This is a genomic window from Sphingomonas sp. 1F27F7B (assembly GCF_005503355.1).
Taxonomy (GTDB): Bacteria; Pseudomonadota; Alphaproteobacteria; order Sphingomonadales; family Sphingomonadaceae; genus Sphingomonas.
In genome coordinates this window covers 166563-223546 of the sequence record NZ_SCMK01000005.1, presented here as the reverse complement: position 1 = coordinate 223546, position 56984 = coordinate 166563, and the positions used below count along the sequence as shown (strand labels likewise).

Annotated in this window: 52 protein-coding genes (2 of these 52 cut by a window edge); 25 read left to right on the top strand and 27 right to left on the bottom strand. The window is 67.1% G+C overall.

Going from position 1 to position 56984, the window contains the following annotated elements:
* Positions 1–1723: the beginning of a Pls/PosA family non-ribosomal peptide synthetase gene (locus tag FFS08_RS06925; protein ID WP_137863561.1), read on the bottom strand. It extends 2312 nt beyond the left edge of the window; only the first 1723 of its 4035 coding nucleotides appear in the window; the start codon lies at positions 1721–1723; the stop codon falls past the left edge of the window.
* Between the two features lie 657 nt (positions 1724–2380).
* Between FFS08_RS06925 and FFS08_RS06920 the strand changes: the two genes are divergently transcribed.
* On the top strand, positions 2381–3355 hold the full coding sequence (locus FFS08_RS06920; RefSeq protein WP_137863562.1) for a magnesium transporter CorA family protein: 975 nt from the start codon (positions 2381–2383) through the stop codon (positions 3353–3355).
* Positions 3356–3547: 192 nt separating this feature from the next.
* On the opposite strand, the gene FFS08_RS06915 is transcribed toward FFS08_RS06920, so the two are convergent.
* Together FFS08_RS06915 and FFS08_RS06905 are read right to left on the bottom strand one after the other, a co-directional pair.
* Complete coding sequence (locus FFS08_RS06915) at positions 3548–4894, bottom strand: carbohydrate porin (protein ID WP_137863563.1); 1347 nt, start codon at positions 4892–4894, stop codon at positions 3548–3550.
* 352 nt (positions 4895–5246) lie between these two features.
* Positions 5247–5999, bottom strand: coding sequence for a MerR family transcriptional regulator (locus FFS08_RS06905; protein ID WP_137863564.1), 753 nt, complete (start codon positions 5997–5999; stop codon positions 5247–5249).
* Positions 6000–6246: 247 nt separating this feature from the next.
* Here FFS08_RS06905 and FFS08_RS06900 point away from each other — a divergent pair, with 247 nt between their 5' ends.
* From FFS08_RS06900 to FFS08_RS06885, 4 genes are all read left to right on the top strand, one after another.
* The gene (locus FFS08_RS06900) at positions 6247–6462 is read left to right on the top strand and encodes a hypothetical protein (protein ID WP_137863565.1); all 216 of its coding nucleotides are present in this window, start codon (positions 6247–6249) and stop codon (positions 6460–6462) included.
* Between the two features lie 309 nt (positions 6463–6771).
* Positions 6772–7311, top strand: coding sequence for an RNA polymerase sigma factor (locus tag FFS08_RS06895; protein ID WP_137863625.1), 540 nt, complete (start codon positions 6772–6774; stop codon positions 7309–7311).
* Between the two features lie 106 nt (positions 7312–7417).
* Complete coding sequence (locus FFS08_RS06890) at positions 7418–9163, top strand: vWA domain-containing protein (protein WP_137863566.1); 1746 nt, start codon at positions 7418–7420, stop codon at positions 9161–9163.
* A gap of 176 nt (positions 9164–9339) precedes the next feature.
* On the top strand, positions 9340–10482 hold the full coding sequence (locus tag FFS08_RS06885) for a hypothetical protein (RefSeq protein WP_137863567.1): 1143 nt from the start codon (positions 9340–9342) through the stop codon (positions 10480–10482).
* 57 nt (positions 10483–10539) lie between these two features.
* Here the strand turns inward: FFS08_RS06885 and FFS08_RS06880 are convergent, their stop codons facing one another.
* Complete coding sequence (locus tag FFS08_RS06880; RefSeq protein ID WP_137863568.1) at positions 10540–11664, bottom strand: zinc-binding dehydrogenase; 1125 nt, start codon at positions 11662–11664, stop codon at positions 10540–10542.
* Positions 11665–11858: 194 nt separating this feature from the next.
* Between FFS08_RS06880 and FFS08_RS23405 the strand changes: the two genes are divergently transcribed.
* Positions 11859–12026, top strand: a complete 168-nt coding sequence (locus FFS08_RS23405; RefSeq protein ID WP_167298981.1) for a hypothetical protein — start codon at positions 11859–11861, stop codon at positions 12024–12026.
* 137 nt (positions 12027–12163) lie between these two features.
* On the opposite strand, the gene FFS08_RS06875 is transcribed toward FFS08_RS23405, so the two are convergent.
* The 3 genes from FFS08_RS06875 to FFS08_RS06865 form a co-directional block, all read right to left on the bottom strand.
* Positions 12164–15130 carry a TonB-dependent receptor gene (locus FFS08_RS06875; protein WP_249341158.1) on the bottom strand — a complete coding sequence of 989 codons (2967 nt, stop codon included), beginning with the start codon at positions 15128–15130 and terminating at the stop codon, positions 12164–12166.
* 120 nt (positions 15131–15250) lie between these two features.
* The gene (locus FFS08_RS06870) at positions 15251–16198 is read right to left on the bottom strand and encodes a FecR family protein (RefSeq protein ID WP_137863570.1); all 948 of its coding nucleotides are present in this window, start codon (positions 16196–16198) and stop codon (positions 15251–15253) included.
* Entirely contained in the window at positions 16195–16731 is a 537-nt protein-coding gene (locus FFS08_RS06865; RefSeq protein ID WP_171012501.1) for an RNA polymerase sigma factor, read from the bottom strand. The genes FFS08_RS06870 and FFS08_RS06865 overlap by 4 nt, the downstream gene beginning before the upstream one ends.
* A gap of 183 nt (positions 16732–16914) precedes the next feature.
* On the opposite strand from FFS08_RS06865, the gene FFS08_RS06860 reads away from it, so the two are divergent.
* The 3 genes from FFS08_RS06860 to FFS08_RS06850 all read left to right on the top strand — a co-directional run bounded on the left by FFS08_RS06860 (position 16915) and on the right by FFS08_RS06850 (position 18932).
* Positions 16915–17796: a metallophosphoesterase gene (locus FFS08_RS06860; protein ID WP_137863572.1), complete on the top strand. Its 882-nt coding sequence runs from the start codon at positions 16915–16917 to the stop codon at positions 17794–17796.
* A gap of 81 nt (positions 17797–17877) precedes the next feature.
* Positions 17878–18639, top strand: a complete 762-nt coding sequence (gene mazG / locus FFS08_RS06855; protein WP_283214634.1) for a nucleoside triphosphate pyrophosphohydrolase — start codon at positions 17878–17880, stop codon at positions 18637–18639.
* Positions 18639–18932, top strand: a complete 294-nt coding sequence (locus tag FFS08_RS06850; RefSeq protein WP_137863573.1) for a YciI family protein — start codon at positions 18639–18641, stop codon at positions 18930–18932. Before mazG ends, FFS08_RS06850 begins: the two co-directional genes overlap by 1 nt.
* Before the next feature lie 2 nt (positions 18933–18934).
* Here the strand turns inward: FFS08_RS06850 and hflX are convergent, their stop codons facing one another.
* Both hflX and hfq read right to left on the bottom strand, forming a co-directional pair.
* On the bottom strand, positions 18935–20224 hold the full coding sequence (hflX, locus tag FFS08_RS06845; RefSeq protein ID WP_137863574.1) for a GTPase HflX: 1290 nt from the start codon (positions 20222–20224) through the stop codon (positions 18935–18937).
* 8 nt (positions 20225–20232) lie between these two features.
* On the bottom strand, positions 20233–20718 hold the full coding sequence (hfq, locus tag FFS08_RS06840) for an RNA chaperone Hfq (RefSeq protein ID WP_086129801.1): 486 nt from the start codon (positions 20716–20718) through the stop codon (positions 20233–20235).
* Between the two features lie 305 nt (positions 20719–21023).
* Here hfq and FFS08_RS06835 point away from each other — a divergent pair, with 305 nt between their 5' ends.
* Positions 21024–21341, top strand: coding sequence for a DMT family transporter (locus tag FFS08_RS06835; RefSeq protein WP_137863575.1), 318 nt, complete (start codon positions 21024–21026; stop codon positions 21339–21341).
* Between the two features lie 4 nt (positions 21342–21345).
* Here FFS08_RS06835 and ntrX read toward each other — a convergent pair whose 3' ends face one another.
* From ntrX to dusB, 5 genes are read right to left on the bottom strand one after another with little or no spacing between them, the layout of a single operon-like run.
* Entirely contained in the window at positions 21346–22725 is a 1380-nt protein-coding gene (gene ntrX / locus FFS08_RS06830) for a nitrogen assimilation response regulator NtrX (protein WP_137863576.1), read from the bottom strand.
* The gene (locus tag FFS08_RS06825; RefSeq protein ID WP_137863577.1) at positions 22722–24977 is read right to left on the bottom strand and encodes a sensor histidine kinase NtrY-like; all 2256 of its coding nucleotides are present in this window, start codon (positions 24975–24977) and stop codon (positions 22722–22724) included. The genes ntrX and FFS08_RS06825 overlap by 4 nt, the downstream gene beginning before the upstream one ends.
* 60 nt (positions 24978–25037) lie before the next feature.
* The gene (gene ntrC / locus FFS08_RS06820; protein ID WP_137863578.1) at positions 25038–26483 is read right to left on the bottom strand and encodes a nitrogen regulation protein NR(I); all 1446 of its coding nucleotides are present in this window, start codon (positions 26481–26483) and stop codon (positions 25038–25040) included.
* The gene (locus FFS08_RS06815; RefSeq protein ID WP_137863579.1) at positions 26480–27577 is read right to left on the bottom strand and encodes a two-component system sensor histidine kinase NtrB; all 1098 of its coding nucleotides are present in this window, start codon (positions 27575–27577) and stop codon (positions 26480–26482) included. The genes ntrC and FFS08_RS06815 overlap by 4 nt, the downstream gene beginning before the upstream one ends.
* Positions 27553–28551 (bottom strand): tRNA dihydrouridine synthase DusB, encoded by a 999-nt coding sequence (gene dusB, locus FFS08_RS06810; RefSeq protein ID WP_137863580.1) that lies wholly within the window; start codon positions 28549–28551, stop codon positions 27553–27555. The genes FFS08_RS06815 and dusB overlap by 25 nt, the downstream gene beginning before the upstream one ends.
* 416 nt (positions 28552–28967) lie before the next feature.
* On the opposite strand from dusB, the gene FFS08_RS06805 reads away from it, so the two are divergent.
* Positions 28968–30095, top strand: a complete 1128-nt coding sequence (locus FFS08_RS06805) for a bifunctional 2-C-methyl-D-erythritol 4-phosphate cytidylyltransferase/2-C-methyl-D-erythritol 2,4-cyclodiphosphate synthase (protein ID WP_137863581.1) — start codon at positions 28968–28970, stop codon at positions 30093–30095.
* A 112-nt stretch (positions 30096–30207) separates the two neighbouring features.
* On the top strand, positions 30208–30753 hold the full coding sequence (locus tag FFS08_RS06800) for a CinA family protein (RefSeq protein WP_137863582.1): 546 nt from the start codon (positions 30208–30210) through the stop codon (positions 30751–30753).
* Here the strand turns inward: FFS08_RS06800 and FFS08_RS06795 are convergent.
* Positions 30669–31175 (bottom strand): type II toxin-antitoxin system RatA family toxin, encoded by a 507-nt coding sequence (locus FFS08_RS06795; protein WP_137863583.1) that lies wholly within the window; start codon positions 31173–31175, stop codon positions 30669–30671. The two genes, FFS08_RS06800 and FFS08_RS06795, sit on opposite strands and share 85 nt — an antisense overlap.
* A gap of 142 nt (positions 31176–31317) precedes the next feature.
* Complete coding sequence (lipA, locus tag FFS08_RS06790; RefSeq protein ID WP_137863584.1) at positions 31318–32256, bottom strand: lipoyl synthase; 939 nt, start codon at positions 32254–32256, stop codon at positions 31318–31320.
* Positions 32257–32369: 113 nt separating this feature from the next.
* Between lipA and FFS08_RS06785 the strand changes: the two genes are divergently transcribed.
* Positions 32370–32999 carry a carbonic anhydrase gene (locus FFS08_RS06785; protein ID WP_137863585.1) on the top strand — a complete coding sequence of 210 codons (630 nt, stop codon included), beginning with the start codon at positions 32370–32372 and terminating at the stop codon, positions 32997–32999.
* Positions 33000–33015: 16 nt separating this feature from the next.
* On the opposite strand, the gene FFS08_RS06780 is transcribed toward FFS08_RS06785, so the two are convergent.
* The 7 genes from FFS08_RS06780 to aspS form a co-directional block, all read right to left on the bottom strand.
* Entirely contained in the window at positions 33016–34053 is a 1038-nt protein-coding gene (locus FFS08_RS06780; RefSeq protein ID WP_171012500.1) for a S41 family peptidase, read from the bottom strand.
* A gap of 117 nt (positions 34054–34170) precedes the next feature.
* A complete protein-coding gene (locus FFS08_RS06775; protein WP_137863587.1) occupies positions 34171–34944 on the bottom strand; it encodes a polyphosphate kinase 2 family protein in 774 nt (257 codons plus the stop codon).
* A gap of 83 nt (positions 34945–35027) precedes the next feature.
* On the bottom strand, positions 35028–35528 hold the full coding sequence (locus tag FFS08_RS06770) for a hypothetical protein (RefSeq protein ID WP_137863588.1): 501 nt from the start codon (positions 35526–35528) through the stop codon (positions 35028–35030).
* A gap of 2 nt (positions 35529–35530) precedes the next feature.
* Positions 35531–36904: a serine hydrolase domain-containing protein gene (locus FFS08_RS06765; protein WP_137863589.1), complete on the bottom strand. Its 1374-nt coding sequence runs from the start codon at positions 36902–36904 to the stop codon at positions 35531–35533.
* 83 nt (positions 36905–36987) lie between these two features.
* Positions 36988–38004 carry a 2-hydroxyacid dehydrogenase gene (locus FFS08_RS06760; RefSeq protein WP_137863590.1) on the bottom strand — a complete coding sequence of 339 codons (1017 nt, stop codon included), beginning with the start codon at positions 38002–38004 and terminating at the stop codon, positions 36988–36990.
* A gap of 240 nt (positions 38005–38244) precedes the next feature.
* Complete coding sequence (locus FFS08_RS06755; RefSeq protein ID WP_137863591.1) at positions 38245–39636, bottom strand: L-serine ammonia-lyase; 1392 nt, start codon at positions 39634–39636, stop codon at positions 38245–38247.
* Between the two features lie 217 nt (positions 39637–39853).
* The gene (gene aspS / locus FFS08_RS06750) at positions 39854–41692 is read right to left on the bottom strand and encodes an aspartate--tRNA ligase (RefSeq protein ID WP_137863592.1); all 1839 of its coding nucleotides are present in this window, start codon (positions 41690–41692) and stop codon (positions 39854–39856) included.
* A gap of 174 nt (positions 41693–41866) precedes the next feature.
* Here aspS and rnd point away from each other — a divergent pair, with 174 nt between their 5' ends.
* From rnd to FFS08_RS06735, 3 genes are all read left to right on the top strand, one after another.
* On the top strand, positions 41867–43045 hold the full coding sequence (gene rnd / locus FFS08_RS06745; RefSeq protein ID WP_137863593.1) for a ribonuclease D: 1179 nt from the start codon (positions 41867–41869) through the stop codon (positions 43043–43045).
* Positions 43042–43329, top strand: coding sequence for an I78 family peptidase inhibitor (locus FFS08_RS06740; protein ID WP_249341160.1), 288 nt, complete (start codon positions 43042–43044; stop codon positions 43327–43329). The genes rnd and FFS08_RS06740 overlap by 4 nt, the downstream gene beginning before the upstream one ends.
* A gap of 71 nt (positions 43330–43400) precedes the next feature.
* Positions 43401–43685 (top strand): I78 family peptidase inhibitor, encoded by a 285-nt coding sequence (locus FFS08_RS06735; protein ID WP_137863594.1) that lies wholly within the window; start codon positions 43401–43403, stop codon positions 43683–43685.
* Between the two features lie 232 nt (positions 43686–43917).
* Here FFS08_RS06735 and FFS08_RS06730 read toward each other — a convergent pair whose 3' ends face one another.
* From FFS08_RS06730 to FFS08_RS06715, 4 genes are read right to left on the bottom strand one after another with little or no spacing between them, the layout of a single operon-like run.
* Positions 43918–45417, bottom strand: coding sequence for a Ppx/GppA family phosphatase (locus tag FFS08_RS06730; protein WP_137863595.1), 1500 nt, complete (start codon positions 45415–45417; stop codon positions 43918–43920).
* Positions 45414–47564: an RNA degradosome polyphosphate kinase gene (locus FFS08_RS06725; protein WP_249341161.1), complete on the bottom strand. Its 2151-nt coding sequence runs from the start codon at positions 47562–47564 to the stop codon at positions 45414–45416. The genes FFS08_RS06730 and FFS08_RS06725 overlap by 4 nt, the downstream gene beginning before the upstream one ends.
* 47 nt (positions 47565–47611) lie before the next feature.
* Entirely contained in the window at positions 47612–48217 is a 606-nt protein-coding gene (locus FFS08_RS06720) for a P-loop NTPase family protein (protein WP_137863597.1), read from the bottom strand.
* A complete protein-coding gene (locus FFS08_RS06715; RefSeq protein ID WP_137863598.1) occupies positions 48214–49482 on the bottom strand; it encodes a heavy-metal-associated domain-containing protein in 1269 nt (422 codons plus the stop codon). Before FFS08_RS06715 ends, FFS08_RS06720 begins: the two co-directional genes overlap by 4 nt.
* A gap of 128 nt (positions 49483–49610) precedes the next feature.
* On the opposite strand from FFS08_RS06715, the gene purM reads away from it, so the two are divergent.
* The 9 genes from purM to pyrF all read left to right on the top strand — a co-directional run.
* Complete coding sequence (gene purM, locus FFS08_RS06710) at positions 49611–50705, top strand: phosphoribosylformylglycinamidine cyclo-ligase (protein WP_137863599.1); 1095 nt, start codon at positions 49611–49613, stop codon at positions 50703–50705.
* Positions 50698–51279, top strand: coding sequence for a phosphoribosylglycinamide formyltransferase (purN, locus tag FFS08_RS06705; protein ID WP_137863600.1), 582 nt, complete (start codon positions 50698–50700; stop codon positions 51277–51279). Before purM ends, purN begins: the two co-directional genes overlap by 8 nt.
* Positions 51255–51647 (top strand): MmcQ/YjbR family DNA-binding protein, encoded by a 393-nt coding sequence (locus FFS08_RS06700; RefSeq protein WP_249341162.1) that lies wholly within the window; start codon positions 51255–51257, stop codon positions 51645–51647. The genes purN and FFS08_RS06700 overlap by 25 nt, the downstream gene beginning before the upstream one ends.
* A gap of 103 nt (positions 51648–51750) precedes the next feature.
* The gene (locus FFS08_RS06695; RefSeq protein WP_137863601.1) at positions 51751–51951 is read left to right on the top strand and encodes a hypothetical protein; all 201 of its coding nucleotides are present in this window, start codon (positions 51751–51753) and stop codon (positions 51949–51951) included.
* A 43-nt stretch (positions 51952–51994) separates the two neighbouring features.
* Positions 51995–52693, top strand: coding sequence for an endonuclease/exonuclease/phosphatase family protein (locus tag FFS08_RS06690; RefSeq protein ID WP_137863602.1), 699 nt, complete (start codon positions 51995–51997; stop codon positions 52691–52693).
* Positions 52693–54987, top strand: coding sequence for a patatin-like protein (locus FFS08_RS06685; RefSeq protein ID WP_137863603.1), 2295 nt, complete (start codon positions 52693–52695; stop codon positions 54985–54987). The genes FFS08_RS06690 and FFS08_RS06685 overlap by 1 nt, the downstream gene beginning before the upstream one ends.
* Positions 54988–55062: 75 nt before the next feature.
* A complete protein-coding gene (locus FFS08_RS06680) occupies positions 55063–55974 on the top strand; it encodes an FRG domain-containing protein (protein ID WP_137863604.1) in 912 nt (303 codons plus the stop codon).
* A gap of 100 nt (positions 55975–56074) precedes the next feature.
* Entirely contained in the window at positions 56075–56407 is a 333-nt protein-coding gene (locus FFS08_RS06675) for a lipopolysaccharide assembly protein LapA domain-containing protein (protein ID WP_137863605.1), read from the top strand.
* Positions 56404–56984: the 5' portion of an orotidine-5'-phosphate decarboxylase gene (pyrF, locus tag FFS08_RS06670; RefSeq protein WP_137863606.1), read on the top strand. Its footprint extends 91 nt past the window's final position; 581 of the gene's 672 nt are visible here — the first part of the coding sequence; it begins with the start codon at positions 56404–56406; its stop codon lies off the right edge, out of view. The genes FFS08_RS06675 and pyrF overlap by 4 nt, the downstream gene beginning before the upstream one ends.

Below are 56984 nucleotides of genomic sequence, written 5' to 3'. Positions count from 1 at the left end.
CCGACACTTTTTGCGGTGCCAGCATCTCTGCCCAAATGCTGTGGAGCTGCGTCTCGAGAGGCGTTGCCGGATCGACTGTTTCACGATCTTCCGTCGGCGAGATTGCCGGCCGCTGCAACGCCTTGCGATCGACCTTGCCCGAGGCCGGCAGCGTCGGCAGCACGTCCAGCAACTGATAGGCGGCCGGTCGCATATAATTGGGCAGCCGCTCACGGACGCGCGCGCGGGCAGCGTCGAGGTCGGCAACCGCATCGCCGCGCGCCACCACGAACGCGGCGAGGAATTCCGCTCCGTCATCGTCGCGGAACAGATTGACGATCACCTGGGCGATATTGGGATCGTCGGCAATCACTGCCTCGATCTCGCCGAGCTCCACGCGGAATCCGCGTATCTTCACCTGAGTGTCGATGCGTCCGATGAACTCGATGTCGCCGACCGCATCGAGCCTGACCAGATCGCCCGAGCGATAGATCAGGGCGGGCTCTCCGTTCGGGCCGTCGAACGGCGTGCGCACGAATTTCTCGACAGTCAGATCGGGCCGGTTGACATAACCGGCGCCCACCCCTGGCCCTCCGATAACCAACTCGCCTTCGGCACCGGCCGGTACCGGCCAAAGCTGCTCGTCGACGATCCATGCCGTATAGCCAGGCAAGGGACGGCCGATCGTCACTCGGCGCCCCGGCTGTACTTCCGTCCAGGTCGCCGTCACCGTTGTCTCGGTTGGACCGTAAGTGTTGAGCATCGTGAGGCCGGGCCGCGCCCAGCGCTCGACAAGGTCGGGAGGACAGGCTTCACCGCCGAGATTGAGCAGCCGCAATGCCGGCATCTCGGCCTCGACAAGCGTGAGCAAGGAAGGGACGACATGCCAGATCGTCAGGTCTTCCTCCGCCAGTGTCGTCGCCATGTCGGGGCCCGCCTTGGCGAGCGCCTCCGAAGCGACGAATAGCTCGGCCCCGACGAAGAACGCGCTCCACATCGTTTCGACGGACATATCGAATGCCAGGCTGAACCCGCCAAATACCTTGTCGCTGGGTTCGAGCGCCAGGATCGCGGATTCCGAACGTACGAGATGGCAGGCGTTTCGATGCGTGATCATCACGCCCTTGGGACGCCCCGTCGTACCGGATGTGTAGATGATGTAGGCAAGGTCATCGGGCGCGGCGCCGGTTTCGGTCCGATCGATGGGTATCGCTTCGTGCGCCGCCAAATCGCCGAGTGCCGTGTCGACCGCCAAGGTCCGGACCGACATCTCGCCCGCGCGCTCGCTTTCCGTCACGATCAGGACAGCGCCGCTGTCCTCCGCGATGAAATCGATACGATCTTGCGGATAAGTCCAGTCGACCGCCACATAACAAGCGCCGGCGCGCAGCGTACCGAGGATCGCCATATACTGGTCGAGCCCGCGGGGAAGACAAAGGACGACGCGGTCTCCGCGCGAAACACCCATCGACCGCAGTTGTCGTGCAAAGCGTAGCGAGCGTTCGTACAGCTCGGCATAGCTCAGCTCCGTCCGGCGGCTGCTATCCGGGTCGTCTCCCAGGAATCGCAGCGCGCACCGCGCGCCATGCCTGAAGCTGGTCGCATCGAATATCTCGTGAAGTAGTTCTTCCCTTGAATAGGGTTCGTCGTCGCGCAGCGCCGGTGTCGGGGCGATCGGCGCAAAAACGGTCGGTACTACGTCGCTTGGTTCTGCCCGGGACAGTTTTGTGCGGTCATCAAGCATCTATCGTCCCTTGGCCCTTCCGCGGCTCTTCCTGTTCCAATTCCCCCTAGGGATCCACATGCCAACTGGCTGGTGAAGACCGGGGTGTCGAGGCAACAACGCGATTGCGAAACCGACCTCTATATCCAAATCATCATCGGCATCGACCGGAAACGGTCTTATTCTAGATCCCCATCGAAAATCGAACGGCATCTACGGTCTAGCGGTGGACGCTTCGGTCCGGCGATGACGTCAGCCAGGCCGAGATGCTTCAGGCCTGGTCGGTGCGCTTGCCGCCGCGTGATGCCGGAGTCGGGGCGCAGGCGGCTGAAGCTGTTCTGCTGCCAGGGCCGCGTGCCACCGAGACTGGCTCCAATGGCCCCTGGGTATCTGCGCATCCGCGCAGTTGCGGCGAACTGAAACCCATTGCGGGTCATCAACGGCACTATCCGGCTGTGAATCCATGCCATAATAAGGCGCCGGAAGAGAACGGAAGGCGCCAATCCGGAGGAGATCGAAATGAAGGCATCGAGCAGCGCGGTCTATCTGCGATGACTGATGTCTTTCCCGGTTCGGGGACCCAATCCACCCGAAGGTCGCACCACCCCCACCGTTGCGGATATGCGTCTGCCATGGCCATACGATGCTTCGGAACAGATCATAGCGTGTCGAGAGCAGATGCTGAACGTTTTCCCCGCGCAGCATGATTCGCTGACGAAGCAGGTGGGCGCCCCTGTTTCCGCGACAATGTGGATCGACCTGGTTGGTCCGACAGATGCGGAAATCGCCGAGGTTGAGGCCGCGACGGGGTTTCGGCTACCTTCCATCGACGCGCTCCGCGAAATCAAGAGTTCCAGCCGGCTCCGATATCAGCATGGCGTCTTCTACCTGAGCACGCCATTGGCCGTGCGTCACCCGGACGCAATCGATACACAATTGCCGGTGGGCTTCGTTCTTTCGCAGACCCACCTGATCACCATCAGATTTGCGGCGTTGACGGCATTCGACGACGTTTCCGAAAGGCTTGCCGATGGACGGGAAACGCCCGGCAGCAGCCTCGAGATCCTCCTTCTGCTCTGTGAAGAAAGTGTCGATCGCATTGCGGATCTTCTCGAGCAAGCAGCTGGCGACCTGAACGGCCTTACCTCCAGGATATTCCGCACGGACGATCCCGGCAGCCCCCATGCGGCGCGTGAAAACCGCATCCTGCGGCGGCAACTGCGTAATGTCGGGCGGCTTGGCGACAAGCTCTCCGAAATAAGGGACGGATTGCAAGGCCTGGGTCGCGCCCTCACCTATATCGGCCAGCATGCCGGCGACTGGTCAGGCGGAACCCTGGGGTCGCGCTTGACGAATCTCGACCGGGATATCCGCTCCCTCATCGAATATGAGGAGCGGCTGGCGGGCAAGGTCCAGTTCGCCATGGACGCGCTGGTCGGGCTGACGGGCATTGCCCAGAACGACATCGTCAAGATTCTGACGATCATCTCGCTCGTCGGCATCCCACCGACCCTGGTCGCGGGAATATATGGCATGAACTTCAAAAACATGCCGGAATATGACTGGGCCTGGGGCTACCCCTATGGGTGGGCGATGATCATCCTCAGCGCGATCGTTCCCCTCATCTGGTTCAAGCTGAGGGGGTGGTTCTGATGCCGATCTGCATGGCCGTGATGGTGGGCGGCTTCCCATGGAGAGCACGCGCTCGCCGTCGCCAGTACACGGCCGCCCCAAACGAATGACTATCCTCGGGGCCCGTCTCGAAAGCCCGAATGGCCGCATTTCGGATCGCGCAAGGCAGGCCTCGCTGCCCTCTGGAGAGGATCCCGCACCAGCTGACAGCAGCTAGAAGGCTCCATGCAGCCGCAGGGCGACGACGTTCGCCGGACCCCGGTCGCGGTTATAGGCGGGGTGCGCGATGAACTGATAGTCGAGCGTGACATGGATGCCGCGCACCGCCTGCCAGTCGTAATAGGCTTCGCCGATTAGCTCCTGGCCGGGGCGCGGGAGTCGGCCGTCGCCGACCAATAGGCCGATGCCTCCATCCCGCAGATAGCGCTGATGCGATGCAGCGATGGCGTTGACGACGGCGGCAAAGCCGATGGCGTCACCGCCACGTCCCCATGCCCTGCCATCGAGCTGTCCGCCGACCGCCACGGTACGATCGATGTCGGTGAAGTCATAGGGTTCGATCGCGCCGTCGGCGATGCCGGCGCGCGCGAACAGTCCCAGCGTGCCGGTCACTTCCTGCTCGACGTTCAGGCTGACTCCGGACCGAGTCATCCGGCGCCTGACCAGCGACGTATCGGGCACGCCGCCGCCCAGCGATGCCAACGCCAGGGCATCGTCGAACCGACCGAAGCGCCCGTGATTGCGGAACAGCGTCAGCCGCACCGCGCCGGCATGGCCGGCGATCTCGTGGCGATGCTCGATCTCGCCGACCAACTGATACTGGCTGAAATTCCGCTCCAGCGTCTCGCCGTTCGGCACCTTCGACAGATTGAAGGCGCCGGCTCGCAAGGTCCAAGGCCCTTGATACCACTCGACCGCGGCGCCTGTGCTGTAGCCCCAAGCATCGGCCGCGTAATCGAAGGTGCCGGTGTCGACGATCGCCCAGTTGAGGAAATCGCCGCGCGGATCATGTGCGTAGCGGTTGGTGTCGAAGGCATCGCCGACGCCGAACTTGCCGATCGTGACCACGAGCCGGTTGACGGTCTGCTTGCCTGCAAGCTGGTTGGGGGCGCCCGCGACCGGTTGCGCTGCTCCGCCCAGATCGAACACCTGGCGAACGAAGAAGCGTTGCAGGCGGAGATACGGGCTTGCCTTGCCGACCTTGTACGCTTCCGCGCTGGGGAAACCGGCAACGCCGAGCGTGTCCGACAAGCCGAACCCCTGGTCGATCTCGGGATTGATCCACAACTCTCCGCCCCGCCAGGGACGCATGCCGACATAGACAGTCGCGTCGATGGTTTCCCTGACCTGGCGTGGCGTCAGGCTGTTCGGCCCGTCATAGGGTGAGCGGAAGCCGAGAACGCCTTGGGTGACAAGCGTGGCCTGGCCGTGGACCGCCCAATTCTCCTCTTGGCGAGCTGGTGCGGGGGGCGACGCGGATTCCTGTGCGATCGCTCCCCATGGCCATGCGGCGGCCATCAATCCAGACGTGAAGGCGATAGGGATCAGCCTGTTCAGCATCGGCCTGCGATCATTTCTGCCTGTCCTTGCCAACGGGGCGGAGAGGAAGCATCAGCCCGTCTCGAAGGACGCACCATGCGCGGGTCACTTCTTGGAGTCGTCGGCAACGATCTTCGCCCATTCGGCGGCTTGCTTCAATTCGCCCCCATCGAAAGGCCGAGGTCATCGCCGGCAAGGAGCCGCATTTCCACCATGGCAATTCCTGCGCGGTGATACGCTGCTCGCACTGGGACGGCTGAGGGACGGCTGAATGGAACGGGCGACCGGTCTGGCAGGCCAGGTCGATCGCCCGCCCCTATTGGGACTGGGCCCTTACGGCAAAACGGGGCTTCGCGTGCTCAGCCCCTCCATGTCAGAGCGCATGATCGGCATAGACGGCCATCGCCTCGGCGATGAACTCCGCCGTTCCCGGCGACGCCCCATCCTCATAGGTGCCGCGAAACTCGGGATTCTCGACATATAGCCGCCCGAGCCCCTTGAAAGCCGCGGCGTCCGGCGCCCAGCTGTGCGAGACCCAGGCATAGTGGCGCGCGGTCACCGCCTGTACCAGCTCCGACCCGGGGGCCGCCCCTTCGGCGAACAGCCGCTGGAAATCGGCCCGGATCCCCTCCATCTCAGCCTGAATCGCGATTACCTGCTCCTTCGAAAAGGCGCGTGCCCTGGCCTGTGCGGCGCGTACTGCATCCTCGCCCCAGAAGGCGACGGCCTCCCGCTCCCAACGTTCCCGGGTCTCGGGCGAGACGCCCGCATAATATTCGTGATCTTCCATTGCTTCATCCTTTTCGAGCGACGCGATCGTGCGGTCGATCGTGCGGATGAGGTCGCCATAGCGCTCTACTCGTGCAGCCAGCGCTACCCGATGGCCCCGGAGCGCCGCGATCGAGTCGAAGGCCGGATCGTCGAGGATCGACCGGATCTCGCCCAGTGGCAGCCCCAGTTCGCGATAGAACAGGATCTGCTGCAGCTTCAGCAGCTCGGTACGGCCGTAGTAGCGATAGCCATTGGCGCCGACATGCGCAGGTTTCAGCAGGCCGATCGCGTCATAATGATGGAGCGTCCGCACGCTGATCCCAGCTGCCTTCGCCATCTGCCTGACCGTGCGCATGTCATTTCCTCATCTTCACGCGAATCACTCTATCGGGGATTACGCAGCGTCAGGGTCAAGCAGTCATGATCGCGGGCCGGCCCCGGCGCGGATAGACGATCCAGGTCGAAGAAGGGAGAGACCGGTGCGGTTGGCCCGGCCCCCGCGAAGGGCGGCCGTCGGCCCCGGAGGCCGGATTGGTCGTATCCCCGAAAACGATGCTACTCTCCCCTGCCGACCGACGAGTCGTTCGACGAGGAGAGAGAATATGCGCAAGATTACGTTCGCAGTAGCGTCGATCGCATTGCTCACTGCTTCGACTCCCGCCTTTGCCGCGGGGCCCTGCAAGGATGCCAAGGGCAAGTTCGTCAAATGTCCAACACCGGCGGCGAAGGCGCCGCAAGCCGCGGTCACGAAGGACAAGAACGGCAGATGCCATGTCGCGTCCGGCCCGAAAAAGGGCCAGTTGACGAAGTGCCCGTGAAGCATTCCCGATAGGCGACCCGCTCGCGACCGGGCTGGTCCACCGGGCCGGGTGGATGCACGCGGGGCATCGGTGATGCGCGTGGGGAGAAAGGAGGCGTGGCTTGCGCGGCCACGGCGTGCTTCTCGACGCCTGCCGCAATCGTCCGGATCTGTAGCCGCCTCCGCTTCCTTCCCATGCCCGATGGCGCCACGGCCGGGATTGAGGCAGATAGCGGATCATGTCGGGGGAAGAAGCGCCGCGCAGTTCCGGGAATCGATATGAGCCCGTTGCCCCGGCGCAGCGCGGCCGCCGGCTCGGGCCGTGACGATGCGTGCCAGCGATCCGGATGCGGACCTCGTGACGGGCGCCATCGCCGGTGAGCGCGAGGCGTTCCGCCTGCTTATCGAGCGCCATTACGACCGGATCCATGGCCTGGCCTGGCAGCTGACCGGCTCGCGTGCCGATGCCGAGGACGTCGCACAGGACGTGTGCTGCACGCTCATCGAACGGATCCACGGTTTTCGCGGCGACGCGAAGTTCACCACCTGGCTGTGCGGAATCGTGTTCAACGCCTGTCGCGACGTGCATCGCCGCCGCCGGTCGTTCGGCGGTGTCGCCCAGCGGCTCGCGGTGCTGGCCGGCCTTGCACGCGGCCCGGACGGGCGCGATCTGCACGATGCGCTCTGGGTGAAGAGCGCGATCGCCCGCCTGCCGCCGGCCTATCGCGACACCGCGATCCTGGTCGCCGGGCAGCAGCTGACCCATGGCGAGGCCGCGGCGATCCTGGGCGTCGCAGAGGCCACGATTGCCTGGCGCATGCACGAAGTGCGGCGAAGGGTCGCCGGAAAGCCGGGCGCGGAAGGCTGACCCGCCGCGTCCGGAAAAATTCGGACTCCGTTCAAAGGTTCTCCCGCAACGGCGCGTCCAAGGGGGATGCGGACGATCTCGCCCGCTGTAACCAAGGGAGAAAGTCATGCCCCGTTTGCCCCAGGCGCTCGCCACCGGGCTCGTGCTGGCGCTGGTCGCCGCCTGCACGGATTCCGACAAGCACCTCGCCGCCATGCCCGATCCGGCCGCCGCGCCGGTGCCCGAGGCGAAGCCTGCACAGGAAGCGCAAGACATCGTCGTGACCGGCTCCTCGCGCGGGATCACCAGCCAGCAGGTCTCGGGCACTCCGGTCACGGTCCTCTCGTCCGCCTCGGTCGCTTCCGCGCCTATGGCCCGCACCCGTGGCTATGTCGCGCAGCCCGAGCCCCGACCGGCCAGCCCCTATTATCGCGATACCGGTCGCGACAAGTTCACTGCCACTCAGCAGAACGCCTTCAAGATCGTCCGCGAAGAGCCGGTCTCCACCTTCTCGCTCGACGTCGACACCGCTTCCTATTCGTTCGTGCGCGCTTCGCTCAACCAGAACGTCCTGCCGCAGCCCGCGGCGGTGCGAACCGAGGAAATGGTCAATTACTTTCCCTATGACTATGCCCCCGCGCGCACCGCGGAGCAGCCGTTCAGCACCAGCGTCGCGGTGTTTCCCAGCCCTTGGTCGCCGGGGCGCAAGCTGGTCCGGATCGGCGTCAAGGGTTACGAGATCCAGCGCGCCACCCGTCCCCGCGCCAATCTCGTATTCCTGATCGACACGTCGGGCTCAATGAACGAGCCCAGCAAACTGCCCCTGGTCAAGCGGTCGCTGGCGATGCTGCTCGACCAGCTGGACGGCAAGGACAGCGTGGCGATCGTCACCTATGCCGGCCAGGCCGGCACCGCGCTTGAGCCCACGCCGGCGAGCAGCAAGGACAGGATATTGGCAGTGATCGATCGGCTGGGCGCCGGCGGCAGCACCGCGGGTGCCGAGGGCATTCGCCAGGCCTATGCGCTCGCCGAGCAGAATTTCGACCCCAAGGGCGTCAACCGCGTGATCCTGGCGACCGACGGCGATTTCAATGTCGGCATCACCAGCGACAATGAACTCAAGGGCTATGTCGAGCGCGAGCGTGGCAAGGGCGTGTTCCTGTCGGTGCTCGGCTTCGGCATGGGCAATTACAATGATGCGCTGATGCAGGCGCTCGCCCAGAACGGCAATGGCGCGGCCGCCTATATCGACACCATCGGGGAGGCGCGGAAGACGCTCGTCGACGAGGCGACCTCGACGTTGTTCCCGATCGCCAAGGACGTGAAGATCCAGGTCGAGTTCAATCCCGGGGCAGTCTCCGAATATCGGCTGATCGGCTATGAGACGCGGATGCTGAACCGCGACGATTTCGACAATGACAAGGTCGATGCCGGCGATGTCGGGTCCGGGCAGACCGTGACGGCGATCTACGAAGTCACGCCGGTCGGTGGCCCGCGCGCGATCGGCGACCTGCGCTATGCGGAGCCCGCCCCTGCCGCGGCGGCCGGGCAAACCGCCGAACTGGGCTTCGTCAAGATCCGCTACAAGCTGCCCAAGTCAGACACGAGCCGCCTCATCACTACACCGATCGACCGCGAGACCATGTTCGCCCGGTTCGAGGATGCGCCCCGGGACGCGCGCTTCGCGGCGACCGTGGCGGGCTTCGCCGAGCTGCTGCGCGGCGGGCGCTACAATGGCCGGCTCAGCTTCGACGATGTGCTGGGCATGGCGAGCGCGGCGCGCGGAGAGGATGATTTCGGCTATCGCTCGGAATTCCTCCAGCTCGTGCGTGCGGCCAAGACCGCGCGTTCGATGGCGGCGCTCGAACAGTGACCTTACGGGTGTCGCCGCCCTGCGGCGGCACCCCTCCCCTCGACGAGCCTCGGACCCCGTATCATCATGCCTTCGACCTCGCCGATATTGCAGCTATAGATCGCCCGATGCCCGTACCCAGCCTCCACTCCACTCCCGGATTCGGCAAGTGCCGACCTTCCGGCATGGAGGCATGAATGGATCGTGACGACGATATCGCCCGGCTGCTGCCAGAACCACCCCCCTCGCGCCCTGCCCGGCGCGATGCGACGATCGCGCTTGCCATGCGCAGGTTCGACGGCGACGGGGAACCGGCCGCCGCGGCCCGGCCCGGCCCGGCCGCGACGCGCGCGCGCTGGTGGAACCAGCGGACGCAGATTGGCGCTCTCGCTTCCGTGCTGCTCGTGGGCGTGATCGCGATCCCCCTCGCATTGCAGACGCTGGAAGAGGCGCCGTCGATCCCCCACCCGCCCCGGCCTGCGATCGAGCCGACAGTGACGACGGAACCCGCAGCGCCCAGGGCTGCAATAGCCAAGCGCAGCACCAGCCGGGCACGGCGCGAGTCCTCGCCCTCGCCCTCCTCTCCCGCCCCGCTTGCCGCCGTCAGGCCCGCGCCGGAACCCGGGCCGGAGGCGCGGGCGGAGCTTCAGCGACCTGCCCCCGCGCCACTCTATGCCGCCCCCGCCAGCCAGGACCTGGCGACCGCGCACGAGGGCTTTCCTGCCCAGGCGCCCCAGTCGACGATGGCGGCCGCCCAGCCTGAACCAACACCCAGCCAACCGATCGTCGTCACCGGCAACAGGCTCGCCGCGCGCGCCGCAATATCCGCGACTCCAGTCACCGTGGTCAGCGGAGCCGATACGGAGGAGCTGGTCGTGACCGCCACGCGCAAGGCCCGTGCCCGCAAGGCCGATCGGCGCGGCGACTGGAACGCCTGCACGGTCCAGGATCCCGAACGGAGCCTGCGCGGCTGCAAGCGGCTGGTCGATCCCGGCGCCAAGGGAGAGGCCGGCATCGCGGCGGCGCGGCTTGCGGACGGGCTGGCGCGGGCATGGCAAGACGATTGGCGCGGCGCGATCGATGCGCTGGACCAGGCCATTGCGGTGCAGCCGAAACTCGCCTTCGCCTATCTCAATCGGGGCCTGGCCCATGGCCATGAAGGCGATCTCGCCCGTGCGGAAGCCGATCTCGATCTCGCGATACGCTATGCGCCGCACACGGCGCGCGGCTATTATAATCGCAGTCTCGTCCGCCGCATGCGCGGCGACGAACGCGGCGCGAACGCCGACATGGCACAGGCCGAGGAACTCGATTCACGCTATGCCGCGCTGGCGGATTGAGCCGGCCCCGGTGGCCGGGATGCGGCGTGGCCGCACCCGGGCCTTGCCGGTCGTGCCTCAACCTCTTGTCGGGTCGATCAGGAATTTCTCGCCCGTCGCCTTGCGCTCATAGCGTCGCAACACTTCCGGATCGAGCGCTTCGGCAAGGCCGATGACTTGCGTATAGTGGCTCGCAAAGGTCGTCCTCAGCTCGTCCGCCACGCGCTTGCGCATCCGGTCCGCGACTTCGGGGCCGGCCTTGCGCAGGAACGGGAAGAGCAGCCAGCCCGAAACGCTCCACTGGAAACCGAATGCCAACCGGTTGAGCGTCGTCGGCGACAGGTCGAGCGCGCCATAGATGTAGAGCTGCTTGAACACGTCCGATCCATAACGGTTGTACTCGCCCATGCTGCCGACGGCCGCGCGCTCCATCGCCTGAACGATCTCGCTGCCGAGCGTGCCGCCACCGATCGCGTCGAAGGCGATCGTCGCTCCGGTTTCGGCCAGGACGCCGGCGAGCTGAGCCGGGAAATCGGCATCCTTGCTGTTGAGGACATATGTCGCGCCGATGGCGCGCAGGATGCCGGCCTGCTCATCGGATCGGACGATGTTGACGAGCGGGATATCGTCCGCGAGGCAGATCTTCTGGAGCATCTGGCCGAGATTCGATGCGGCAGCGGTATGCACGATCGCCCTGTGGCCCTCGCGCCGCGCCGTCTCGACAAAGCCCAGCGCCGTGAGGGGGTTCACGAACATCGAAGCGCCGTCGGCGGCGCTCGCGCCTTCGGGCAGCGGAATCACATCCCGCGCCTTGATCCGGCGATAATCGGCATACATCGCGCCGCCGACCATCCCGACGCGCTTGCCCTCCAGCGCCCTGGCGTCCTTGCCCGCCGCGACGACGATACCGGCGCCTTCGTTGCCGACCGGCATCGACTTGCCCACTCGCCCCCGCACGCTCCCGAGCCGCGCCTGGGGCACGGTGAAGTCGAGACCGGGCCGATCGCCACACGTTTCCCGCAAGGTCGACAGGTCCGCGGGGCCGAGGAGCAATCCCAGGTCGCTCGGGTTGATCGGCGTCGCCTCGATGCGGACGACGATTTCGTCGTCACCGGGATCGCCGGTCTCGACGTCGACCAGCGACAAGGACAACAGGCCGTCCTCGGCGATCTTCGAATGCAGCTCGCGCCCGGCAAATGTCATGTTCTTCTCCGCCCGGATTGGTGAAGTCGCAGAGATGGTGCGGGCCCTCGCAACTGCAAGGAGAGGGAGCGGTTCCGGGGGCCGCGCCGGCGAGTGAACGAAAACGGCACGGATCGGCCGCGACTAGGGGTTTCTACGGAATGGGACCTCCCCCCCGATCGCTTACTTCGGAAGTGGTTGGAGCCGGAGAGGTTATGACCGACAGCAAATATTTCGCGCAGCGCGCCGATGAAGAGCGTGATGCCGCGATGAAAGCCAAGGGTATGGCCAGCTTCCGCGCGCATATGGGCATGGCGCAGGAATATGAGCGGCGCGCCCGTGGTTTCAAACCGCGCCACGCCGACAAGGTCGTGCTCGACTGAGCGACGAGCCGCATCGCGCTGTTTCCGGCCTGCCGAACCGGCCCTCTTCCCATTCCCAGGACTTTGCGGATCCGCCCTTCGATCGATCGGTGAAGATCCGCCCCGGCAGCTAGTGCCGGGGCGGAAGCTTTCGGCCATCAGAACTCGGCGCTGACACCGAAGGTGAAGGTGCGACCGCTGGTGGTATAGACTACCCGGCGTGCGATCGGACCGCCGGCAAACTGCTCGATCGGCTCGTTGGTGAGGTTGATCCCCTCGGCGATCAGGCGGACGCCCTTCGTCAGGTTCACATGGGCCTGGAAGTCGATGTTGTGGGTAGCGGCGATATAGTCGCCGACATTCCCGACGGTGCCCAGGCCAGTATAATATTTGCTGCGATAGGCGTCGGACACGCGCACGCCCCAATCCTTGTCCTCGTAATAGAGCGTCGCGTTCGCCGCCCATTTCGACAGGCTGAACAGCGGCAGGCGGACGAAGGTGGTGCCGACCTTGCCCTGCTGGTGCCCGTCGAACCAGGTGCCGTTGACGACCATGCCGAGATGCTTGAGCGGCCCCGGCAGGAAAGTGAAGTCGTGCTGGAACGCGACTTCGACGCCCTTGATGTCGGCGCCCGGGCCATTGATCGGCTGGCTCACGTCATAGGGGGTGCTGGCGTCCTGGCCCTGGATCAGCAGCGACAGCGGCAGGCCGGTCTGGCCATAGGGAATCGTCACCGTGGACGGCGAGATGAAGCTGTCCATGTTCTTGTAGAAGAAGCCGACCGAGGCGAAGCCGGTGCGATCCATATACCATTCGATCGAGCCTTCGACCGACGTGGCCTTGTAGGGCTTGAGGAACGGATTGCCGAGGCTGAGGCTGCCGCCGTTGGGGCGCGTGGTGATCGAGCCGGCCGCGGCCAGGTCGCCCAGCCCCGGGCGGTTGACGTTGCGGCTGGCGCTGACGCGCATCACCAGGTTCCTGGTCACGTCGAGCGCGACATTGGCCGCGGGCAGCCAGCCATTGCTGTTGGTCTTGATCGAGACCGGCACGAAGCCGGCACCGGTGGCGAGATGCCCCGATGACGTCAGATCGGTCGAATAATAGCGCAGACCGGCATTGGCGCGCAGTCGCATCCCGCCGAGATCCGTATCGAGGTCGAACTGGGCAAACCCGTTCCAGGTCCTTTCATCGACCTGATAGTCGCTGCCCGCCTGCAGATTGGCGGCCGTCAGGTCACGCTTGTCGCCGACATAGGCATAGACCGCATCGACATTGCCGACGATGTACTGGAGCAGCGTATCGGGCTTGACGAGCTGCTTCATGCTGTTCGGCACGACGATGTTCGCCGGGACGTTGTGGAAGACCTTGTTCGCCCAGGTATAGCCGGTGTTGGTGAACTTCTTGTAGGCGCCACCGGTCTTGAAGGTCAGGCCGCCACCCAGATCATAGGCCGCGTCGAGCTTGCCGTTGGCATAGCGGTTCGTGATCGCGTTCTCCTGCACGTCCAGGCGCTGGACGGTCCAGAGATCGGGGTTCTTCAGGTCGATGCCATAGGTATTGACCGGGATGCGCGGGCGGGTGTCGTAGCTGAACGGCGTCTGCTTCGCCTCCATGAACACCTTGTCGAACACCGGCTGGGCGAAATCGGATTCCTCATAGCCGGCCAGCGCATGGAGGGTCAGCCGATCACCGATCTTCCAGCTGAGATTGGCGACGCCCTGATAGAAGTCGGTGTGGTTCTTGACGATGTGATGCTCGGATCGCAGATCGATGCCGGTATAGCTCGCCGCACGCAACGTGTTGGTGTCGTCGATCACGGCACTACGGATCACCTGGGTCCCGCCGACGCTGGAGCCAGTGAGCGGATTGCTGCCCGCGGTGGCCAGCGCATAGTCGTCGCGATAGTCCCACAGGCGACCATAGAGGAAGTCGACGTCGAGCTTGAAATTGTCGCCCGGATGATACTGGACCGACGAAGTGATGCCGAGACGGCGGCGATCGGTGTACCAGGTCGAAGGCGACTGGGCCGTGGGCTGGTATACACCGGCGAGCAGCTTGGCGCGGGTCGCCGCGTCGATCTCGGGACCGATATTGGCGGCGCCGTACTTGGTCAGGCCCCAGCCCCAGTTGCGATAGCCATATTCGTTGCTCTTGATCTGGCTGTAGGCGACCGAGACGAGCGCGCCGAAATCGCCGGAGCGAGTCGAGGCGAGGCCGACGACACGCGGCGTGACGCCGCTGGTATTGGTGTTGGTCTGCCCCTTGGCCGACACGACGAACTTCGAACCGTCATAGTCGAACGGCTTGGCGCTGTAGAGCTGCACGGTGCCGGCGATGCCGCCCTCGTCCTGCTCCGCCGCGAACGATTTCTGCACGGCGACGCGGTTGAACAGTTCGGAGGCGAACAGGCTGTAGTCGAACGAACGCGAGCGGCTGACCGCGCCGCGATTGTCCATGCCCGAGGCAGTGTTGCCCATCACTTCCATGCCATTGAGCTGTGTGCGAGTGAAATCCGCTCCCAGGCCGCGCAGCGCGATCTGCCGGCCCTCGCCGGTGTCGCGCGTGATCGTGATGCCGGGAATGCGCTGCAGCGCCTCCGCGAGGTTCAGGTCCGGAAAGGCGGCGATGTCCGACGCCACGATATTGTCCTCGGCGCCGACGGCCTTGCGCTTCAACGCCTGCGCCGCAGTGAGGCTCTCGCGATAGCCGGATACGATGATCTCCGACTCTTCCTGGGGCCGCGGCGTCTCGGGCTCGGCCTGGGCAATGGCCTGCGCGATCGGCTTGGCGGCTCCGGCATGGACGATGCGGCGCGGCGCGGCGACTGCTCGCGCGGGCGTAAGCACCACCACGCCGCCGCGCATCGAGGCGGTCAGGTTGGTGCCGCGGAGCAGCTGGTCGAGCGCCGCACGCACGGTAAGGGCGCCCCGCACCCCGCCGGTGCGCCGGCCGGCGACCACGCTGGGCGCAACCACGACCTGCACGCCGGTGGCCTGCGAGAATTGCGAGATGGCGCTGCGCAGATCCGACGCAGCGATGTCGAAGCGCATCTGGGCGCTCGTCGAGACTTCGGCACTGCGCGCCTGGGCCATGGCCGGCATGGCGAGCGTGATTGCCACTGCCATGAGTGAGATTCCCCTAGTGCGATCCATGATGTTCCTCCGCTCGGGCGCGATGTGCGCCTCCGGGGAGGAAGACGGGGGTCGGTCAGCATCCGGACAAAAGAATTTTATTGCAGCGCAATGTCACTGATTTGTCGATTGCGTGACACTCTCGCCACTTGGGACCAAGTGCAGTTCCTTCCCCTTGCGGACCACCTGAAAGTCATAGGCCGCGCCCATTGCGTCCAGCAATTGCTGTGGATTATCAAGGCGAAAACGCCCGGCCACTGCTATGGAGGCCAGCGATTTGGGTGGCGGAGCGATCAGCGAGCCACCGCGGCGGTTGAGCGCATCGACCAGTTCGCCGAGCCGCATATTGTCGATATCGAGCCAGCCCTGGCGCCAATCCTGCTGCGTCGCATCGAAGCGTGTGGGAGCGCGCGCCTGACCGCCGGCAAAGCGGCTGCGCCAGCCGGCCTCGACGATCACCGCGTCCTTGTCGGCACCGTCGCCGCCGAAGCGCACCTTGCCGCGATAGACTGCGATGCGAACGCCGCTGCTTGCGATATCGATGTCGAACGCAGTGCCGAGCACTCGCGTCGCCGACCCCTCGGCATGGACGGTGAAGGGCTGATCGGGCCGGTGGGCGATGTCGAAATAGGCCTCGCCGCGCTGCATCGTCACCGTCCGGCGATCCTCGCGCAGCGTCACGTCGAGGCTGGTCGCGCCGTTCAGGTGGAGTTTCGAGCCATCGGCGAGCGCGACGTCGAGCTGCTGGCCCCGTGCGGTCTCGTAATGGACCGGCGCGGGCGCGGGTGCGCGATACCAGCCGGCGTGCCAGCCGCCGATGCCGAATGCGGCGACGAGCGCAAGCGCGCCACCGGTGCCGATCGCCCGGCGGCGATTGGCGCGCATCGCCTGAACGTCGCCATCCGAAAGACGCGGAAACTGGCCCATCGCATCGGCGAGCGCCGGATCATCGAGCATCGCCTGAACATCGGCGGCGGCGGCGGGCGGCGCCTCGCCCAGCACCGCTTCATCCTCGCGCATCGCCCATCGGGCGGCATCTCGCAGCGCCGCGCGCCGGCTCATCGGGCCGCTCCCGCCGGCAAGCCGCGTCGCTCCAGCGCTGCCCGCAGGTCGGCGACTGCGCGGGTGCAGTGCTTCTCCACCGCGGCAAGGCTCATCTCGAGATCGGCGGCAATGGTGGCACCGGCCACGCCATCGAGCCGGCGGCGCAGGAACACTTCGCGGCGCAGCGGCGGCATCACCTTCAGCGCCGCGACCAGGATGTCGACCCGCTGGCGATAATCAAGCACCTCTTCGGCGCGCGGCAATGGGCAGGCAATGTCCTCCGCCAGCTCCGCGGCCTCCGGCATTGCCCGGCGGCGCCGGAAATGATCGAAGACCAAGTTGCGCGCCACTGCGAAGCAGAAAGCGCCGACATCGGAGACTCCGCGCGTGCGGCGATAGTCGTAGAGCCGGACATAGGTTTCCTGGACGATGTCCTCGCCCTCGTCCCGGTCGCGCAGGCGGCCTTCGACGAAGCGCTGGAGTGCGGCGCGCAGCGCCACCTCCTCTGCCGCCGCATGACGGCGCGCGACGATGGCGGTCACTTCGTTCATCGCGCCGCCTCCCGGCCAGGCCCTGCCTGCCCCGTCATGCCGCTTCTCCCCGGGGGAATCGCCCCATTCCGTCCGAGCGCTAGGCCGGCTCCATGAAGCGCGCATGACAGCCCGGGACGGGATGCTTAAAACTGCAACCTCCCCCGCCTAAGCCGCTGCGAATCGAGCCGGAGGGGAAAAGTGATGCGGTGGACGATCATGCTGGCGCTGGCGGCGCTCGGTGCGGCCCCCGCGCCCTCGGCGGAGAGGCCGGCCTTCAGCATCGGAGCGATCGCCGACGCGCAATATGCCGATGCTCCCGACAATGGCCAGCGCATGTACCACACCGCGCCCGGCAAGTTTGCCGCAGCGGTCGCCGACTTCAATCGCCAGCGGCTCGCCTTCGTCGTCCATCTTGGCGATTTCATCGACAAGGACTGGGCCAGCTACGACGCGATGCTGCCGATCGCGCGGCGGTTGCGCCATCCGGTGCATTTCGTGCTGGGCAATCACGAATTCGCGGTCGACGATGCCCATAAGCCCCAGGTGCCGGCCAAGCTCGGCATGCCCCGGCGCTATTACAGTTTCGAACGGCAAGGCTGGCTGTTTCTCGTCACCGACGGCAACGACCTGAGCAGCTATGCCTGGCCCGAGGGCAGCCCGGAGCACAAGCGGAGCATGGCCGCGCACGCGGCGCTCTATCCCGACAAGCCGCTGTGGGACGGCGGGATCGGCGGCGAGCAGCTTGCCTGGATCGACGCCGAGCTGGCACGCGCGGACAAGCACAAGCTGAAAGTCATGCTGTTCAGCCACTTTCCCGTCTGGCCCGAAAATCCCCATAACCTGTGGAACGCTCCGGCGGTGATGACGCTGCTCGAGCGCCACCCCTCCGCCAAGATCTGGCTCGACGGACATAATCATGACGGCAATTATGGCGTGCGGGCCGGCATCCATTATGTGAACATGAAGGCAATGCTCGACACGCCCGAGACGAGCTACGCCCGGCTCGACTTCTTCGCCGATCGCGTCGAACTGCACGGCACCGGGCGGCAAGGCGATCTGGTGCTCAGGCTCCGCCCGGATTGAACCAGGCGCAGAAGCGTGGCGAGGCTTTCCTTCGGATGGCCGGCTTCCTAGAGTCGCCGCGCGCCCTTCGGAGTCCCTGTCTTGACTGCATCCGCTACCGCCATCGACCGTCTCGTCGCCATCATGGCGCGCCTGCGCGATCCCGTCAGCGGCTGCGAATGGGATACCGTACAGACCTTCGCGACGATCGCGCCCTATACGATCGAAGAAGCCTATGAAGTCGCCGACGCGATCGAGCGGGGCGACATGGCCGAGCTCAAGGACGAACTCGGCGACTTGCTGCTCCAGGTGATCTTTCACAGCCGGATGGCCGAGGAAGCCGGCGATTTCGCGCTGGCCGATGTCGCCGATGCGATCAGCGACAAGATGGAACGCCGGCATCCGCACATCTTCCTGGGCGCGGCCGAAGGCGGGCATCACCTCTGGGAGCAGATCAAGGCCTCGGAGCGCGGCGCAAAGGGGCATGCGAGCGCACTCGACGGCGTGGCGATCGGCCTGCCCGCGCTGCTCCGTGCCGAGAAGCTCCAGAAGCGCGCTGCCCGCACCGGGTTCGACTGGCCCGACCCCGACGGCGCCCGCGCCAAGATCGACGAAGAGCTTGTCGAAGTCGCGGCGGCAACCTCGCCGGGGGAAATCGAGGAAGAAATCGGCGACCTGCTCTTCGCGGTAGTCAACTGGGCACGCAAGCTGGGCGTCGACCCCGAGGCGGCGCTGCGCTTGGCCAACGCGAAATTCGAGAAGCGTTTCAAAGTGATGGAAGCAGAAGCTGGCGAAGCATTCGAGGGACTGGACCTCAATGCCAAGGAAGAATTGTGGGTGAAGGCCAAGCGCGAGGAAGCCTGATGCGCGACTTCATCCTGCTCATGCACAATGACATGACCGAGGCGCCGACGCCGGCAATGTGGCAGCGCTATTTCGAGCGGCTCAACGCCAGCGGCCGCTTCGACGGCGGCAGCGAGATCGGTGCGGGCGCATGCTTCCGCCAGGCGGGCGAGCCGGCGCCGCTCTCCGAGCGGCTGGGCGGCTATATCCGCGTTCGCGCCGAGGACATCGAGGACGCCAGGACCTTCCTCATCGGCAATCCGGTCCATGCTTGCGGCGGCACCGTCGAGATACGCGAACTGCCGCGGGCATAGGCTCAGCCCCGGGTCAGGAACCGCTCATAATCCCGCGGGGCCATGCGGACCTCATAGACCGCACGTTCCCCGTCCATCCCCTGCTCGAGCACTTCGCCGTGCTGGTGGAGCCAAGCGGCGGCGGCACCGTCGGCCGGGTCCAGGTGGAGCGTGTAGCGGCGGTGCCCCTGCGTGAGTCGCGCCGCGACAGCCTGAATCAGCGCGTCAACGCCCTCCCCGGTCACCGCCGAGACCGGCATCACGTCGTCGCGTCTCGCCGCCTCGGCCAGCAGTGCGTCGCGTGCCTCCCCGGCGAGGAGATCGATCTTGTTCCAGGCTTCGAAGCGCGGTGTCGTCTCGGCAACGCCGATCTCGGCCAGCACCTGCTCGACATCGTCCTTCTGCGCCTCGCTGTCCGGGTGCGCGATGTCGCGGACATGGATCAGCAGGTCGGCCGAGATAACCTCCTCGAGCGTCGCCTTGAACGCGGCGACGAGCTGGGTGGGCAGCTCCGAGACGAAACCCACCGTATCCGACAGGATCGCCTTGTCGATGCCGGGCAGCGAGACCTGGCGCAGCGTTGGGTCGAGCGTGGCGAAGAGCAGGTTCTCCGCCATGACGTCACTTCCAGTCAAGCGATTGAAAAGCGTCGACTTTCCAGCGTTGGTATAGCCGACCAGCGCAATTACCGGCCAGGGCGCGCGCTGGCGCCGGTCGCGATGGAGGCTGCGGGTGCGGCTGACCGAATCGAGCTCGCGGCGCAGGCGCGCCATGCGATCGCGGATCAACCGGCGATCCGCCTCGATCTGGGTCTCGCCCGGGCCGCCGAGAAAGCCGAAACCGCCCCGCTGGCGCTCGAGGTGGGTCCAGCTGCGGACCAGCCTGCCGGCCTGGTAATCGAGATGCGCCAGCTCGACCTGGAGCCGGCCCTCGGCGGTGCGCGCGCGTTCGCCGAAGATCTCGAGGATCAGGCCGGTGCGGTCGATCACCTTGCACTTCAGCGCAGTCTCGAGGTTACGCTGCTGCACCGGCGTGAGGCTCGCATCGAACACGGCCAGCTGCAGCTCGCGGTCGCGCACCGTCTCGGCCAGGGCTTCCACCTGACCCGAACCGATCAGCGTGCCCGGCTTGGGCGCGCGGATGCGCAGCGGCACCCGCTCGACCACGTCGACGCCGATCGCCGCCGCGAGACCGGCAGTCTCCTCCAGGCGCGCATCCGCATCGCGCGAGCTGCCGCCAAGGTCCGGATAGACCACGACTGCTCGCGCGCCCCGCGTGAATTCGTCGGCGTCACGCTCGAAACCGGTGCTCATGCGTTCGCTCAGTCGTCGCTATTCTGTTCCTCGGCGAGGTTCAGCGGGTGGGCCGGCTGGATCGTCGAGACAGCATGCTTGTAGACCAGCTGGGCCATGCCCTCGCGCTGGAGCAGCATGCAGAACAGGTCAAAGGCCGCGATCTGGCCCTGGAGCATCACGCCATTGACCAGGAACATCGTGACATTTTCCTGCTGGCGGCGGACCGCGTTCAGGAAAATCTCCTGCAATACCGGGTTCTTGGACTGGAACTCTCCCACCGCTTCGAGGAGCGGGGCAAGGTCAACCGGGCCCGAGGGCATGATCGTGGAGATCGCGTGCTTGTAGATGAGCTGCGACTGGCCGTCGCGGCGGAGCAGCACCGAAAAATTGTCAAACCAAGTGACGATGCCCTGGAGCTTGACGCCCTTGACGAGGAACATCGTGACCGGTGTCTTCGACCGGCGCAGCGAGTTGAGGAAGAGATCCTGAAGCGAAGTCTGCTTTTCGGCCATCGGTCGTGACTCTCATTCTTGGCGGGAGTTTCCCGCATGGGCGCCGTTCTCTGGCGTCGGAGCGCGCGCCCGTCCGGCGCGCAGCGCGGCCCTTTTAAGCTTTGGGGGACGAATGGTCCAGCGCAGCTTGCGACCATTCCTTCACTGCATGGGGAAATGGCTTGGCCAAATGCGCCGGCGCCTGCAATCGCGCATTGCAAGCAGGGCGGCGCCTTCCTAGATGCGCGGTGCGAGGCCACGTCCTCCCCCTCTTTCCGAGGGTAGAAGTCCGGGACGGCCCGGCCCTTGTCCGAAAAGGAGGGCCCGTGGCCTGGATTCTGTTGTTCTTCGCCGGCTTGCTCGAGATCGTCTGGGCGTTCGCCATGAAACAATCGCATGGTTTCACGCGGCTATGGCCCAGCGTGACGACCATCGGCGCGATGCTCGGAAGCTTCGGTCTGCTTGCGCTCGCCATGCGGAGCCTGCCGCTGGGCACGGCCTATATGGTCTGGACCGGCATCGGCGCGATCGGAGCCTTCGCGCTGGGCGTGCTGGTGCTCGGCGAGAGCGCAGGCGCATTGCGGCTCGCGGCAGCGGCGATGATCCTGGGCGGGCTGGTGCTGATGAAGCTCGCCTCGACCTAGGCGATCATTCCTCGCGACTGTCGGTGATGCCGAGCAGCTTCAGCTTCCGGTGCAGCGCCGAGCGTTCCATGCCGATGAAACTGGCGGTGCGCGAGATGTTGCCGGAGAAGCGGCGGATCTGGACGCGCAGATATTCGCGCTCGAAGCTCTCGCGCGCTTCCTTGAGCGGAGCGCCCATGATCGCGCTGGTGCCCATCCCGCCGCCATTGTCGGCCGGGCGCCCGAGCACTTCGGGAGGAAGCAGGTCGAGGTCGATCCGCCCGATCCGATCGCCCGGCGCGAGGATCACGGTGCGCTCGACCACGTTGCGCAGCTGGCGGACATTGCCGGGCCATTCGTAGCTCTGCAGCGCCACCATCGCATCGGGCGCGACCTCCGGCGTTGGCACGCGGCGTTCATTGGCATAATGCGCGACGAAATGCTCGACCAGGACGGGAATGTCCTCGCGCCGCTCGGTAAGCGGGGGGATCGAGACCGGCACCACGTTGAGGCGATAATAGAGATCCTCGCGGAAGCGCCCCTCGCTGATCTCGGTCATCAGATCGCGCGCCGTGGCGGAGACCACGCGGACATCCACCTTGACCACGCGGGTGCCGCCGACGCGCGTGAAGCTCTGGTCCGTCAGCACGCGCAGGATCCGGGCCTGGGTGGCGACTGGCATGTCGGCGATCTCGTCGAGGAACAGCGTGCCGCCATGCGCTTGTTCGAGCAGGCCGGTGCGGACCAGGTCGCCGCCCTCTTCCACGCCGAACAGCTCCTCCTCGACTCGTTCGGGCTGCATGCGCGCAGCGCTGACGATGACGAAGGGCGCGGCAGCGCGCTGGCTCCAGCCATGGAGCAGCCGGGCGGCGACTTCCTTGCCGGTGCCCGCGCTGCCGGTGATCAGCACGCGGCTGCCGGTGGAAGCGACCCGCTTCAACGTGGCGCGCACCGTGTTGATCGCGCCCGACTGGCCGGTCAGATCCTCCTCGCGGCCGATCGAGGCGCGCAGCGAGGCGACTTCGCGCTTGAGCCGCTCGGTCTCGGTGGCGCGCTCGACGAGGAACAGCAGGCGCTCGGCCTCGAACGGCTTTTCGATGAAGTCCGAGGCGCCGCGGCGGATCGCGGCGACGGCGGTGTCGAGATTGCCGTGCCCCGAGATCACCAGCACCGGGATCGATGGGTCGCGACGCTTGATCTCGTCGAGGATCTCGAGCCCGTCGAGTCGCGAGCCGTGCAGCCAGACGTCGAGCAGCACCAGGCTGGGTCGGCGCTCCGCGATCGCCTCCAGCGCCGCGTCGCTATCCGCCGCGCCACGCGTCGAATAGCCTTCGTCCTCGAGGACGCCGGCCACCAGTTCACGGATGTCGCGCTCATCGTCGACGACCAGGATATCAAGGCTCATGATCTGGAACTTCCACTACGCGTAAGCACTGCGGGGCGCGGCTCCTCGCCGCCCTCGCCTTCGGAGGTGCTCGCCATCTCGGCGAGCTGATCGGTATCGAAGCAGATCGTCACCAGCGTGCCGCCGCCGGAGCGGTCCGAAAAGGCGATGGTGCCGAAATGCTCCTCCACGATCTTCTTCACGATCGCGAGGCCGAGGCCGGTACCCCGGCTGCGCGTCGTCATATAGGGCTCGACGATCCGGTCGCGCTCGACCGGCAGGCCGATGCCGTTATCCGCCAGCGTCAGGACAAGCTTGCCCTCCGCTTCGGGATGGATCGTCATGACAACCTCGCCCTGGGAAAGCGAGACGCCTTCCTCGCGCGCCTCGATCGCCTCAACCGCGTTCTTGACGATATTGGTGAAGGCCTGGCCGATCTGGCGGCGATCGCAGATCAGGCCGGGCGCCGGATCGGGCGCATCCATCTCGAACCGGATCGTGGGATGCGCGACTTCGTGGAGGAACATCGCCTGGCGTGCGATGTCGAGCAGCGATTCCTGGCGGAACATCGGCTTGGGCATGCGCGCGAACGAGGAGAATTCATCGACCATGCGGCGCAGGTCGCCCACCTGGCGGACGATCGTGTCGGTCAGCTGGGCGAAGGTCCCGTCCTCGGGCTCGATCTTCTTGCCATAGCGGCGCTTGAGGCGCTCGGCGGCGAGCTGGATCGGGGTGAGCGGGTTCTTGATCTCGTGCGCGATGCGGCGCGCGACGTCCGACCATGCGGCGCGGCGCTGGTCGTTGAGCTGCTGGGTGATGTCGTCGAAGGTGAGCACCCGCCCGGCTTCGTCGCTGGTGACCTTCACTGCGAGCGTGCGGGCATCGCCGCCGGTGCCGAGCTGGATCACTGCCTCGCGGTCGCCGGTATCGAGCAGCGCGTCGAGCTCGGGCGCCAGTTCGCGGAGCGGATGACCGACCAGCTCCTGCTCGCCCGGATGCAGCAGCTCGATCGCCGATTCGTTGATCAGGCGCACATTGCGCTGGGCGTCGATCGAGACGACGCCCGCCGATACGCCCGACATCACCGCTTCGATCAGCATACGGCGGCTCTCGAGCTGGGCGTTGGCGGTCCGCAGCTCGCCGGTCTGGTGCTCGAGCCGCTCGGTCATGCCGTTGAAGGCGTTGCCGAGCGTGCTGATCTCATCGTCGGTCTGCGGAATGTCGACACGCGCGGTCAGGTCGCCCCCGGCAACCTGCCGGGCCGCGATGACGAGCTGCTCCACCGGCTTGACCAGGCGATCGGCGACGGCGAGTGCGATCCAGGTCGCGATGCTGACGATCAGCAGCGCCACGCCGAACAGGACCGCGTTGAACTGCAGCTGGAGCGAGCGGGAACGCGCCTGCAGGGCATTGAATTCGGCGACGATCCGGTCGGCGCCCGAATTCTGGCGGTTCATGAATCCCACGTTCACGCTGTTGGCGACGTAGAGGAAGATGTTCCGCGACCGATCGAGCGGGGTCACCACCCACTGTTTCTCGGCGTCGAAATTCGTATAGCTCTGCTCGTCGCGCAGAAGGTTCAGCACCTGCCCGGAAACCCGGGCGGCGAAGACCTTCGCCGGGGGAGCTTCCCAGGTGTACATCGCCTCGACCTGCTTGCCGCCGACCACGCGGAACACGACTGCCTGGTCGAAGGAGCGATAATAGAGCTGCTCCAGCAGCTTGCGCTGGAAGGCGGGGGAATTCGCCGGGATCTTCGGGAACAGCTCGGTCAGGTCGTCGACCATGGTCCGTGCTTCGGTCGCCCAGCGCTGGGCGACCAGGCCCCGGCCTTCCTTGGCGAGATCCGTGGTCGCGTCGAACGCCCCCCGCGCGCGCTCCGACCCCCAGAGCTGCACGCCGGATTGGAACATCACCGATGCCGCGATCACGGTCAGCACGATCGGGATGCTCGCCATCAGCGTGAACACCGCGACGAGGCGAACATGGAGGCGCCCGCCGCCGGCCAGCGCGGACTTGGCGGCGCGGTGGATGGCGATGCGCCGGCCGATCAGCACGATCAGCGCGACATAGGGCAGCAGGTTCGCCAGCAGCAGCGACGCGGCGACGCCGGGATTGAACACCTGATGCGCGAAATTGCGGACGAACAGGAAGGTCATGACCGGCGTCGCCACGGCCAGCGTCACCACCACCATCTCCAGCAGCCGGATAGGCGCTAGCCGCCGCTTCTGCAGCGGCGCCTCGGTCAGGGGCTCGGTGGTAACGGCATCCATCGTCGCCAAGCTAGATCGAGATTGTGGCAAAAAGAACACATAATATTGCTCGGCCTGTCGCTATTCGGCACCATCCGGGCGGCTGGGGCCGAGATCGATGCCCAGCGTGTCGAGCCGCTTCCGCAGCGTGTTGCGGTTGATCCCCAGCGCGCGGGCGGCGCGGAGCTGGTTGCCGCCGTGGCGCGTCAGCACCGCCTCGATCAGCGGACGTTCCACCTCGCCGATGATCCGGTCGTAGAGCGTGCCGTTGTCGAGGGTGCGGGGCTCTTCGATCGCGATGCGCTCCAGCCGCGCGCGGACCGCGGCGTCGATGCCTTCGTCGCGCGTCCCGGCCGCCGGAGCCGCCCCCGCTTCGCCCAGGGCGCGGCGCAGCGCTTCGCCGTCGATCACTTCGTCACGGCTGAGCGCGGCGATACGGCGCATCAGATTTTCGAGCTGGCGGACATTGCCGGGCCAGTCATAGCCTTCGAGCACCGCCACAGCATCGGCAGCGAGGCGCTTGCGCGGCAGGCCGTCCTCGGCGGCGCGGTCGAGGAAATGGCCCGCGAGCAACGGCACGTCGGCGCGACGCTCGCGCAGGGACGGCAGCGCCACCGGGACCACGTTCAGGCGGTAGAACAGATCCTCGCGAAACTGCCCGGCCTGGACGAGCGCCGCCAGGTCCTTGTTGGTGGCGGCGACGATGCGCACGTCCGCCTTGATCGGGCGCGCGCCGCCGACGGTGGTGAACTCGCCCTGCTGGAGTACCCGGAGCAGGCGCGTCTGCGCCTCCATCGGCATGTCGCCGATCTCGTCGAGGAACAAGGTCCCCCCCGCCGCCTGCTCGAACTTGCCGGCGACGCGGGCCTGGGCGCCGGTGAAGGCGCCGCGCTCATGGCCGAACAGCTCGGCCTCGATCAGTTCGCGCGGGATCGCGGCCATGTTGAGCGCCACGAACGGCGCGCGGCGGCGTGGGCCCATGTCGTGGATCGCCTTGGCGACCAGCTCCTTGCCGGTGCCCGATTCGCCCGAGATCAGCACGGTGAGATCATTGGCAACGACGCGGGCGATGACCCGGTACACTTCCTGCATCGCCGGCGAGCGGCCGATCAGCGAGGGGCCGCCGTCCATCTCCGCCTCGGGCAACTCGGCGGGAGCGTGGCGACCGCGGGCGATGGCGCTGCGCACTGCCTGGCCGAGCACGTCGAGGTCGAAGGGCTTGGGGAGGTAGTCGAAGGCGCCGACTTCGGTGGCGCGCACCGCCGTCGCCAGGGTGTTGCGGGCGGAGAACACGATCACCGGCAGCGCGGGATGCTCGGCGGTGAGCCTGGCCACTTCGTCGAGCCCGTTGCCGTCGGGCAGCACCACGTCGGTGACCAGCACGTCGGGCAAGGCGGCGCCGATCGCACGGCGCAGCTCGGCCAGGCTCGCCGCCGTCGTGACGGCATGGCCCTCGCGGCGCAGCGCCGCGGCCACCACGGTGCGGATCGCGCTGTCGTCGTCGACGACCAGGACCGTGCCGGTCATGCCCTGGCCCTTGGCAGCAGGATGCGGAAGACGGTCATCTCCGGCGCGCGCTCCCGGGCATATTGGACGATGCCGCCCATGTCGCGGACCAGCTTCTCGACCAGTGGCAGGCCGAGCCCCTTCCCCTCCGGCTTGCCCGAGACGAAGGGCTCGAACAGATGCTCGGCAATATCCTCGGGCGCGCCGGGGCCGTTGTCCATGACGAGGATCTCGATCGGGAGCGGCTGGCGCGGGCGGCCGCTGCCGGTGCTGACCGACATGCCGTGGCGATAGGCCGTCGACAGCACGATCCGCGGCTGGGCGAGCCCGGCCAGCGCCTCGGCGGCATTCTTGAGCAGGTTCATCATCACTTGCTGGAAAGCGTCCGGATCGATCAGCACCGGCGGCAGCGAGGGATCGAAGCGCTCCTCGATCACCATGCCGCGCGCGAAGCCCGCCAGCGCGACGCGGCGGGCATGATCGAGCAGCGGATAGACGTTGGTCGGCACCAGCTTGAGCGGCCGCGTGTCGGTGAAGTCCTGCATCCGGTCGATCAGCGCGGCGATGCGGTCGACCTCGGTGGTGATCAGCCCGGTGAGCTCGCGATCCTCGCCCGAGCTGGCCAGCAGCTGGGCTGCGCCGCGGATGCCCGACAAGGGGTTCTTGATCTCGTGCGCCAGCATCGCCGCCGCGCCCACCGCGGCGCGGGCGCCGGCGGTGCGGTCCGCGCCCTGGGCCACCCGGCGCGACTGGGGAGCGTGGTGGAGCGTGACGATCCGCCAGCCGGGATGATCGGCGACATGGTTCTCGACAAAGTCCACCCGGATGCGCGGTCCGCGGATCGCCTCGATCTCGGTATCGAAGGCCGCGAAACCATGCCCGTCGCGGCGCTCGACATAGCCGTCGGGCGGGCTCAGCACCGCGTCATAGGGCTGGCCGATCATCGTCGTCTCGGCATGGTTGAGCATCGCCTCGCACGCCGCATTGGCATGGGCGATGCGGCCGTCGGGGTCGATGACCAGCACGGCGACCGGCAGGGCGGCGAAGGTCTCGGCGAAATTCGGCCCCAGGGCCGGTGCCGGACGCCGCCTCAAGCCGCCGCGCGGGAACGCCACGGCGCGTAGAATTCGTCGAGCATCGCCAGCACCGTCTTGGCATCGGCTATCTGGTTGACCTTGTTGCGGAATTCCGCCGAGCCCGGCAGGCCCTTGGTGTACCAGCCCAGGTGCTTGCGCATCATGTTGACGCCGGTCATCTCACCATAATGTTCGAGAGACTCAACGTAATGCTCTATGATTACGCGATATTGTTCGTCCACACTCGGATCGGCGCGCTCGCCCTTGCCGGTCAGCGCGTCCATCACCTGGCGCAGGATCCAGGGCTTGCCATAGGCACCGCGCCCGATCATCAGCCCGTCTGCCCCCGATTGGCGCAGCGCCTCGCGGGCGCCCTCGACCGAGCAGATGTCGCCATTGACGATCACCGGGATCGACACCGCGTCCTTGACCGTGCGGACGAAAGACCAGTCGGCCGAGCCGCGATACATCTGGTTCCGGGTGCGGCCATGAACCGTGACCAGCCTGCACCCCAGATCCTCGGCGATGCGGGCCAGCTCGGGCGCGTTGAGGCTATCATGGCACCAGCCCATGCGCATCTTGAGCGTGACCGGCACCTTCACGGCCCTGACGCAGGCATCGACGATCGCGGCGGCATGCTTCAGGTCACGCATCAGCGCCGAGCCGGCATCGCCATTGGTCACCTTGCGGACCGGGCAGCCCATGTTGATGTCGATGATCGCGGCGCCGCGATCCTCGTTGAGCTTGGCGGCCTCGGCCATTTCGGGGGGCGAGCAGCCGACGAGCTGCATCGACACCGGCTCCTCGATCGGATCCCAGGCAGCCTTCTGGATCGACTGGCGCGTATCGCGGATGGCGGCGGCGCTGGCGATCATCTCGGTGACGTTGAGCCCCGAGCCGTAGCGGCGCACCGCACGGCGGAACGGCAGATCGGTCACGCCGGTCATCGGCGCGAGGATCACCGGCGCTTCGACCATGACCGGGCCGATCTGGATGGGTGCGAGTTCGCTCATGATACTGCCTGAAAAATAGGCAGAGGCGCCTACAGCTGCAAGCGGCGATTGGCAAGAAGCAGAGCATTGCAGCTGCCGATGTTGACGAGGTTTGTGCGGGACCGATCCGCTCCCGGCAGTTTCGATCGGGCATTACCGGCTGGAATCCATCGGTTTTCCGCCGAGTCGATGTTCATTCCCGCGGAGGATCGGGCGCGGAAGTTCGCGGCTCCTCCATCCGGTTTGCGCGAACGCGTTGAGAATGCGCGCAAATGCCTGCGCGCGCTTCGATGGCTGGACAGTTCAAAGAGCGGGCCGGACGAAGCCGGCCAACGCCCAGGCTGTCAGTGGATCTCCAACATTGGAAGCCAGGCCATTTCCCGCCCGTGGCGGGCGTGGGGATGACGAAGCCGGGCACTTGCTCTAGGCCCGCGGCGATGAAGACCGCCGCCATCATCGTCGCCGCCGGGAACGGCACCCGGGCCGGAGGCAGCGTGCCCAAGCAGTTCGCCCCCCTCGCCGGCAAGCCGATGCTGGCGCACAGCTACGCCGCCATGACGTCACATCCCGCCATGGATGCGGTGCTGGTGGTGATCGGCGAAGGCCAGGAAGACGCGCTGCGCGCCGCCCTGGGCGAAGTGGACTTCGCCATCGGCGGGGCCACCCGGCGCGAAAGCGTCGCCAACGGGCTGGCGGCACTGGAGGGCGCGGATCGCGTACTGATCCACGATGCCGCCCGCCCGTTCCTGCCGCATGCAGTGATCGACCGGCTGCTGGCGGCGCTGGAAACGCATGACGGCGCGATTCCGGGGCTGCCGGTGGCGGACACGCTCGTCTCTGCGTCCGGAGCGTCCGTTCCGCGCGACGGGCTGGTGCGCGTACAGACGCCCCAGGCCTTCCGCTATGCCGCCATAGCGCGGGCCCATGCCGCCTGGCCCGGCGACCAGGAAGCGACCGACGATGCGCAGATGCTGCGCGCGCTGAGAATGGACGTTGCAATCGTGGAAGGCAGCTCGATGCTCGAGAAGATCACCCATCCCGCCGATTTCGCCGCGGCCGAGGCACGGCACGGCGGCGCGATGCGCGTGCGGACCGCCACAGGATATGACGTGCACCGCTTCGCCGAGGGCGAGGAGCTCTGGCTGGGCGGCGTGCTGGTGCCGCATGCCAGGGGGCTCTCGGGACATAGCGACGCCGATGTCGCGCTGCATGCGATCACCGATGCGCTGCTCGGCACCATCGGCGCGGGTGATATCGGCATGCATTTCCCGCCCAGCGACCCGCAGTGGCGCGGGCAGCGCTCGGCGAAGTTCCTCGAACATGCCGCCGCGCTGGTGGCCGCCACGGGCGGCGTGATCGACTTCGTCGACCTGACGATCATCTGCGAGGCGCCGAAGGTGGGCCCGCACCGCGAGGCGATCCGCGCGAGCATCGCCGGCATATTGGGGCTGCAACCGTCCGAAGTGAGCGTGAAGGCGACCACCACCGAGCGGCTGGGCTTCACCGGGCGCGGCGAAGGCATGGCCGCGCAGGCGATCGCCACGGTGCGGGTGCCGGTGCTCTGAAATTCCTCCCCGGGCAAGCCGGGGGAGAGATTGGACAGGTCGCCAAGCGTTCACACCCCCGTGAAGGAACTGACTCGCGTCGGCAACAATAGGGTGGCAAAGGCCCGCGCCTATGGACACGATTCTCCCGCCGGAGCTGGTTGCCGCCGCGCGCAAGGTGCTTGACGCCAATCGCGCCGCCGGCCGCCGCGTCGCCGTTGCCGAGAGCTGCACCGGCGGCCTCGTCTCCGCCGCGCTCACCGAGATCCCCGGCTCGTCCGACGTCTTCGACGCCGGCTTCGTCACATATTCGAACGAAGCCAAGCACGACGTGCTCAAGGTGGGCAGCGACGTGCTGGAGACGTTCGGCTCGGTCTCGATCGCCGTCGCATGGAGCATGGCGCGCGGCGCGCTGGAGCGCACCCATGCCGATGTCGCGGTGGCGATCACCGGCATTGCCGGCCCCGATGGCGGCAGCGAGAAGAAGCCGGTGGGCACGGTGGTGTTCGCCCAGGCGGTGCGCGGAGCCGATCCCGATCACATCGTCGCCGATGCGCGCCATTTCGAGAATAACGGCCGCGCCGGCGTGCGGCTTCAGGCGGCGCTGTGCGCGCTCGAGCTGCTGATGCCGGGGGCCTCGGCGCCGGAGGCTGACGAAGCCGACGTCGAATCGCCATAGAGCCGCGCGGCGCGCTCCTCGAACGCGTTGATCATCTTCCTGAGCGCACGGTCGAACATCTGGCCGGCGAGCATCTCGAACACGCGGTTCTTGAACGCGAAGTCCACCGAGAAATCGACCAGGCAGCCGCCCTGCCCATCCGGCCGGAAGCCCCAGTCGTTGCGAAGATGCTTGAGCGGGCCGTCGACATATTCGATGTGCAGCCCGCCGGGGCGCTGCTTCTCCACCTTGGAAGTGAAGGTCTCGCGCAGGCCCTTGAAGCCGACGATCATGTCCGCGACCATCTGGCTATCGCTGTTCGAGCGCACCCGGATCGCGCTGACCCAGGGCAGGAACTCGGGATAGCGCGCGACGTCCGCCACCAGATCGAACATCTGCTCCGGCGTATAGGGCAGCGGGCGGGTCTCGGAATGCTTGGGCATTGCTTCTCTTAGATCCTCCCCGGCACGGGGAGGTGGCGGCGCGTAGCGCTGGCGGAGGGGGGGCGCGACGAACGAATCGCTGGCGGATAACCCCCTCCACCACCAGCTTCGCTGGCGGTCCCCCTCCCCGTTCCGGGGAGGATCATCTTGCCCCCTTCGCCAGCTTCGCTTCGCGCGCAGCCTTCATTTCGGCGAAATCCTCGCCGGCATGATAGCTGGAGCGCGTGAGCGGCGACGAGGCGACCTGGAGAAAGCCCTTGGCCCGGCCGATCGCGCCATAGGCCTGGAAAGCCTGGGGCGTGACGAACTCCTCGACCTTGGCATGACGCGGAGTCGGCTGGAGATACTGGCCCATGGTCAGGAAATCGATGTCGGCCGAACGCATGTCGTCCATGACCTGATGGACCTCCAAGCGCTGCTCGCCCAGGCCCAGCATGATGCCCGACTTGGTGAAGATCGTCGGATCGAGCTTCTTCACTGTCTCCAGCAGGCGCAGCGACGCATAGTAGCGCGCGCCCGGGCGGATGTTCGGATAGAGCCTCGGCACCGTCTCGAGATTGTGGTTGTAGACGTCCGGCCGCGCGGCGACGATCGCCTCGACCGCGGCTTCGTGCTTGTTGCGGAAATCGGGCGTGAGGATCTCGATCGTGGTGGTCGGGTTCGCCTTGCGGATTTCCTCGATCACCTTGACGAACTGCGAGGCGCCGCCGTCCGGCAGGTCGTCGCGGTCGACCGAGGTGATGACGATATGCTCCAGGCCCATCTGCGCAGCGGCCTCGGCCACGTGCTGCGGCTCCAGCGGGTCGACCTTGCGCGGCATGCCGGTCTTGACGTTGCAGAAGCGGCAGGCGCGGGTGCAGACATCGCCCAGGATCATCACCGTGGCGTGCTTCTTGGTCCAGCATTCGCCGATGTTCGGGCAGGCCGCTTCCTCGCACACCGTGACGAGGTTCTTGGCGCGCATCAGCGCCCGCGTCTTGGCGAAGCCTTCCGAAGTGGGCGCCTTCACGCGGATCCAGTCGGGCTTGCGTTGACGCTCAGGGCGAGGCTGCGGCGAGAGATCGTTCATGACAGGCCAGATAGAGCGGGTGGGCCGGCGATTCCAGCCCCGGTTGCACTTTCGTCAATCGAAGCCGCGAGCAACAGTTCGATACAAACTTGGCAGGCCGGACGCCGGGCGTTACGGCATCGGCCATGACCGATTTCACCGACCTGCTCGACGGCTATCAGCGTTTCCGGACCAGCGAATATCGCCGCCACCGCGACCGATGGTCGGGCCTGAGCGAAGGCCAGAGCCCGCGGGTGATGGTGATCGCCTGCTCGGACAGCCGAGTCGATCCCGCCCAGATCTTCGACACCGTGCCGGGCGAGATCTTCGTGGTGCGCAATGTCGCCAACCTGGTGCCGCCCTTCGAGGACGATGCCAGCCGGCACGGCGTCTCCGCCGCGCTGGAATTCGCGGTGAACCAGCTCGAAGTGCCCGAGATACTGGTGCTGGGCCACGGCGCGTGCGGCGGCGTGGCGGCGGCCTTGTCGCAGCGCTTCAAGGGCGCACCGAACGGCCAGGGCGGGTTCATCGCCCACTGGGTCGACATGCTCGATCCGGCACGCGAGCGGATCGTCGCCGAGCACGGCACCGGCCCCGAGGCAGTGCGCGCGCTGGAGCTGGAGACGGTGCGGGTGTCGCTGGTGAACCTGCTGACCTTCCCGTTCGTCGCCGAGCGGGTGGCATCGGGCAAGCTCGCGCTCCACGGGGCCTATTTCGCCATTGCCGATGGCGTGCTGCACGTGATGGGGGCGGACGGCGCGTTCGCGCCGGCCTAGCGTCCGTACCAGCGGCCTACAGGCCGGCGTCGGCGCGGAGCACGGCCTCGGGGTCGGCGATGGCGTCGGCGCGTTCCCTTTCGGACTTGGGCGTCGTGGCCAGCGGCCTCGCCACCGCGAGCGCGCGGCGATAGGCCTCGACCAGTGCGAGCTTCGGGTCGCTGGCAATATCGGGCTGGACGCCCTTCCCCTCCCAATTGCCATGAGTCGTCGGATGCTCGACGCGGCCATTGGGGACGAAAGCGCTCATGCCGGAACCCAGCTCGACGTTGCGATTCGCGGGATTGCCGCCGCCGCGGCTCGCCTCGCCGACCAGCGTGGCCCGGCGTGCCGCCTGAAGATCATATGCGAAGCCCTCGGCAGCCGAGAAAGTGCGCTTCGCCATGAGGACGAAGACCGGGCGATCGGCGTAGAGCGGGCCGCCGGCCGGCATGTCCGCCACGCGCTGCTCGACCACGAAGCTGCCATCGGGCTTGCGCCAGTGGATCTTCGCCATCGGGATCGGAGTGGCGGAGAGGTGGCCGAGCAGACGGGTATCGGTCGCGCCGCCGCCGCCGGTATTCTCGCGCAGGTCGATGATCAGCGCGCCACTGTCCTTCAGCATGTGCATTGCCTGATCGACCATGCGGGCCCCTTCGGCGTCGGCGGCGAAATAGCGCAGCTTGAGATAGCCGATATTGCCCGGCAGCCGCCGTACCGCCATCAGGCCATGCGCGAGGTGCCGCTCCAGCAGCGCCTCGTCCTCGGGGCTGCGCGCCGCCTGTTTGGGATCCATCGTATCGATCCGGATCTTCAGATGCTGGTCGTGCGCGTCGGCGAGCAGCAGGTTGACTTCCCGCACCAGCGCCTCGCGGTCACGGATCGCCGACAGGCGCTTGCGCTCCTTGCGGAGAAGCGCCTGCACCCGTGCCCCGGTCTGCGGATCGACATAGCCGTTCATCGACGCGATCAGCGCGTCCACGGCATGGGCGGCAGCGGGTCCAGACAAGTCGCCGGGTGCGGCCGCCGCCGGAACGGCGAGCAGCATCAGGCTGGCGATGACGAAGATACGCACGGATGAGTCTCCCGGATCACGATGTGAGTTGCCCACATAATACACAGGCACGGGGATGGCCATGCGCGCACGACGAAAGTCGACTTTTCCGACACGAGACCCGACGATTCCGGGCCGCTAGAGCCCCAGCGCCTTCCTCGCGACCTTCTCCACTTCGGGATCGAGCCGGGGCGGCTCCATCGGCACATGCGCCTCCAGCGCGTCGGCGATGGCGGTGAGCGCGGCGATCCGCGCCGCCTTCTTGTCGTTGCCGTCGATCACGATCCAGGGCGCGTGCTGCGTGCTGGTGCGCGCGAACATCTCGTGCATCGCTTCGAGATATTGCGGGCGCTTGGCGCGGTTGCGAAAGTCGTCGAGCCCGGTCTTCCAGCGCTTCCAGGGATGCTCCAGCCGGTCCTTCAGGCGCTTGTCCTGCGTCTCCTGCGTCACATGGACGAAGACCTTCACCAGCGTGGTACCCGCGGTGAGCTGTTGCGCCTCGAAATCGTTGATCTCGTCATAGCCGCGTTCCCATTCGGCCTTGCTGGCGAAACCCTCGACCCGCTCGACGAGGACGCGGCCATACCAGCTGCGGTCGAAGATCGCGATATTGTGCTGGGCGGGCAGCCGCCGCCAGAAGCGCCAGAGGAAGTGATGGGCGAGTTCCTCCTGGGTGGGCGCGGCGATCGGCCAGACCTCATAATAGCGCGGATCCCATTCGCCGGTGAGGCGCTGGATGATGCCGCCCTTCCCCGCTGCGTCCCAGCCCTCGAACGCAATGATCGCGCGGCGCCGATGGACGATGTGCGCATAATGGATGTGGCTCAGCCGCTTCTGGATCCTGGCGAGCGCCTTGTCATAGTCGCCGTCGAAATCCTTGCCGGCTTCGTAATCGTCCAGATCTATCTTCATGCCGCCTCCGTGCGCGCCCAACGCACGATCCGCCTTGTCGCTCCCGCTGGCAAGGGCGAACGCGCGCGTGCCGGCCGGCCGGATCAGTTCGGCTGGCTCGCCGTCGCTTCGGCCTGAAGCGCCCTGCGCTCCTCGGCCGACATCGGCGGGCCATAGGCGTCCTCGCCGCATTTGTCGTGCAGCGCCTGGGAAGCGGCGACCATCCGCTCGCTCAGGGCGATCTGGCGGTCCATCGACGCCTGCATGTCCTGGGGCATGCCGCGCATCCCGGCGCCCGCCGCGCGCGACACCAGCGAGCCGACCATGCCGGCCCCCGGGATCATCGAGAGCAGCCCGGCCGTGCGCATCGTGTCCTGCCGCGCCCGCAGCTTCTTCTGCATGTCATTGGCCTGTTTCGACATCGCGACGCCTTCGCGCTGGATATCGAGCTCGAGCTGGGAGACTTCGCTACGCAGCGCGGCGCAGGCGGGATCCTTCGCGGGCGGCGGCGGAGTCGCGGGCACCTCCTGCGCCGCGGCCAGCCCGGCATGGCTCAGCAGCAACGCAGCGGCGGCAAGGATCGAAGCGTGGGGATTTCGGGCCATGGTCAGTCGTCCGAGGGAGGATGGAGATCGGTGATCTTGCCCGCCGCATCGACCGCGAAGCGCCAGACCAACGCCTGGTTCCGAAAGGTGATGGCATAGCGGCGGACATGCTCGGCCTTGCCGGGCACGTCCTCGATCAGGCTGACCTGCTGCACCGGCCCCAGTGCGGCGAGCAGCGCCTGGCCGAAATCCTCCAGGAAGGGCACCGGACCCTGCATCGCGCCGGCGGCATAGCGGCTGCGGTCGAGCTTGCCGGCGGCAGCTTCCGCCAGCGCCGTGCGCATCAGCGCGGTGAGCGCGGGCTCGGCGTCGGCCAGCACCACGGGCGGGGGCGCCGGCGGGAGGTAGAAATCCGCGACGCGGCGGGCCAGCAAGGGATAGTAACGCTGCTGGTTGGTGAGCACGATCACCGTCAGCCCCTCCGCATCGGCATGGAGGATGTCGGCCAGCGCCGGCCCGCCGCTATGACCGACCACCTTGACGCCGTGCCAGGTACCGGCGGTCCATCCCACGCCGAATGCGGCCGGCTTGCCGTTCTTGAGCAAGGGCGGTGTCTGAAGCAGCTGCCGGCTCTCGGGCTTGAGCAGTTCGCCCCGGTCGAGCGCAGCGAACAGCGCCGCCAGATCGCGCGCCGAGCTGAACAGTCCGCCCGCCGCATAGCCGGTCTCGCCATAGAGGAACCCGCTGATCCGCTGCTCGCCGTCCTTCCAGGCATGGACGGTCGCGCGACGAGGCAGGGGCAGCGCCGAGCGGAACGGCCCCCATTGGCGCTCGTCGTTGAAGCCGGTGTCCATCAGGCCGAGCGGCAGGCAGATCTCGTCGCGGAAGATCGCGGCGATGCCCTTGCCTGCCGCCTGCTCCATCGCCGCGCGCAGCACGACGAAATCGGTGAAGCCGTAGCGCGTCTCGGTGCCCGGCGCATAGGCTAGCGGTGCCTTCTGCGCGGCGGCGACGGTTGCCGCCACGCTGTCGACATGCTCGCCCAGCCGGTCGGGCAGGCCGGAGCTGTGGCTGGCGAGCTGGAGGATGGTGATCCCGCGCCAGCTCGCCGGCGCCTCGGGGAAGAAGCGATCGAGCGTGTCGTCGAGGCGGAGCTTGCCGGCCTCGACCAGCCGCATCAGCGCGATGCCGGTGAAGATCTTGGTCGCCGACGCGGTCTGGAAGCGCGTCTCGGGTGTGACCGGGGCATCCCATTCGAGATTGGCGAGCCCATAGCTGCGCACCGTCTCGACCTTGCCCTTGTGCACCACCGCGACTGCGACGCCCGGGATATGCCCTGCTTCCATCTGGCTGCGCACATAGTCGTCGATCCCGTCGGCCCGCACGGGCATCGCCGCGACCATGGCCAGGGCGGCCACCATTCCCAACACGCGCATGATCACCCTCCCGGCACGAACGGTGCGGGGCTAGCCGGTGGCGCGGCGCTCCGGGAACGGCACTGCGACCAAAGCCGACATTCTCACTTCGAAGAGGCCATCCGCGCGGCATCAACCCGGTTTTCGAGCGGCCGGCCCGCCTCGGCATCGGCGGCGCTCCGCAGCGTGGTCTCGGCGATGGCGGCCAGCGCCTCTTCGGTCAGGAAGGCCTGGTGCCCGGTGATCAGCACGTTGGGAAAGGTGAGCAGCCGCTGGAACAGGTCGTCCGAGACGATCTCGCTCGACAGGTCCTCGAAGAACAGGTCGGCCTCCTGCTCGTACACGTCGAGCGCGACGGCACCGATCTTGCGGCGCTTGAGGCCCGTGATCAGCGCGGCGGTGTCGATCAGCGCGCCGCGGCTGGTGTTGACGATCATCAGCCCGTCGCGCGCCGCCTCGATCGCGGCTGCATCGATCAGATGCCGCGTGTCCGGAGTGAGCGGGCAATGGAGCGTGACGATCTCGGCCTCGCGCAGCAGCAGGTCGCGGGGGACATAGCGCACCCCGATCGCCTCCAGCTCGGGATCGGGGACAAGGTCGCTGGCCAGCACCGTGCAGCCAAAGCCCAGCCGCAGGCCGCGGGCGACCAGCGCCCCGATCTTGCCGGTGCCGACCACGCCGACGGTGCGGCCATGGAGATTGCGCCCGATCAGCCCTTCGAGCGCGAAATTATTGTCGCGCACCCGCGCCCAGGCACGCGGGATGCGGCGATCGACCGCCAGCATCATGCCGATGGTGAACTCGGCGACCGCGTGCGGCGAATAGGCGGGCACGCGCACCACCTCGATGCCGAGTCGCCGGGCCGCGGCGAGATCGACATTGTTGAACCCCGCGCAGCGCAGCGCGACCAGCTTCGTATCCTGGCTCGCCAGCGCCTCCAGCACTTCGGCATCGACCGTGTCGTTGACGAAGACGCATACTGCCCGATGCCCGGCCGCCAGCGATACGGTGGCGGGCTCGAGCCGGGGCTCGAGGAAGTGCAGGTCGTGGCCGAAGGCGGCGTTCGCCTCGGTCAGGAAGCGGCGATCATAGGGCTTGGTGTTGAAGACGGCGATACGCATGGCGGCACGATCCCCTGAGCGCACGCCGGTGGCAAGCGCGTCGTTGCACTTCCACCGTCATCCCCGCGCAGGCGGGGATCCAGGATAATGCGGGATATCGGCGCCACCGCGCGAACGCCATCCGGAGCGGGCAGCACTCCGCCACCTCGGCTCCGCACCTGGCCCTGGATCCCCGCCTGCGCGGGGATGACGATTGAAGAAATATGAGTCCCCAATCCAGAGGTGGCTCGTAAAGGCGGCTCAGCAGGCCACCACGTTCACCGCGAGGCCGCCCTGGGCAGTCTCCTTGTACTTGGAGCGCATGTCCTCGCCGGTCTGGCGCATGGTCTCGATCACGGCGTCGAGGCTGACGACATGGCTGCCGTCGCCGTGCATCGCCAGATAGGCGGCGTTGATCGCCTTGATCGCGCCCATGGTGTTGCGCTCGATGCAGGGAATCTGGACCAGCCCGCCGATCGGATCGCAGGTGAGGCCGAGATTATGCTCCATGCCGATCTCGGCGGCATTCTCGATCTGGGCGTTGGTGGCACCGAGCGCCGCCGCGAGGCCCGCCGCCGCCATCGAGCAGGCGACGCCCACCTCGCCCTGGCAGCCCATCTCGGCGGCAGAGATCGAGGCGCGCTTCTTGTAGAGGAAGCCGATCGCGGCCGTGGTGAGCAGGAAGGTGCGCGAGCCGGCCGGCGTCGGATTGGCGCAGAAGGTCTCGTAATAGCGCAGCACCGCGGGGATCACCCCCGCCGCCCCGTTGGTCGGCGCAGTGACGACGCGGCCGCCGGCGGCATTCTCCTCGTTCACCGCCAGCGCCCAGAGGCTCACCCAGTCGAAGACCAGCGAAGGATCGGTGCGCGGGCCACGCGCGATCAGGCGATTGTGCAGGTCGCGGGCGCGGCGCCTGACCTTGAGGCCGCCGGGCAGTTCCCCCTCCCCGCGCACGCCGCGATCGATACAGGCGGACATGGCGGCGCGCAGGCTGTCGAGAAAGGCATCCGTCTCGGCGTCGTCGCGCCAGGCAGCTTCGTTGGCGCGGACGATATCGGCGATCGAGGCACCCTGTGCTTCGGCCACGGCGAGCAGCTCGGCACCCGAAGTGAAGGCGAAGGGGAGCTTGACGTTGGTCTGGGGCGGCTCGCACCCGCCCTCCACGATCGCGCCGCCGCCGATCGAATAATAGAAGGTCTCCCAGGGTTCGCCCTCGGCATAATGGGCGACGAAGCGCATGCCGTTGGGATGCGAGGGCAGGAAATGGTCGTCGCGGAAGATCAGGTGGCGGCCATCGACAAAGGGCACCACCACATGGCCGCCGAGCGCGAGCTGCTCCTCTGCGCGGATCGTGTCGACGATGGTGTTCACCGCATCGGGATCGACGCTCTCGGGCTGGTAGCCGGCGAGGCCGAGGATCACCGCGATATCGGTGGCGTGGCCGCGCCCGGTGAGCGCGAGCGATCCGAACAGCTCGCAGGAAACGGCGGTCGGCGGGCCGCGATCGAGCGCCTGTTCGGCAAAGGACGCGGCGGCGCGCATCGGGCCGACGGTATGCGAGCTCGACGGGCCGATCCCGATGGTGAACAGGTCGGCGAGGCCAATGGTCGCCTCCGCCCGGGCGCGGGCCCGTGCGGTATTCTCGTCAGACATTCTCGCTCCTGCATCCCGGCTCTACCGGCCGGATTACCGATGTTGGTTGTAGTTTTATGTCTGTAGGTTGAAGTTTTATAACTTCAAAGGCCAATTCTCCCCCAAAAGGGGGGCACGCAAAGCGTGACGGGAGGGGAGCGCCGCAAGCGATGCGCCCGTGGCGAGCCCCTCCACCGCCGCTTCGCGGCGAGCCCCACGCGGGGGAGGATCTTCCAGCTCAACCCGCCGAAGGATCGACGATGCCGTCAGTGCCCTTCTTGGCCAGATCCGCCGCCACCTGCGGGGCGAGGCGGATGTTGAGCTCCTTGAGCTGCTTCTCGCTGACGAAGGACGGCGCCTGCATCATCAGGTCCTCGGCCTTCTGCGTCATCGGGAAGACGATGACTTCGCGGATGTTCGGCTCGTCGGCGAGCAGCATCACGATGCGGTCCACGCCCGGAGCCGAGCCGCCATGCGGCGGGGCGCCGAACTTGAAGGCGTTGATCATGCCCGCGAAGTTGGTGTCGACGTCCTGCTGGGTATAGCCGGCGATCTCGAACGCCTTGTACATGATCTCCGGACGATGGTTCCGGATCGCGCCCGAGGACAGCTCGATGCCGTTGCAGACGATGTCATACTGGTACGCCAGGATATCGAGCGGGTCCTTGGTCTCCAGCGCCTCCAGCTCGCCCTGCGGCATCGAGAAGGGGTTGTGGCTGAAATCGACCTTCTTGGCGTCCTCGTCATATTCGAACATCGGGAAATCGACGATCCAGCAGAATTCGAAGCGCTTCCTGTCGATCAGTTCGAGCTGTTCGGCGGCGCGGGTGCGCGCCAGGCCGGCCAGCTTGGCGGCCTGAGCTTCCTTGCCGGCGGCGAAGAAGATGCCGTCGTTCGGGCCGAGGCCCATGGCCTCCGCAATCGCCTTCATGCCCTCCTGGCCATGGTTGTTGGCGATCGGGCCGCCGAACACGCCGTCCTTCTGGGTGGCATAGCCGAGACCCGGGAAGCCTTCGCTCTGGGCCCAACTGTTCATGTCGTCGAAGAACTTGCGGCTCTTCTCATGCGTGTTCGGCGCCGGGACCGCGCGGACGACGTCGCCGCCCTCGACGATCGAGGCGAAGCGGCCGAAGCCCGAGCCCTTGAAGAACTCGCTGACGTCGGTGATCAGCAGCGGGTTGCGCAGGTCCGGCTTGTCGTTGCCGTATTTCAGCATCGATTCCCTGTACGGGATGCGCTTGAACGGCAGCGCCGAGACCGAGCGGCCCATGCCTTCCCAGTCGGCGAATTCCTCGAACACGCCGTGCAGCACCGGCTCGATCGCGGCGAACACGTCGTCCTGCGTCACATAGCTCATCTCGAAGTCGAGCTGGTAGAATTCGCCCGGCGAACGATCGGCGCGCGCATCCTCGTCGCGGAAACAGGGGGCGATCTGGAAATAGCGGTCGAAGCCGGCAACCATCAGCAGCTGCTTGAACATCTGCGGCGCCTGGGGGAGCGCGTAGAACTTGCCCGGGTGGACACGGCTCGGGACGAGATAGTCGCGGGCGCCTTCGGGGCTCGACGCGGTGAGGATCGGCGTCTGGAACTCGGTGAAGCCCTGGTCGATCATCCGGCGCCGCAGCGACGCGATGACGCTCGAGCGCAGCATGATGTTCTTGTGGACCTTCTCGCGGCGCAGGTCGAGGAAGCGGTAGCGGAGGCGGATGTCCTCCGGATATTCGTTGTCGCCGAAGACGGGGAGCGGCAGCTTCGCCGCCTGGGACTGGACGACCACCGCGGTGGGGAAGACTTCGATCTCGCCGGTGTCGAGCTTGGGATTGAGCGTCTCGGGCGCGCGCGCCGAGACCTTGCCGGTCACTGTGATCACCGACTCGGGGCCGGCATTGTCGACGATCGCGAAGAGGTCGGAGCTCGTCTCGATCACCACCTGGGTGATGCCGTAATGGTCACGCAGGTCGACGAACAGCACATTCGCATGCTCGCGGGTGCGGTGGATCCAGCCCGAAATACGGACTTCCTGGCCGACATCGGCGGCGCGGAGCTGGGCGCAGGTGTGCGTGCGATAGGCGTGCATTCTGGTCTTTCCCTTGCTCGTCACCCCAGCGAATACAGGGGTCCAGGGTCACTAGCGACGCCGCCTGGGGCTCTGGATCCCCGCCCGCGCGGGGATGACGAATAAATTAGCGTGGGCGCGCATTCCTTGCAGACCCCACTTTTGTCAACCCGAAGACCGGTCTATGGGCCTTGGATGCATATCCATGGTCTGATTGAAGACAGCGCGACTCTCGCCAACCTCTGCGCCCGCCTCGCCAACAAGCCCTATATCTGCGTGGACACCGAGTTCATGCGGGAAAACAGCTATTGGCCGGAACTCTGCCTGATCCAGATCGCCGACGACGAAGAGGCCGCCGCGATCGATCCGATGGCCCCGGGGATCGACCTCACGCCCCTGCTCGACCTCATGGTCGACAATGAAGAGGTGCTGAAGGTCTTCCACGCCGGCGGCCAGGACATCGAGATCGTCTACAATCTCACCGGCAAGACCCCCCACCCGCTGTTCGACACCCAGGTGGCGGCGATGGCGCTCGGCCTGGGCGAGCAGATCGGCTATTCGAACCTGGTCGACACGTATCTGGGCTTCCAGATCGACAAGGGCGCGCGTTTCACCGACTGGAGCCGCCGCCCGCTCGACAAGCGCCAGATCGACTATGCGATCGCCGACGTCACGCACCTCTCCAAGATCTTCCCGCGCATGCTGGAGAAGCTCAAGAAGACCGGGCGCGGCGCCTGGCTGGACCAGGAGATGGAGCGGCTCGCCGATCCCGAGAACTATCGCAACGATCCCGACGAATCCTGGCAGCGCGTGCGCGTCTCCAGCCGCAAGCCCGAGGTGCTGGGCCGGCTCAAGGCGCTCGCCCGCTGGCGCGAGCTCGAGGCGCAGGGCAAGGACCTGCCACGCGGCCGCATCGTCAAGGACGAGACGCTGGCCGACCTCGCCGGCAACCCGCCGCGCAAGCAGGGAGATCTGGGCAAGGTGCGCGGCCTTTCGGCAGCCTGGGCGGGCAATGACATCGGCGGACGGCTGATGGCGGCGCTGGAGAGCGCGACGCCCATGTCCTCCGACGAACTGCCGCCGCGCGACGACCGCAAGCCTTCGCTCGGCAAGGACGGGGCGCTGGTCGCGGACCTGCTCAAGCTGCTGCTCAAGATCCGCGCCAAGGAGATCAACGTCGCCCCGCGCCTGCTCGCGCGCTCGGACGACCTCGAATCGCTCGCCGCGGGGGTGCGCGACGGGCTCGCGATCCTCAACGGCTGGCGCTACGAGCAGTTCGGCCGCGACGCGCTGGCGCTGGTCGAGGGTCAGCTGGGGTTCACCGTGAAGAATGGTAAGCTCAAGATGACCCGGACCGAGGATCCCACGGAATGATACGCTTGGTGCTCCCTGCCGCCGCCTTGCTCGTCCTGGGCGCCTGCGCGCCGGAGACGCCGCCCCGGGCGATCCCCGGCGTGGAATGCAGCGCGGAGCGGCTGGGCGCGCTGACCGGCAAGCCGCGCGGTCAGGAAGCGGAAGCCGAGGCGCTGCGCCTCTCGGGCGCGAAGATCGTCCGCTGGCTCGAACCCGATGCCGTCGCCACGATGGACTTCCGGCCCGACCGGCTGAACCTTCACCTCGGCGCCGACGGGAAGATCAACTCCGCCCATTGCGGCTGAAACGCCTCTCCCCTTCGTTTCGCTGCCGGGATATAAGCGGCGCGGCCGGGGGGCGATCGAGGAGAGACCTGATGCGCGCTATCGGCATGATCGCGATGGCTCTGCTGCTTGCAGGCTGCATGGACGGCCATCCCACCCCGATGCCGGGGCCACGGATGTGCAACGCGGGCGCGGTGCAGGGCTTTGTCGGCGCGCAGATGTCGCCGCGGCTCCAGTCGCGGCTGCGCGCCCGCAGCGGGGCGTCGGCGGTGCGGGTGGTGCGCCCGGGCGAAGCGATGACGATGGACTATCGCCGCGACCGGCTGACCGTCGATGTCAACGAACGTGGCCGGATCACCGGGATGCGCTGCGTCTAGCGTAGGCCGAGGACTCATTCAGCGAACCCCGTCATCCCCGCGCAGGCGGGGATCCAGGGTAATACGGGATATCGGCGCCACCGAGCAAACGCCGTCCGGAGAGGGCGGGGCCTGCCGCACCGGCTCCGGGCTTGGCCCTGGATCCCCGCCTGCGCGGGGATGACGAAAGAAATCAAAGTCTTGATCGAGGTCTTACCCTAGCTCCCCTCCCCCGAAGGGGGACCGGCCCCGATCAGACCTCCAGCACCGGCTCCTTGCCGAATGCGGCGGCGAGCGCCTTGTGGCGCTTCTCCACTGCTTCGCCATAGAGCGCCTCGTCCTCGGGATCGAGGCAGAGGGCGAGCGTCTCCTCGTCCATGTGCAGCTCCGAGCGCTTGATCGGCGCGGCGACGCCGCCCGACAGGCGCTGGCCCAGGCGGATGGCGAGGCCCCAGAGCTTGGCGCGCCACAGCGTGTCGTCGTCCGCCAGCTGCGGCAGCGGCGCCGGCGTGTCGAGCCCTCCGCCCAGCGCAGTGTAGAGCGCCTGTCCCAGCGCCGCGCGGCCCATCGAATCGATCGCCACCCAATTGCCGTGCAACGCCGCATCCAGGCCGCGCTCGGCGCGGAACTCCGGATTGGCGTGCCAGCCCACATCGACGAGCTGGCAGGCGGCATGGCGCAGGCGGGCCAGCTCGTGCGGCTCGCCGGCGAAGAGCGGCGCGATCCACCGGTCCAGCAGGTCGCCATGTTCCGGGAAACGGCCGAGGCGCTCCCCTTCGTCGCGGGTGGCGGCGATCAGCGGATCCTCCTGGCGCTGCTCGGCCGAGAGGCGCTGGAAGAGCAGCCCTTCGCGCAGGCCATAGGCCGAGACGATCGTGCCCCTGCTGCCGAGCTGCCGGAGCACCCCCCCGAGCAGTAGCGCCGCGTCCTCCAGCGACCCGATCCGGGCGCTGGAGATGTTCGGGATCGCTTTCAGGTCGGCACGCGGCATCGCCGCGATCGAACTGGCCAGCTCGCCGATCCGCGCCACCGCCATCGGATATTGGTGTGCGATCGGCAGCGGATAGTGCTTCAGGTGCATATCGAGCCGGGCAAGGCTGCGCCACGAACCGCCGACCAGATAGAAGGGCAGCCCCTTCCCCCGCCCCTTCCATCCGGCATCGCCGAGCAGCTTGGCGACGCGGCGGTCGAGCGCGGTCTTGCCCTCCGCGCGGATCGCGCCGAGCCGGAGCACGCCCAGCGGAAAGGACACGCGGTCGGTCACCGTGCCGGCGACGACGCGCACCAGCTCCAGCGAGCCGCCGCCCAGGTCGCCGACGATGCCGTCCGCCTCCGGAATGCCCGAGAGCACGCCCAGGCCCGAGGCCATCGCCTCTTCCTCGCCCGACAGGGTCTCGACTTCCAGGCCCAGGCCGCGTGCCGCCTCGATCAGCTCGCGACCGTTGGAGGCGTCGCGCACTGCGGCCGTCGCCACGGTGCGCAGCTCGCCAACCTGCATCTCGCGCGCGAGCGTGGCGAAACGGGCCAGCGCGCCGCGTGCGACGGCGAGGCTGGCGGCATCGATCGCCCCCGTCTCGGCCAGGCCGCGGCCGAGGCCCGCCATCACCTTTTCGTTGAACAAGGTCGCCGGCAGCCGCGCCGAGCCCTGATAGACTACCAGGCGCACCGAATTGGAGCCGATGTCGATGATCGCAGTGCGGCCCTCGACCCCTTCCGGCTTGGTGCGCGCCCGGCGGAACGGCAGCGTGTTCATGCCTTGGCCTTGGCCTTTGGCGGATTGCGGCGCCGCTTGAGCTGGAGCTTGGGCACCGGCTTGCGCGATTCGAGCGCCGCGCCGCGCCCGGAAAGCGACGGGTTGGTCATGAAATAGCGGTGCAGGTTGAAGCTGCCGTCCTCGCCCGGCACGATCCGGGTATAGTGCCCGTCGGGCTGGAGCACCCAGCTCTGCTCGTTGTCGAGCAGGTTCGCCACCATCACCTGGTCCAGCACCTGGTCGTGCACCGTCTTGTTGAGGATCGGCAGCATGAACTCGACACGGCGATCGAAGTTGCGCTGCATCCAGTCGGCCGAGGAAATGAACAGCCTGGCGCCGTCATTGGGCAGCGCCTTGCCGTTGCCGAACGCCCAGATGCGGCTATGCTCGAGGAAGCGCCCGACGATCGACTTGACCTTGATGTTCTCGCTCATCCCCGGAACGCCGGGGCGCAGGCAGCAGATGCCGCGGATGATCAGCTCGACCTCGACGCCCGCATTGCTCGCCTCGTAGAGCTTCTCGATCACCGCGGGATCGACCAGCGAGTTCATCTTGGCCCAGATCTGGCCCGGCCGCCCGGCGCGGACATGGGCGATCTCGTCGTCGATCATGGCGACCAGCCGGTTGCGCAGGTCGCGCGGGCTGATCCCGATCAGCTCCAGCCCATGCGGCTCCACATAGCCGGTGACATAGTTGAAGATCTGCGCCGCATCGCGCCCCACCCGGGGATCGGCAGTGAAGAAGCTGATGTCGGTATAGATGCGCGCGGTGACCGGATGATAGTTGCCGGTGCCGAAGTGGCAATAAGTGCGATAGCCATTGCCCTCGCGCCGCACGACCATCGAGACCTTGGCATGGGTCTTCCAGTCGATGAAGCCATAGACGACCTGGACGCCGGCACGCTCCAGGGCAGTCGCCCAATAGAGGTTCTGCTCCTCGTCGAAGCGCGCCTTCAGCTCGACCACCGCGGTGACCGACTTGCCGGCCTCGGCCGCGGCGATCAGCGCGTTGATGACGGCGGGCTGCTTGCCGGCGCGGTAGAGCGTCTGCTTGATCGCCACCACGTCCGGATCCGCCGCCGCCTGGCCCAGGAAGGAGAGCACGACGTCAAAGCTCTCATAGGGGTGGTGGACGACGATATCCTTGGCCTTGATCGCCGCGAAACAGTCGCCGCCATATTCGCGGATGCGCTCGGGGAAGCGCGCCGAATAGGGCGTGAACTTCAGGTCGGGCCGGTCCTCGTCGACCAGCATGGCGAGATCGCCGATGCCGAGAAAGCCGCCGGTCTCGGTGAGCAGCGCCTCGCTGCCGCCCAGCTCTTCCTTGAGCACCGCTTCCAGCTCGGTGGAGATGCTCTCCTCCATCTCCAGGCGGATCACTCGGCCGCGCCGCCGGCGCTTGATCGCCGAGCGGAAGGTCATGACCAGGTCCTCGGCCTCTTCCTCGATTTCGATGTCGCTGTCGCGCAGCACCCGGAAGGCCGCGGCGCCGAGTGCCGTGTAGCCGGGGAACAGCAGGTGCGAGAAATGCTTGAGCACCGCCTCGACCGCGACATAGCGGGCGGGATTGCCGGGCAGCCGGACGAAACGCTTGATCGCGGTGGGCAGCAGGACGAGCTCGCGCACCGGCTCGCGGTCCGACTTGCGGACCAGGTCGAAGATCACGCTCGATCCCTGGTTGGGGATGAACGGGAACGGATGCGCGGGATCGAGCGCCTGGGGTGTGAGGATCGGGAAAATCTGGTCGCGGAAATGCGTCTCCAGCCAGGCCTCGGTCTCGCCCTCGATCGCATCGGCGTCGAGGACGTGGATGCCGGTCTCGGCCAGGTCGGCGCGGATCGCGGTCCACACCGCCTGCTGGTTGTCGGCCAGCGTCTCGGCCTCGGCCGAGATGGCGGCAAGCTGCTGGCCGGGCGTGAGCCCGTCGGCCGAGCGCGCCTCCACCTTCTGGAGCTGCTGGCCCATCAGGCCCGCCACGCGGACCATGAAGAACTCGTCGAAGTTCGAGCCGGAGATCGACAGGAAGCGCAGCCGCTCGAGCAGGGGATGCGCCGGGTTGGTCGCTTCCTCCATCACGCGGCGGTTGAACGCGAGCCAGCTGAGCTCGCGGTTGAAGTAACGTGTGGAATTCTCCGGCAATTCGGTCATCTGGGTCCCTTCGACGGCCTGCCTGTTCGCTGTCTTGGCCATCGCCGTTAGTCACCGTCCGTTTCGGTTATGAGACCAGCCCCGGCCAATGTGGCGCGAACCGCCGGGATCGACAAGCGCCGCCCCGCCTCCAGCTCAAGCGCATCGGCAACGCGCAGGATCGCGATATGGCTGCGCTCGATCCGCCGGGCGATCCAGGCGATCACGTCCGGCCTGGCGTGGAGCAGGTGGCGCTCGAAGGCGCGCTCCAGCAGCTGGGGGATCAGCGCATCGTCGGGCGGGCCGATCTCCAGCAGCGGCGAGGCGGCGAGGCGCGACTTGAGATCGGGCAGTTTGACGCTCCAGGCCGGCGGCGCGGCCTGGGCGACGATCAGCAGCGGGCGATGCTCGGCCTGGGCCTGGTTCCAGGCATGGAAGACTTCGGTCTCCTTGCCGAGATCGGCATCGTCGAAGATGCGCGCGCCGGTCTTGGACGCGAAGATGCGCGCCAACAGGCTGCGGCCGGACTTGCGCGGGCCGACGAGCAGCGCCGACATCACGGGCCAGGTGCCCCAATGTTCGAGCTGGTGGACGGCGCGGGCGTTGGAGTCGCTGACCAGGAATTCCGTCTCGCGCGCTTCGGGCAGTCCCAGCGGCAGGCGAAGCTGCGTCATCCGCCGTTCGGCGCTTCCGTCGCCTGGGGCGTGGGTGCCGGCTGGGCTCCGCCACCGCCGCCGGCGCGCCGGATGCGGAGCACGCCCGGCCCTTCCTGCACGCTCCAGCCCCGCGCCTCGAGCTGCGCGTGCAGCGATGCGATCTGGCCGTCATAGGAGACGCGCATCACCGAGATGCCGCCCAGCGCCAGGCTCGACGTGACTGCAGAGCGCACGCCCGGGATGCCGCGCAGCGCCGCCTCGCCGGCATTGACCGAGCCGACATTGGGCGTGTCGAACTGGACGCTGATCGCAGTGCCGGCGGCGACGCTGGGCTCGGGCGTGGGCGTGGCTGCCTCGGTCGCCTCGTCGGTCGGCTTCTCCTCGGCCTTGGCACCCGGCGGGCGCGTGGCCAGGAGCCGGTCGGTATTGAGCTGGCCGAGCGCGAGCGCCTGCTGATAGGCCTTGTCGAGCCGCTGGACGCCCGCGTCCATCAGCGTGTCGAGCGAATCGCCATTGTCGACGCGCAGCGCGAAATCGGCGATCTTCTGGCGATCGGGGCCATGGGTGGCCGAGAAGATGCCGATGATCGGGCCGCCCGGATATTCGCGGCGCAGCTGCACCTCGGCGATCAGCACGTCCGCCGCGCCATATTGGTCGAGCACCGAGCGCCACCAGTTGCGGCCGCGGCGCAGCACCTGGCCGGCGTTGAGAAGCATGGAATCGGGCCCGTTGCCCTGCACCCGCACATAATCGACCGTGCTGCCGCCGCTCTTGAAGCGATTCCAGGCGCGGGCCCAGGCAGTCTCGCGCTCGAACACCAGGCCCGAGCCGCCCGAATATTCCAGCGGCACGATCAGCATCGGCGGCGACTGGTTCACCGCCACCGAAACGCCCAATATGCCGCCCGCCTTGTTGCGATCGAACAGCACGCTGAGGCGCGCGATATAGCGCGTCGGGCCGATTTGCTCCTTTTCCACGACGATGCCGGTGACGAGCGAATCGAGCGCCGAATCGGGCATGGTGGAAGCTTTGCCGGCCAGCTTGCGCGACAGCATCTCCCAGCCCTTGCGCTGGGCGAGCCGCCAGCCGCCATAGCGCGCGGCATCGGCGTCCTTGCCCTTCACGTCGACCTCGACGCCAGAGACCTCGAAGCTGCCCGAGGCATCGATCGGCACGGCACTGCCGCCCACGGCCTTCTCCCCTTCGGCAAGCACGGCACCCAGCCCCGCGAGCGCGAGCACGGAGGCGATGCCGATGGTGAGGGATTTGCGGGCCAGGGTCATGTGTGGGCCCTTTTGGCGAAGGGCGCGGGGAAATCCAAGCGCAGATGTAACATGCAGTGTTACTGCCCCTTCGCGAAGACGACGGATATTGAGATGACGGAATGGGAAGATGGCGCTAAGCGCCCCGCATGAGCGACCAGAAGAACTATACCTATGCCCAGGCGGGCGTCTCGATCGCGGCCGGCAACGCGCTGGTCCGCGCGATCGGCCCGCTCGCCAAGTCCACGCGGCGGCCCGGTGCCGATGCCGATCTGGGCGGGTTCGGCGGCGTGTTCGACCTGAAGGCTGCCGGGTTCAACGACCCGCTGCTCGTCGCGGCCAATGACGGCGTCGGCACCAAGCTCAAGCTCGCGATCGATTTCAACGCGCATGACGGCGTCGGCGTCGACCTGGTCGCGATGTGCGCCAACGACCTGATCGTCCAGGGCGCCGAGCCGCTCTTCTTCCTCGACTATTATGCCAGCGGCAAGCTGGTGCCGGAGACGGCCGAGCGCGTGATCGCGAGCATCGCCGAGGGCTGCCGCCAGGCCGGCTGTGCGCTGATCGGCGGCGAGACCGCCGAGATGCCAGGCATGTACGCCGAGGGCGATTACGACCTGGCCGGCTTCTGCGTCGGCGCGGTCGAGCGCGACCGGCTGCTCGACGGCAGCGCGATCCGGCCGGGCGACGTGCTGCTCGGCCTGGGCTCCACGGGCGTGCATTCCAACGGCTTCTCGCTGGTCCGCCGCCTTGCCGCCGACAAGGGCTGGAAGATGGACCGCCCCGCTTTGTTCGATCAGGACGTGATCCTGCTCGATGCGCTGATGGCGCCGACGCGCATCTATGTGCAAAGCCTGCTTCCGCAACTTCGCAAGGGCAATATCCGCGGCCTGGCGCATATCACCGGCGGCGGGTTGCTCGAGAATGTCCCGCGCGTGCTGCCCGAGGGCTGCCATGCCCGGATCGACGCAGGCGCCTGGCCGCTTCCCCGGTTGATGGCGTTCCTCCAGGGCCAGGGGAATATCGAGCCCGAGGAGATGGCGCGTACCTTCAATTGCGGCGTCGGCATGGTCGCGGTGGTGGCGCCCGAGCTGGCGGACACGGTGAAGGAAGAACTCTACGCGGCGGGCGAAGCGGTGTTCGTGATCGGCACCGTCGAAGCGGGCGAGCGCGGCTGCACCGTGTTCGGCGCCCCCGAAGTCTGGAGCGCGCGTTCGGACTGGTCCGCCACGCATAATGCGTAGGAAGCTCGGTATCCTGATTTCCGGGCGCGGTTCGAACATGGCCGCACTGGTCGAGGCGGCGCGGGCGCCCGACTGCCCCTATGAAGTCGCGCTCGTCGCCAGCGACAAGCCGGAGGCCGAGGGGCTCGCCTGGGCCGCCGAACAGGGCATCGCCACCTTCGCGCAGAGCCCCAGGGGCATGGCCAAGGCCGAATATGAAGCGCGGATCGACGCGGCCCTGCGCCAGGCGGGCGTCGAGGCGATCGCGCTGGCCGGCTATATGCGCCTGCTCTCGGACGATTTCGTCGCCCGCTGGCGTGGCCGGATCGTCAACGTCCACCCGTCGCTGCTGCCCAAGTACAAGGGGCTCGACACCCATGCCCGCGCGATCGAAGCGGGTGACAGCCATGGCGGCGCGTCGGTCCATATGGTCACCGAGGAGCTGGACGGCGGCGAAGTGCTCGGCCAGGCCGAAGTGGCGATCCTGCCCGGCGACACGCCGGAAAGCCTTGCCGAACGGGTATTGAAGGAGGAACATCGGCTCTATCCACGGATAGTCGCTGAGTTCCTATGCCCCGAGAATCTGCAAGGCTGAGCCCCGATCCCGACACCGCCCTGGCCCAGGTCCGCGCGATCGCGCTGGAGCTTCCCGAGGCCGAGGAGCGCACGAGCCACGGCCAGCCGACCTTCTTCGTCGCCGGCAAGCAGTTCGCCCAGTTCCGCCACGATCATCATGGCGACGGCCGCACCATCGTCGCCGTGAAGACCGGGGACGAGGAAGAGGGGCCGAACCTGATCGCGATCGCGCCTGAGATCTATTCCAGGGTCGCCTATTTCGGACTGGGCTGGGTGGGCATCGCGGTCGGGCAGCCGGATACCGACATGGACTTTGTCGGCGACCGGATCGCGCGCAGCTGGGAACTGGCCGCCCCGCGCCGCCTGCTCGAAGCCGGCGGCCGCTGAGATCCGGCGTTCTTCCTTCGGGAATCTTGGATATTTTCCCGTTCATCCGAGTTTGTCACCAATTCCCTGTCTCGCTTTGGCGGGGATGGCGAACGGAGAAAGCATGGGACAGAAGATCTCGCCCGCCGAACCCGCGGAGGATCCGGGCATCGCGACCGCCGAGCAGGGCGTGGTGCTGCTCGACGGCCCCGACGGCGTCGCCATCGCGATGACGCCGCGCGCCGCGGAGGAGACCGGCCGCCGGCTCGTCGCGGCCGCGCTCGAAGCCGCAAGCCAGGGCAGCGCCGGGGCGCATCCGAGCTGAGCCCCTTGCGCATGTTCCTCAAGCCCCGCGATAAGGGGCGCCGATGATCAAGGTCGCCAGCTACAACATGCGCAAGTCGATCGGCACCGATCGCCGGCGGCGCCCGGAGCGCACCTTGCAGGTGCTCTGCGAGATCGACGCCGACATCGTCGCGCTCCAGGAAGCCGATCGCCGCTTCGGCGAACGCTCCGCCGTGCTCACCCAGCATCTGCTTGCCGAGCATAGCGACTACAAACCCGTCCCCTTCGGCACCAAGGTGCGCTCGATGGGCTGGCACGGCAACGCGCTGCTCGTGCGCAAGGATGCGCAGATCCTCGATTGCGAGGCGATCCACCTGCCCGCGCTCGAACCGCGCGGCGCAGTGATGGCCGATGTGCGCGTCGCCGGCGGACCGGTGGTGCGCGTGGTCGGCATGCATCTCGACCTGTCCGGCCTGTGGCGGCGGCGCCAGGCGCACGCGATCATCACCCATCTCCAGGCAAGTACGCGCCAGTATCCGACGATCCTGATGGGCGACCTCAACGAATGGAGCGCCCAGTCCGGATGCCTGCGCGACTTTGCCGGCCATTTCGCCTTCGCCGCCACCGGCAAGACCTTCCACGCGCGCCGCCCGGTGGCCCGGCTCGACCGGATCATGGCCAGCCCGGAGCTGACCATCACCGATGCCGGCGTGCATGACAGCCTCCAGGCGCGTACAGCCTCCGATCACCTGCCCATCTGGGCGACGCTGCAAAAGGCCTGATGACCGAAACCCGCGACAAGGAACTGCGCCTCGCGCTCGTCTGCTACGGCGGCATCAGCCTGGCCGTGTACATGCACGGCATCACCAAGGAGGTCTGGCGCCTGGCCCGCGCGAGTTGTGCCGAGCGCGACGGGGCCGACGGGCGGCCCGACGTCTATCGCGAACTGATCGAGGAGATCCGCGACACGTCGGGTGTCAACCTGCGCGTGCTGGTGGACATCCTCGCCGGTGCCAGCGCGGGCGGAATCAACACGGTGTTCCTCGCCCAGGCCATCGCCACGGGCCAGTCGCTCGATCCGCTGACCGACCTGTGGATGGACAATGCCGATGTCGAGGCGCTGCTCGAGCCGCGCCAGCGCCCCTCGCATCGCTTCGCCAAGATCTGGGCGGTGCCGATCGCCTGGCTGGTCGCCAACCGCTCGAAGACAGTGGACGAGACGGTGGCGGCCGAAGCGCGCGACGAAGTGCGCCTGAAGCTCGAGCATTTCGTCCGCTCGCGCTGGTTCGAGCCGCCGTTCGGCGGCAAGCGGCTGGCCAATACCATCCTCGACGCCTTCGCCGCCATGGCCAGGGGGCCAAAGGACAAGCGCCTGCTGCCGGATGGCCAGCCGCTCGACCTGTTCGTCACCGTCACCGACTTCCGCGGCCATCCCGAGGCCCTGCGGCTCAATTCGCCCGCCTCGGTGATCGAGAACGAGCACCGGCTCGTCTTCTCCTTCACCGATCATGGCCTGCCGGACGAGCGCTTCGCCGATGCCGCGAGCCTCACTTTCGCGGCGCGGGCGACGTCCAGCTTCCCGGGCGCCTTCCCGCCGATGACGGTGGGCGAGATGGACGAGCTGCTCGCCGAGCGCAGACAGGCCTGGCCGCAGCGCGATGCGTTCCTGGAGCGCGTCCTGCCGCGCCAATGGGCCGACAGCCATGCCGAGAAAGCGATACTGATCGACGGCTCGGTCCTCGCCAACGCTCCCTTCCGCCCCGCCATGGAAGCGCTGAAGGAGCGCCCCGCCCGCCGCCAGGTCGACCGGCGCTTCGTCTTCGTCGATCCCTTCCCCAATTTCCGCTTCGACTTCTACGGCGCCGAGGGGGACAAGAAGCCCGGCTTCTTCGCGACGATCATCGGCGCACTCTCCGAACTGCCGCGCGAGCAGCCGATCCGCGACAATCTGGACGAGATCGCCCGCCGCTCGCACCGGATCGAGCGGATGCTCGCGATCGTCACCGAGATCCGTGCCGAAGTGGAGACCCAGGTCGAGGCGCTGTTCGGCTATACGCTGTGGCTCGACTATCCGAACCAGAAGCGGCTGGCCGCGTGGCGCCGCCGCGCACAGGTGGCCGCGGCGGCCAAGGCCGGATACGGCCACACCGCCTATGGCCTGCTCAAGGTGGAAGGCGCGATCGATCGCACGGCGAGGCTGCTCTACACGGTGGGCGAGCATCACGGACCCGAGCGGCTGCACGAGATCCGCGAGGCGCTCGCCGCCGCAGTCCAGTCGCGCGGCGCGGACCGGTTCGGCGCCACGCTTTCCAACGGCGCCTCGCCCGAGACGCTGGAGTTCCTGCGCGCCCACGACCTCGGCTTCCGGATCCGGCGCCTGCGCCTGCTCGCTCGCCGGCTCGCCGAAGTGGACTTGCCGACCAGCCACGGCGTGCTGCGGCCGATGCGCGAGGCGATCTATGATTCGCTCGCGGCCTATCTCGAACTCAAGCGCGCCGACACCTATGCCGATCTGCGCGACGAGATCCGGATGATGACCGACGATGCCGGGCCGATCCTCGACCGGCTCGCCGACCGGATGCAGCTGAAGAAGCTCGACGGCGAGACCGATGCGCGGCTGGCCGCGGGGCTGAGCACGCTCGCCAAGGATCTTCGCCGGCCGCTTCTCCTCGCACATCTGGGCTTTCCCTTCTACGACATCGCCACCCTGCCGCTGCTCCAGGGCGAGGGCGTGGACGAGTTCGACCCGATCCGCGTCGATCGCATCGCGCCCGACGACGCCACCGCGATCCGCACCGGCGGCGCGGAGGCGACGCTGAAGGGGATCCAGTTCAACAGCTTCGGCGCCTTTTTCAGCCGGGCCTATCGCGAGAACGACTATCTCTGGGGCCGCCTGCACGGCGCCGACCGGCTGATCGACATCGTGCTTTCGACTCTCGATCCCGCGACCCGCCCCCCCGAGGACCGTGCCGCGGCGATCAAGCGCCGGGCCTTCCACGCGATTCTCGACGAGGAGGAAAGGCGCCTGACGAAGATTCCCGCGCTGTTCGAGGAATTGCGGGCGGAGATCGGATGACGGACGAGGCGACAAGGCTCCGATCTCGTTCTTGTTTTGCTTGCGAGGCGCCGGCCCGACCTTAGGGGGCCGGGAATGACGAGCAGTTCGGCGAAGAAGAAATCGCAAGGCCCTATCACCATCTCGGAACCAGTGTCCGATCTGGCCGATTTCATCGCAAAGGTGATGGATTATGCGGCCGCCGAGCCTCTCTTCAAATGCTATCGCGGACAGCGGGATTCGTCCTGGGAGAACATCCCTGGACTCTTCCGGCCCGATCTGAAGAAGCTGGAAGAATGCGAGAAGCGGGCGATCCGGGATCTGATCTCGGTGCATCCGCACGAGTTCAGTAGCGACCATTCGATGTTCGATCGGCTGGTCCGCATGCAGCATTTCGGCTTGCCTACCCGGTTGATGGATGTCTCGCGCAATCCGCTGGTCGCTCTATATTTCGCCACCGACCCGGGGACCGGCGCGCAAACCGACGGAATGGTCACCGCCTTCGCGATCCCGGAAGGACGCGAGAAATATTTCGACAGCGACTCCGTCAGCTGCCTCGCCAATCTCTCCAACATGACGAAGGAAGAGAAGGCGGAGATCATCGACGTCCGCGAAGGCCGGATAAAGGGAACGGACAAGAAGACCGAGCGGGAACGGATCAACGCGACGCCGGTATACCAGCGCCTTCACCAGTTCATTCGCGTGGAGAAGGCCCACTTCCTGCCGATCATCGATCCGATCGACTTGTTCAAACCCTATTACGTCCATCCCAAGATGAGCAATCGCCGCATTCTGTCGCAAGCGGGCGGGTTTATCATCTATGGGCTGAAGCCGCCGAAGCAGATCAATTTCGCCCACCTGATTCAGGAGACGCGGTTCATCGTGCCGGCAGGCGCCAAGCAAGTTCTCCGGAGCGCGCTCGAACTGCTCGGCATCACCGAAAGCACGCTGTTTCCGGAGATCGACAAGGCCGCGAAACGCATCGAGGCGAACTACACCAGTTCCTGATCGCCTCGATGCACGCGGCCGCTGCCCCAGCCGGCACGGTCTGGCCAAACCGCCTTTCCCGGCATAGAACCACCCTTACCTCACGCAGGAAGGGAGAGGGATGCGGTTTCTGAAGGTGCTGTTCTGGCTGTTGCTGGGCGGCCTCGTCGCTGGCTTCGTGATCTACAATGGCGACGAACGCGTGAACGTGCACCTCTGGAGCGGCCTGATCGCCGATTTCAGCCTGCCGCTGCTGCTGATTCTCGTCTTCCTCGCGGGACTGTTGCCGGTCCTGCTCGCCTATCACGCGCTGCGCTGGCGGATGCGCCAGCGGATCACCGGGCTGGAGCGCGCGCTGAACGATCTGCGCGCGCTCAACGCGATGCCGGAGCCCGTGCCCGCTTCCGTGCCTGCCTCTCCCCAGCCCGCCCTGCCGCTGGGAGACGTGCAATGAGCCCGGTCTATGTCGCGATCGACACGCCCGAACTGGAGCGTGCCAAGGCCATCGCCACGCGGGTGAAGGCGCATGTCGGCGGGATCAAGCTCGGCCTCGAATTCTTCATGGCGAACGGCCGCGCGGGCGTGCACGAGATGCACGAGATCGGCCTGCCGATCTTCCTCGACCTCAAGTTTCACGACATCCCCAACACCGTCGCCAAGGCGATCCAGGCGCTACGCCCGCTCGAGCCCGCGATCCTGACGGTGCATGCCGCCGGCGGCCGCGCCATGCTGGAGGACGCCAAGGCCGCCGCACCGGCGGGCACCAAGGTGGTGGCGGTGACGATGCTCACCAGCCTCGACGACAGCGACCTGGTTTCGATCGGGCTGCGGCCGGATCCGCACGAACAGGTGATGCGGCTGACCGAGCTCGCCAGGTCGGCGGGTGTCGACGGCATCGTCTGCTCGGGCAATGAAGTCGCCGCTGCCAAGGCGCTCTGGCGCGACGGCTTCTTCGTCATTCCCGGCGTCCGCCCGGCGAATGGCACGGTGGGCGACCAGAAGCGCGTGGTCACGCCGCGCGCCGCGCTCGA

Coding starts and splice junctions, on each gene's coding strand:
- FFS08_RS06785 (WP_137863585.1), top strand. CDS start 32,370: ATGACCGATTTCACCGACCTGCTCGACGGCTATCAGCGTTTCCGGACC.
- FFS08_RS06755 (WP_137863591.1), bottom strand. CDS start 39,636: ATGTCTGACGAGAATACCGCACGGGCCCGCGCCCGGGCGGAGGCGACC.
- FFS08_RS06770 (WP_137863588.1), bottom strand. CDS start 35,528: ATGGCCCGAAATCCCCACGCTTCGATCCTTGCCGCCGCTGCGTTGCTG.
- FFS08_RS06685 (WP_137863603.1), top strand. CDS start 52,693: ATGACCGAAACCCGCGACAAGGAACTGCGCCTCGCGCTCGTCTGCTAC.
- FFS08_RS06760 (WP_137863590.1), bottom strand. CDS start 38,004: ATGCGTATCGCCGTCTTCAACACCAAGCCCTATGATCGCCGCTTCCTG.
- FFS08_RS06900 (WP_137863565.1), top strand. CDS start 6,247: ATGCGCAAGATTACGTTCGCAGTAGCGTCGATCGCATTGCTCACTGCT.
- FFS08_RS06805 (WP_137863581.1), top strand. CDS start 28,968: ATGAAGACCGCCGCCATCATCGTCGCCGCCGGGAACGGCACCCGGGCC.
- FFS08_RS06795 (WP_137863583.1), bottom strand. CDS start 31,175: ATGCCCAAGCATTCCGAGACCCGCCCGCTGCCCTATACGCCGGAGCAG.
- FFS08_RS06890 (WP_137863566.1), top strand. CDS start 7,418: ATGCCCCGTTTGCCCCAGGCGCTCGCCACCGGGCTCGTGCTGGCGCTG.
- FFS08_RS06700 (WP_249341162.1), top strand. CDS start 51,255: ATGCCCCGAGAATCTGCAAGGCTGAGCCCCGATCCCGACACCGCCCTG.
- FFS08_RS06775 (WP_137863587.1), bottom strand. CDS start 34,944: ATGAAGATAGATCTGGACGATTACGAAGCCGGCAAGGATTTCGACGGC.
- hflX (WP_137863574.1), bottom strand. CDS start 20,224: ATGAGCACCGGTTTCGAGCGTGACGCCGACGAATTCACGCGGGGCGCG.
- hfq (WP_086129801.1), bottom strand. CDS start 20,718: ATGGCCGAAAAGCAGACTTCGCTTCAGGATCTCTTCCTCAACTCGCTG.
- FFS08_RS06695 (WP_137863601.1), top strand. CDS start 51,751: ATGGGACAGAAGATCTCGCCCGCCGAACCCGCGGAGGATCCGGGCATC.
- FFS08_RS06905 (WP_137863564.1), bottom strand. CDS start 5,999: ATGCGCACGGTCAGGCAGATGGCGAAGGCAGCTGGGATCAGCGTGCGG.
- FFS08_RS06825 (WP_137863577.1), bottom strand. CDS start 24,977: ATGGATGCCGTTACCACCGAGCCCCTGACCGAGGCGCCGCTGCAGAAG.
- FFS08_RS06850 (WP_137863573.1), top strand. CDS start 18,639: ATGCGCGACTTCATCCTGCTCATGCACAATGACATGACCGAGGCGCCG.
- purN (WP_137863600.1), top strand. CDS start 50,698: ATGCGTAGGAAGCTCGGTATCCTGATTTCCGGGCGCGGTTCGAACATG.
- FFS08_RS06800 (WP_137863582.1), top strand. CDS start 30,208: ATGGACACGATTCTCCCGCCGGAGCTGGTTGCCGCCGCGCGCAAGGTG.
- FFS08_RS06680 (WP_137863604.1), top strand. CDS start 55,063: ATGACGAGCAGTTCGGCGAAGAAGAAATCGCAAGGCCCTATCACCATC.
- FFS08_RS06915 (WP_137863563.1), bottom strand. CDS start 4,894: ATGCTGAACAGGCTGATCCCTATCGCCTTCACGTCTGGATTGATGGCC.
- FFS08_RS06865 (WP_171012501.1), bottom strand. CDS start 16,731: ATGAACGAAGTGACCGCCATCGTCGCGCGCCGTCATGCGGCGGCAGAG.
- purM (WP_137863599.1), top strand. CDS start 49,611: ATGAGCGACCAGAAGAACTATACCTATGCCCAGGCGGGCGTCTCGATC.
- ntrC (WP_137863578.1), bottom strand. CDS start 26,483: ATGACCGGCACGGTCCTGGTCGTCGACGACGACAGCGCGATCCGCACC.
- aspS (WP_137863592.1), bottom strand. CDS start 41,692: ATGCACGCCTATCGCACGCACACCTGCGCCCAGCTCCGCGCCGCCGAT.
- FFS08_RS06730 (WP_137863595.1), bottom strand. CDS start 45,417: ATGAACACGCTGCCGTTCCGCCGGGCGCGCACCAAGCCGGAAGGGGTC.
- FFS08_RS06720 (WP_137863597.1), bottom strand. CDS start 48,217: ATGACGCAGCTTCGCCTGCCGCTGGGACTGCCCGAAGCGCGCGAGACG.
- FFS08_RS06880 (WP_137863568.1), bottom strand. CDS start 11,664: ATGACATTTGCCGGGCGCGAGCTGCATTCGAAGATCGCCGAGGACGGC.
- rnd (WP_137863593.1), top strand. CDS start 41,867: ATGCATATCCATGGTCTGATTGAAGACAGCGCGACTCTCGCCAACCTC.
- FFS08_RS06765 (WP_137863589.1), bottom strand. CDS start 36,904: ATGCGCGTGTTGGGAATGGTGGCCGCCCTGGCCATGGTCGCGGCGATG.
- FFS08_RS06740 (WP_249341160.1), top strand. CDS start 43,042: ATGATACGCTTGGTGCTCCCTGCCGCCGCCTTGCTCGTCCTGGGCGCC.
- FFS08_RS06725 (WP_249341161.1), bottom strand. CDS start 47,564: ATGACCGAATTGCCGGAGAATTCCACACGTTACTTCAACCGCGAGCTC.
- dusB (WP_137863580.1), bottom strand. CDS start 28,551: ATGAGCGAACTCGCACCCATCCAGATCGGCCCGGTCATGGTCGAAGCG.
- FFS08_RS06690 (WP_137863602.1), top strand. CDS start 51,995: ATGATCAAGGTCGCCAGCTACAACATGCGCAAGTCGATCGGCACCGAT.
- FFS08_RS06735 (WP_137863594.1), top strand. CDS start 43,401: ATGCGCGCTATCGGCATGATCGCGATGGCTCTGCTGCTTGCAGGCTGC.
- ntrX (WP_137863576.1), bottom strand. CDS start 22,725: ATGAGCCTTGATATCCTGGTCGTCGACGATGAGCGCGACATCCGTGAA.
- FFS08_RS06885 (WP_137863567.1), top strand. CDS start 9,340: ATGGATCGTGACGACGATATCGCCCGGCTGCTGCCAGAACCACCCCCC.
- FFS08_RS06675 (WP_137863605.1), top strand. CDS start 56,075: ATGCGGTTTCTGAAGGTGCTGTTCTGGCTGTTGCTGGGCGGCCTCGTC.
- FFS08_RS06860 (WP_137863572.1), top strand. CDS start 16,915: ATGCGGTGGACGATCATGCTGGCGCTGGCGGCGCTCGGTGCGGCCCCC.
- FFS08_RS06875 (WP_249341158.1), bottom strand. CDS start 15,130: ATGGCAGTGGCAATCACGCTCGCCATGCCGGCCATGGCCCAGGCGCGC.
- FFS08_RS06715 (WP_137863598.1), bottom strand. CDS start 49,482: ATGACCCTGGCCCGCAAATCCCTCACCATCGGCATCGCCTCCGTGCTC.
- FFS08_RS06870 (WP_137863570.1), bottom strand. CDS start 16,198: ATGAGCCGGCGCGCGGCGCTGCGAGATGCCGCCCGATGGGCGATGCGC.
- FFS08_RS06920 (WP_137863562.1), top strand. CDS start 2,381: ATGCTGAACGTTTTCCCCGCGCAGCATGATTCGCTGACGAAGCAGGTG.
- FFS08_RS06895 (WP_137863625.1), top strand. CDS start 6,772: ATGCGTGCCAGCGATCCGGATGCGGACCTCGTGACGGGCGCCATCGCC.
- FFS08_RS23405 (WP_167298981.1), top strand. CDS start 11,859: ATGACCGACAGCAAATATTTCGCGCAGCGCGCCGATGAAGAGCGTGAT.